A 55,920-nucleotide genomic window follows, 5' to 3' on the forward strand; every position below is an offset into this window, starting at 1 on the left:
GGGCGCAGGCATTTCACCCCATCGTGTATTGGGTACCGCCTACTTCATGATGAAACGCCCGCTGCTCCTCCTCGATGTGGACGGCCCGCTCAACCCCTTCCGGTCCCGCCTGGCCGGGTTGCGCGGCTACGACAGCCACCGGATGCGGCCCGAGGTCTGGATGGCCCGCCGCGCCCCTGATTCCCGTAGCGCGCGGCGCGGCCTGCGGGTGCGCCTCCACCCGGCCCACGGGGCCCGGTTGCTGGCGCTGCCCTACGAACTCGCCTGGGCGACGACCTGGATGCACCAGGCCAACACTATGATCGCTCCGCACATCGGGCTTCCCGCCGATCTTCCCGTGATCGAATGGCCGGAACTCTTCGCCCATGACCCTGACGGCCTCTCCTGGAAGACCCGGCCGCTCCTCGACTGGGCCGCCGGCCGGCCCTTCGCCTGGGTCGACGACATGATCAACCCGCTCGATCGCGCCTGGGTCACCGCCCACCACCCGGCCCCGGCCCTGCTCCTGCGCATCCACCCCCGCCACGGCCTGCGCGACCGCGACTTCGCCGCCCTGACGCACTGGGCGGCGAACCTGCCCGCGCATTGAGCCCGAGCCGCAAGCGCCCGTACTGAGCCGACCCCGAAGCGCGCGTACGGGGCCGACCCGTAGGCGCACGTACTGAGCCGGCTCAGCGGCGCAGCAGGGCGGTGACCGGGTCCGGGGAGGGAGCGCCGACGGGCCACCAGTCGCCGTCGCCCAGGCGGGACTCGTAGACGTACCAGAGGCCCTCGCGGCTCAGGCGGAGCTGGCGGTTGTGGGCGGTGAGGCGGTTGCGGTCGGGGCGGAAGGAGCCCCGACCGGCGGCGAAGAGGGCCGGGCGGGCCCGGTCGAAGGGCCCGGCCGGCGGGTCCCAGGGCTCGTCGAGGACGGTCAGGGCGGCCAGGCCACCCTGCCGCCAGGCCGCCGCGCCCCGCGCGAGGTCGGTGGTGCTGCGGCCGGTGGCACGGGCCAGGTCGCGGTAGAGGGTGCGGGCGGCCCCGGTGAGACCGGCCGTCGGGTGCGCGGAGGCCAGCCGGACGGCGTCCTGCCACAGGGTCAGCCCGGCGATCGGATCCTCGGCCGTGCCGAGCAGGGCGAGGGCCCGGGCGGCGGCGTCCGTCGCCAGCTGGTCCAGCGCGAGCGGGTCCGGCGCGGCGGGGTCGGACGGGTAGGCGGGCGGCAGCCCCACGGCGGCGGGCACGGGCACCGGAGCCGGCAAAGGCGGCAGAACGGTACGGGCCACCGCCGCGCGAGCCGGCACCCCCGGGAAGTCCGTAGCGGCGTCGGGCTGTTCGCGGGCGGCATGGGCGGCGTTGCGCCGGGCGAGCTCCTCCAGCAGCTCCCGCTCGCCACGGCCGCGCAGGAGCAGCAGCACGAAGGGGTCCGAGTCCAGCAGCCGGGCCGCCCGGTAGCAGAGGGCCGCCGCGTGCTTGCACGGCGGCCGCGCGACGTCCGGGCAGGAGCAGCGCGGCACGAGCTCGCCCGCGCCGGGCAGGATCGTCTCGGCGAGGGCCTGCGGGACCTCCCGCTCCAGCAGGGCCGCGAGGGCGGTGGGATCAGCCGCCACCGCCTCCAGCACCTCGCCCCACTCCGCGTCCGCGAAGGCGGGCAGAGCCAGCTCGGTGCGGTACGGGCGGGCCCGGCTCCCCCGCACGTACGCCACGATCCGACCCGGGGTGATCGTGACGGCCTCGACGTGGCCTTCGGAGGCGTACGCACGACCCCGTTCGAGCCGCGCAGCGTCCCGGGCGCGCTCCTCCAGCGCGGCCACCCAGGCGCGGCCCCACCAGGTGGTGGCCTCCAGCCCGGCGGGCACCGTCTCGAAGGTGCGGCGGCGGTCGTCCCGCGCGGTGATCATCCGGGCCTCCGCAGGGACACGAGGTCGGCCAGCTCACGGTCGGTGAGCTCGGTCAGCGCCGACTCGCCGGAACCCAGGACGGCGTCGGCCAGGGCCCGCTTGGCCTCCAGCATCTCGGCGATCCGGTCCTCGACCGTGCCCTCGGCGATGATCCGGTGGACCTGCACGGGCTGGGTCTGGCCGATCCGGTAGGCGCGGTCGGTGGCCTGCTCCTCCACCGCCGGGTTCCACCAGCGGTCGAAATGGATGACGTGCCCGGCGCGGGTCAGATTGAGGCCGGTTCCGGCGGCCTTCAGCGACAGCAGGAACACCGGCACCTCGCCCGCCTGGAACCGGTCCACGAGCTCCTCACGGCGCGCCACCGGGGTACCGCCGTGCAGCAGCTGGTGGGCGATCCCCCGGGCCGCCAGGTGCCGCTCGATGATCCGGGCCATCGTCACGTACTGGGTGAAGACCAGCACCGAGCCGCCCTCGGCCAGGATCGTGTCCAGCAGCTCGTCCAGCAGCGCCAGTTTGCCCGAGCGGTGCGGGATACGGGGCTGCTCCTCCTTCAGGTACTGCGCGGGGTGGTTGCAGATCTGCTTGAGGGAGGCGAGCAGCTTCATGACCATCCCCCGCCGCTCCATGCCCTCGCTCGTCTCGATCACCGCCATCGCCTCGTCCACCGCGGCCTGGTACAGCGACGCCTGCTCCCGGGTGAGGGACACCGGATGGTCGGTCTCCGTCTTGGGCGGCAGCTCGGGCGCGATACCGGGGTCGGACTTCTTGCGCCGCAGCAGGAACGGCCGCACGAGCGCGGCCAGCCGGGCGACGGCCGCCTCGTTGCCGCCGTCCTCCTCCTGCTGGTGCTCCACCGGACGGGCGTGGCGGGCCCGGAACGCGGTGAGCGGACCCAGCAGCCCCGGCGTGGTCCAGTCCAGGAGCGCCCACAGCTCGGAGAGGTTGTTCTCGACGGGGGTGCCCGTCAGCGCCACCCGGGCCGGGGCCGGGATGGTGCGCAGGGCCTTCGCCGTCGCCGAATGCGGGTTCTTGACGTGCTGCGCCTCGTCCGCGACGACCAGGCCCCAGCCCTGCTCGGCCAGCCGGGGGGCGCTGGCGCGCATCGTCCCGTACGTGGTGAGGACGAACCCGCCGGCCAGTCCGTCGAGGCTGCGGTCACCGCCGTGGAAGCGGCGCACCGGCGTACCGGGAGCGAACCGCTCGATCTCCCGCTGCCAGTTGCCCAGCAGCGACGCCGGGCAGACGACCAGGGTCGGCTCCGCCCGGTCCCGGTGCAGGTGCAGCGCGATCAGCGTCACCGTCTTGCCCAGGCCCATGTCGTCGGCCAGGCAGCCGCCGAGGCCGAGCGAGGTCATCAGGTCCAGCCAGGCCAGACCCCGGGCCTGGTAGTCGCGCAGGGTGGCCTTCAGCGCGGCGGGCTGCGGCAGCGGGGCCAGCTCCCCGGTCAGCCGCTCCCGCAGCGCGGCCAGCGCCCCGACGGGGACCGCCTCCACCGGCTGGCCGTCGACCTCGGCCGTGCCCGTCAGTACGGCGGCCAGCGCGTCCACCGGGTCCAGCAGGCCGAGCTCCCGCTTGCGCGCCTTGCGCACCAGCTCCGGATCGACCCGCACCCACTGGTCGCGCAGCCGCACCACGGGCCGGTGCGCCTGGGCGAGCGCGTCCATCTCCCCCGGGGTGAGCCGGTCGCCGCCCAGCGCCAGCTCCCAGGAGAAGGCGAACAGCTGCCGGGCGTCGAAGAAGGCGGTGCCGTCGGTGGCCGAGCCGGGCGCGGTGGACCGTACGACGGCGGTCGCGGAGAGCGTACGAGCGAGCTCGCGCGGCCAGTGGACCAGGACACCGGCGCTCGCCAGCCGGGTCGCGGCGACGCCCAGCAGGTCTTCGAGGTCCGGGTCGGACAGGGCCAGCACATCGGGGACCGGCTGGTCCAGCAGTCGCAGCAGCGGCGGCCAGACCCGCGCGGCCCTGCGCAGCGCGAGCACGGCGTCGATCCGGGCCCGAGGGCCGAAACCGGCGGCGGCCGTACCGGCCCAGAGCGCCGACGCGTCGGTCACCAGGGTGGGGTCGGCGAGGCTGTGCACCTGCACCACGGCGGCGCCCGCGCGGCGGGTGTCCTCGTCCTCGGCTTCGTCGAACAGGCTGAACGAGGACAGGTCGAGCCGCAGCGAGATCCCGACGCCGGTGTCGGCTCCGGCCGCGACCTGCGCGGCCCACTCCTGTATCCCGGTCACCCGCTGCGGCTCCTGGGCGGCGAACGGCCGGCCCGCCGCCACCGGCGCGGCCGGGGTCCGGGGCAGGCTGTCGGCGACGGCGTCGAGGAACGCCCGCAACAGGGCCTCGGGCTCGGGGAGGGTCAGGGGGCGACGGCCGGCGAGGGGGGTGGCGTACCCCTCGTACGGCAGCGCGGCCGCGACCGCGCGGAGGTAGGCGATGTCCTCGGCGTCGAGCGGCCCCGCACGCCAGGCGTCGATCCCGCCGGGGGTGAGCCCGGGCAGCAGCCTGCCCCGCGCGACCAGGCCGAGGGCCTGCGCGGCGGCGGTGCCCCAGGCACGGGTCGCCGGGTGCGCGGCGGGGCTGCGGGGTGCCCGGGCCAGCAGCGGCAGTGCCTCGCTGACGGACAGGGCCACGGCGGGGACGGTCCGCGTCCGGACGGCGCCGTCCGCGCCGTGCGGGCGGACGACGCTCAGCGGCTGCGGCGTCCCGACGTCGGGGAGGGGGCCGCCGTCGGGGCACCAGAAGGCGAACTGCCCCTGGCGGGGCACGGCGGCGGGCAGGAACACGGCGGCATGGCGCAGCAGCGCCGCGCACGGATGCGGAGGGGCCGATACGGCTGCCGAATCCGCTGCCGATCCGCGTGCCGGTACCGGTCCGCGTGCCGGCACCGGTCCGCCTTCCGCCGCGCGTGCTGGTCCGCCTTCCGGCGCGGGTGTCCATGCCGGTGGCGGCGCCGGTGTCCAAGCCGGTGCCATGCTGTCCCCCCTTCCCGGTGGCCGGACGGTCTCGTCTGCTGCCGAGTCTAGGCGGGGCCACTGACAACCCCGCTGACCAGCCCGGACGGCTCCCGGAGGCCGGCAGCGGCGGGTCCAGGTCAGCGGGACCAGCGGGACAGTTCCGTCGCGAACCCGTACACCGGGCGGTTGGGGTGGGCGCTGGTGCGCCAGGGGCGGCCGTTGTCGTCCAGGCGCAGTGTCCCGGAGCCCGCGGGGCCGGTCCACCGCAGGTCGAGGTACCAGTCGCAGTCGCAGCCGGTGGTGGCCGCCTCCACCCGCAGCACGACCGGGTCCGTCGCCGCGACCCGCATCGGGAACGCCGGGGCCGGGATCGCGTCCCCGGCGTCGTTGCCCCCGACCGGCCGCGCCTGCGGCCTCGGCGCGTCCAGGTTGACCGCGAACACGGCCGGGGTCAGCGCCCCTCCGCAGCCCTGGGACATCTGGTAGACGTTCCAGGCGGGCGGGGTGCGCCGGGCAGCCACCCGGACCTCCAGGTCCTGGAGGACCACGGTCCCCTCGCCCACCCCGTGCAGGGTGACCTCCACGATCTGGCTCCCGGCGTGCACGGCCCGCTGGGCCTGCGCCCACGCGGGCGCGTCCGCCTCCACCGGTGGCGCGGGCACGGCAGCGGGCCCCTTCTCGGAGAGGTACGCATGGTCGCAGCCGGCGTTCCACACGTGCGACCGCACGGCAGCCCGCAGCGGAGCCGCCGAGGCATTGGGCGGCGCCTGGGGCGCGGCCGGCTCCGGGGCCGTCGGCAGGGTCCGGGCCGGCGCCGGCCCGGCCACCGGGGCCGAGGCCGTGGCGGGATCCGGGCCCGGAGCCGGATCCGAAGCCGAAGGACTCGGCATCGGGTCCGGCGACGGAGCCGCGGGTAGGGCCTCCGCCGTGCCGCCCGCCCGGGCCGGCGCGCTCGGCCCCGGCCCGCCCCGCTCCGGACCGGCGGCCGCCAGGACCGCCACCACCACCGCGCTCACCGCCACCCCGGCGGCGGCAGCCGCCACCGCCCTCCGCCGGTACCAGGGCACCGCCTGCGCAGCCGCCCCCACGACCGCCTGCCCCGGAACGGGCACCTCCACCGAACCCGGAACGGCAACCGGAACAGGACCAGGACCAGGACCAGGACCAGCAACGGGAACGGCACCCGCGACCGCCACCGGCGTCGGCGTCGGCTCCGCCCCCGGCGCCCGCCGCCTCGCGTCCGCCAGCAGCCAGGCCCGGTGCAGCTCCACCGCCTCGGCCTGCGTCGCGCCGCAGACCCGCGCGAAGCGGTCCACCACCGCGAACTCCGTCGGTACCGCCTCCCCGCGGCAGTACCGGTGCAGGGTCGAGGTACTCGTGTGCAGCCGTCGGCCGAGCACCCCGTAACTCAGGCCCGCGCGCTCCTTCAGCTCCCGCATCAGCCGTGCGAAGAGCTCCGCCTCAGTCGGCCGTTCCGCCTCGCCCACCGCGTTCCCCCGTCCCGTGACTCCGTTCCATCCCCAGCATGTTCCCCCAGGTGACAGCGCGTACGGGCGTTCCAGTGTCCCGAATCCGCCCCAATCCGTCGCCCGGGGACCCGGCCCGGGTAGAAGCTCTGACGAACAGCCACTGACCTGAAACGGGGACCAGCCGACCATGTTCCGACGCTTCACCACCGCCTTCGCGGCCACCGCCACCGCAGCCGCCGCACTCCTCCTGGCCACCTCGGCCACCGCCACCGCCACCGCGGCCGCGGCCGCGCCCGGCTTCATCAACGGCACCGACCTGCCGCCGCACCCCTCCTCCCCCTGGTACGCGGGCAAGGTCACCAAGGGCCTGCCCGAGACGGCCCCCTTCTGCCTGGACGGCGCGCTGCCGGCGGCCGGCAGCTGGCACCGCGTGTTCGGCACCGACTACGACACCGGCGCGGTACAGGTCTCCGTACGCGCGTCTTCGGACGCGGCGGCCACCAAGCTCGCCACCGCGCTGGAGCGCAAGGTCGCGGCCTGCGCCGCCGACTGGCTGCGCACCACTCCGGGCGGGACGGCCTCGTGGCAGGACTACGGGAAGCTGCCCGTGGAGGAGGGCGCGCACGTCTACGGGGTGCACACCTCGATCCCGGACTCCGAGCCGGGCGTGCACCTGTACGGGATCGGCCGGGACGGCGCCACGGTGACCGTCGTGAACTGGGGCCAGATGGGCCACCTGACCGACGCCCCGGTCTCCGCCTTCAAGAAGACGACCACCACGGCGGTGAACAAGCTCAACCCGTAACGGGCCGCCCGGTGGGACCATGGACGTGAAGCCCGAGTGTGGGGTCCGAGCCGATACGAGGCGATGGCCATGCGTTCCGGAAACGAGCCGGTGACCGCCCGCAGTCCGCTGCGGCTGCGGTTCTGGCTGAGTCTGTGGGGCCTGATCTGGGCCGCCGCCGGGGCGGCCGCGTTCTCGCTGGCCGGCCGTCCGGGGTGGGCGGCGGCCTGCGGGGCGCTCTTCCTGGTCGCGGCGGTGGACCTGGCCGTGGTCGTCCACCACATGCACCAGGGCCCGCACTACCAGCCGGGCCGGGACATCCCGCCGTACGAGCCGCCCGGGCGGTAGGCCCTCAGGCCCCTCAGTCCTCGAAGCGGGCCGCCGCCAGGTACTCGGGCTGGGGGTCGAGGGCCGCGGCCAGCCGGAAGTGCTTGCGCGCCTGCTCGCGCCGCCCGGACCGCTCATGGGTACGGGCGAGCGCGAAGTGGGCGTACGCGTTGTCCGGCTCCCGTTCCAGCACCAGCTCGAACTCCAGCGCCGCAGGCCGCAGTTGTGCCGACGCGAAGAAGGCCCGGGCGCGCAGCAGACGGGCCGCCGTGTTCTCGGGGTGCGCGGCTATGACCGAGTCGAGCAGCTGGACGGCGCCGCGGGGGTCGCGGGCGGCCAGCAGCTGCTCGGCTGCCCGGTAGTCGATGACGTGCGTCTCCGGGCTCGCGGAGCCGGAGGACGACGGCTGCTGTGGCGGCTGCGGGGGCGTGGTGTCGGACACGGTGTGTTTCCTTCCCTCTACGGGCGCCTTCAACGCCCGTCCCCGCGCCCGCTATTCCGAACGCCCCGTCAGGCCTCGGCATCCGCGGCGGCGGCGGCCCGTACGGTGAGTTCCTCCCACACCTTGCGCACCTGCGGCTCCAGCGCCTCCAGCGGCCCGTCGTTGTCGATCACCAGCGTGGCGACCGCCAGCCGCTGTTCCCGCGTGGCCTGGGCGGCCATCCGGGCCCGCGCTTCCTCCTCGGCCATCCCGCGCAGCGCGGTCAGCCGGGCCAGCTGCGTTCCGGGCGCCGCGTCGACCACCACGACGAGGTCGTACAGCGGCGCCAGGCCGTTCTCCGCGAGCAGGGGTACGTCGTGCACCACGATGGCGTCGGGGCCCGCCGAGCGTTCCAGCTCGGCGGACCGGGCCCCGACCAGCGGGTGCACGATCGAGTTGAGGGTCTGCAGCTTCGCCGCGTCGGAGAAGACGATCGACCCGAGCTTCGGCCGGTCGAGCGCCCCTTCGGGGGTCAGCACGGACTCCCCGAACGCCGCCACCACGGCCGCGAGCCCGGGAGTGCCGGGTTCGACGACCTCGCGCGCGATGCGGTCGGCGTCCACGACGACCGCCCCGTACCCCGCCAGCAGCCGCGAGACCTCGCTCTTGCCGGCTCCGATTCCGCCTGTCAGGCCTACTTTCAGCATGTCCCGCAGCCTAGGCCCAGCGTGATCGGCGGGACACCCCCGGGCCGGACTCAGCCCTCGCCCTCGCGCTCCGCCAGGAACCGCTCGAACTCGCGCCCGATCTCGTCCGCCGACGGGATCTCGGCAGGCTCGGCCATCATGTTGCCCCGGGTCTCGGCTCCCGCCGCGGCGTCGTACTGGTGCTCCAGCCCCTGCACGAGGGTGACCAGCTCCTCGTCGCCCTCGCGGATCTGCCGGTCGATCTCGGTCTGGGTGCGGTGCGCCTCGGTCCGCAGGGCGTGCGCCACGGCGGGCAGTACCAGGCCGGTGGCCGCGGTGATCGCCTCCAACACCGTCAGCGCCGCGTCCGGGTACGGGGAACGGGCCACGTAGTGCGGCACGTGCGCGGCGACGCCGAGTACGTCGTGTCCGGACTGGCCGAGCCGGAATTCGACCAGCGACTCCGCGCTGCCCGGCACCTGGGCCTCGTCGAACGGGCTGCGGTGTCCCGGCATCAGGTCGGTCCGGTTGCCGTGCGGGGTGATGCCGACGGGGCGGGTGTGCGGGACTCCCATCGGGATGCCGTGGAAGTTGACCGAGAGCCGGACGCCGAGGCGTTCGACGATCTGCCGGACGGCGAGCGCGAAGCGCTCCCACTCCACGTCCGGCTCGGGGCCGGACAGCAGCAGGAACGGCGCACCGGTGGCGTCCTGGACCAGGCGCACCTCCAGCCGAGGCTCCTCGAACTCCGTCCAGTGGTCGCGCTGGAAGGTCAGCAGCGGGCGCCGGGCCCGGTAGTCCACCAGCCGGTCCGCGTCGAACCTGGCCACCACCTGGTGGGGCAGGGTGTCCAGGAGCCGCTCGACGATCTGCTCGCCGGCCTCACCGGCGTCGATGTACCCCTCGAGGTGGTAGAGCATGACCAGCCCGGCCGAGTCCTGGGCAAGCGCCAGGTCGGCCACCGCCAGGCCCTTGGCGTCCCATTCGTACAAACCCTGTGGATCAAGCACCGTCACCACTCCTCCTCGCCGCGTTCTCTGCCAAGAACGTCCAAGGAGGCGCCACCATTCCCCAGTTGGCCGCTTTCACAGGAACGCAATGGAACGCGATGGAACGCACGCGGGGGATGGATACCCGGACGGAAGCGGACGGAAGCACCCCGCCCCACTGACCCCACCCCGCCGAAAACGCGAGGACGCGCGAACGCGAGGACGCGAGGACGCGAGGACGCGAGGACGCGAACGAGGACGCGACAAGGCCCGCCCCCCGAAGGGGACGGGCCTTGTCGTTCAGCTCAGCTCAGCTCGCTCTCGCACCGGGGCGCGGAGCGTGACGCGCTGTTGCGATCAGCTCTGGCCGCCGGCCAGCTTCTCGCGCAGGGCAGCCAGGGCCTCGTCCGACGCCAGGGCGCCAGAGGTCTCGTCCGCACCCTCGGAGGAGTACGAACCACCGGAGATACCGGCACCGCCACCGGCGTTGCCACCGGCGGCCGGGGCGGCAGCGCCCTCGGCAGCAGCGGCCTCGTCGGCCTCGCGGCTCTTGATGACCTGAGCCTGGTGCTGCTCGAAGCGGACCTGCGCCTCGGCGTACTGGCGCTCCCACGTCTCGCGCTGGGTGTCGAAGCCCTCGAGCCAGTCGTTGGTCTCGGGGTCGAAGCCCTCGGGGTAGATGTAGTTGCCCTGGTCGTCGTAGGACGCGGCCATGCCGTACAGGGTCGGGTCGAACTCGACCGACGCCGGGTCGGCACCGAAGGACTCGTTGGCCTGCTTCAGCGACAGCGAGATCCGGCGACGCTCGAGGTCGATGTCGATGACCTTGACGAAGATCTCGTCGTTGACCTGGACGACCTGCTCCGGGATCTCCACGTGGCGCTCGGCCAGCTCGGAGATGTGGACCAGACCCTCGATGCCCTCGTCCACGCGGACGAACGCACCGAACGGAACCAGCTTGGTGACCTTACCCGGGACGACCTGGCCGATCTGGTGGGTCCGGGCGAACTGCTGCCACGGGTCCTCCTGCGTCGCCTTCAGCGACAGGGAGACGCGCTCGCGGTCCATGTCCACGTCGAGAACCTCGACGGTGACTTCCTGGCCGACCTCGACAACCTCGGACGGGTGGTCGATGTGCTTCCAGGACAGCTCGGAGACGTGCACGAGACCGTCGACGCCACCCAGGTCCACGAAGGCACCGAAGTTGACGATCGAGGAAACGACGCCGGAGCGGACCTGACCCTTCTGCAGGGTGGTGAGGAACGTCTGGCGAACCTCGGACTGGGTCTGCTCGAGCCAGGCACGGCGGGACAGGACCACGTTGTTGCGGTTCTTGTCCAGCTCGATGATCTTCGCCTCGAGCTCCTTGCCCACGTAGGGCTGGAGGTCGCGGACGCGACGCATCTCGACGAGAGAGGCCGGCAGGAAGCCGCGGAGGCCGATGTCGAGGATGAGACCACCCTTGACGACCTCGATGACGGTACCGGTGACGATGCCGTCTTCTTCCTTGATCTTCTCGATCGTGCCCCAGGCACGCTCGTACTGAGCGCGCTTCTTGGACAGGATCAGACGGCCTTCCTTGTCCTCCTTCTGGAGAACCAGGGCCTCGATCTCGTCGCCGACCTTGACGACCTCGTTCGGGTCGACGTCGTGCTTGATCGAGAGCTCGCGGCTCGGGATCACGCCTTCCGTCTTGTAACCGATGTCGAGGAGAACCTCGTCCCGGTCCACCTTGACGATGACGCCGTCGACGATGTCGCCGTCGTTGAAGTACTTGATCGTCTCGTCGATCGCCGCGAGGAACGCGTCCGCGTCGCCGATGTCGTTGACCGCTACCTGCGGAGGGGTGGTGGCGGTGGTCTCGGTGCTGCTCGTCATGTGGGAAAGGGCTCCGGTTACGGACAGAAAGTCGTAGGTACTGCTACGCCGGGAGCCCTTATCGGCATCTGCCGAAGCCGGACAGCCAAGGAAGCCCGAATCCGCAGAAGCGGTAGGGCCTCGAAAACCGAGGGGACATCAACAGAAGCAAGCGCAGCCTGCTAGGTCTGAGGAGCACAGGCTCGCAGCGCAACTTGTAGCATACGGGGGCAGCCCAGCAGGGTCAATGCGCGAAGGCGCACACCCCGGGCGGATCGCCGCATAACCGGCACAATTCGTGTGTGGGCTGGCCCTGATGGGGTTTCCCGACGAATGTGCGGACCTCCGCGGAGGTGCGCGGGCGTCGGCAGACGCCCCTGCGGCGACCACGGCAGTCACCCAGACATTCGCAGACTACGACGACGGGCCCCATGAACCAAGAGGACTACGCCCCCGAAGAAGCGCACGGAGCCGGCTCCGCCGCCGAGGACGACGCCGAGGCCACGCGCCGTGACGCGGACGAAGCGGAGAGCAGCCGGGCGAGCCGGGGCTGGTGGGACCGCAACGCCGACGAGTACCAGAGCGAGCACGGCGCGTTCCTGGGCGACGACCGCTTCGTCTGGGGGCCAGAAGGCCTGGACGAGGCCGACGCGGCCCTCCTCGGCCCCGTCGCCTCCCTCAAGGGCAAGGACGTCCTGGAGATCGGCGCCGGCGCCGCCCAGTGCTCGCGCTGGCTGGCCGCCCAGGGCGCCCGCCCCGTGGCCCTGGACCTCTCCCACCGCCAGCTCCAGCACGCCCTGCGCATCGGCGAGGACGTCCCGCTGGTCGAGGCCGACGCCGGCCGGCTCCCCTTCCGCGACGGGTCCTTCGACCTGGCCTGCTCCGCCTACGGGGCCGTCCCCTTCGTCGCGGACCCGGTGAACGTGCTGCGCGAGGTGCGCCGCGTCCTGCGCCCCGGCGGCCGCTTCGTCTTCTCCGTCACCCACCCCATCCGCTGGGCGTTCCCGGACGAGCCCGGCCCGGAGGGGCTGACCGTGGCCGCCTCCTACTTCGACCGGACCCCGTACGTCGAGCAGGACGAGCAGGGCCGCGCCGTCTACGTGGAGCACCACCGCACCGTCGGCGACCGGGTCCGGGACGTGGTCGCGGGCGGGTTCCGCCTGGTGGACCTGGTCGAGCCGGAATGGCCGGAATGGAACGGCCAGGAGTGGGGCGGCTGGTCCCCGCTGCGCGGCAACCTGATCCCCGGCACCGCGATCTTCGTCTGCGAACGGGACTAACGCGTTGATCCGCCAGGCCGACCTCGACTCCCTCCCCGTCCGGGAGGCGGTGCCCGCGCTGGTCGCCGCCCTCGACAGCCATGGCACGGCGGTGCTGTGCGCCCCGCCCGGGACCGGGAAGACCACGCTGGTGCCGCTGGTCCTGGCCGGGCTGACCGGCGGCGGGCCGCGGCGCCGGGTCGTGGTGGCCGAGCCGCGCCGGATCGCGGCCCGGGCGGCGGCGCGGCGGATGGCCTGGCTGCTCGGCGAGGCCGTGGGCGGCTCGGTGGGCTTCACGGTGCGCGGGGAGCGGGTGGTCGGGCCGGGCACGGTGGTGGAGGTCGTGACCACCGGTGTGCTGCTCCAGCGCCTCCAGCGGGACCAGGAGCTGGCCGGGGTGGACGTGGTGATCCTGGACGAGTGCCACGAGCGCCACCTGGACGCGGACACGGTCGCCGCGTTCCTGCTGGACGTACGCGAGACCCTGCGCCCCGAGCTGCGGCTGGTGGCGGCTTCGGCGACGACCGACGCGGCCGGCTGGGCCCGGGTGCTCGGTCAGGGCGGCCAGGGCGGTGCGGCCGGTCAGGGCGGTCAGGCCGGTCAGGGCGGTGCGGCCGGGGCGCCGGTGGTCGAGGCCCCCGGTGTCTCGTACCCGGTGGACGTGGTCTGGGCGCCGCCGGCCCGGCCGGTGCGGCCGCCGCACGGGATGCGGGTGGATCCGGCGCAGCTGGCGCACGTGGCCTCGGTGGTGCGGCGGGCGCTGGCGGAGCGCGAGGGCGACGTCCTGTGCTTCCTGCCCGGCGTCGGTGAGCTCGCCCGGGTCGCCGGGCAGCTGGGCGGGGTGGACGCGGAGGTGCTGCAGATCCACGGCCGGGCCCCGGCGGCGGTCCAGGACGCGGCGCTGACGCCCGCGGAGCACCGCCGGGTGATCCTGGCGACGGCGGTCGCGGAGTCGAGCCTGACCGTGCCGGGGGTACGGGTGGTCGTGGACTCGGGACTGGCCCGCGAGCCCCGCGTGGACCACGCCCGGGGCCTGGGCGCGCTGGCGACGGTACGGGCGTCCCGCGCGGCCGGACGCCAGCGCGCGGGCCGGGCCGGGCGCGAGGCCCCGGGGGCGGTGTACCGCTGCTGGTCGCAGGCCGAGGACGCGCGGCTGACCCCGTTCCCGGCACCGGAGATCCGGATCGCGGACCTGGCGCAGTTCGCGCTCCAGGCGGCCTGCTGGGGCGATCCGGAGGCCGCCGGGCTGGCGCTGCTGGACCCGCCGCCGGCCGGGGCCATGGGCGCGGCCCGGGAGGTGCTGCTGGCGGTGGGCGCGGTGGACTCCGCCGGGCGGCCGACGGCCCGGGGGCTGCGGATGGCCCGGCTGGGGCTGCACCCGCGGCTGGCCCGCGCGCTGCTCGACGGGGCTGCGGTCCTGGGTGCGCGGCGCGCCTCGGAACTGGTGGGCCTGCTGAGCGAGGAGCCCCCGCGCGAGTACGGGGACGACCTGGCCGCGGCCTGGCGGCGGGCGCGGCAGGGCGGCGACGCCTACGCGGCCCGCTGGCGGTCGGAGGTGGGCCGCCTGGAGCGCGCGGCCACCGACCGGGATCGCGGCGGGGCGGGCCGGGGCCGGCTCTCCGACGACGCGGCCGCCGGGCTCGTGGCGGCCCTCGCGTTCCCCGAGCGGGTGGCGCGGGCCAGGGGCGAGGGCGCCTTCCTCATGGCCTCCGGGACCGCGGCCGAGCTCGGTGACGGGTCGCGGCTGCGCAGTGCGCCCTGGCTGGCGGTGGCCGTCGCCGACCGGGCCCCGCACTCCGCGTCCGCCCGGGTCCGCCTCGCCGCGGTGCTGGACGAGGACACCGCCCGCGGCGCCGCCGCGCACCTGCGCTCGGACTCCGAGGAGGTCCGCTGGGAGGCCGGGGACCTGGTGGCCCGCGCGGCCGAGCGGCTCGGGGCGATCGAGCTCGCGGTGCGCCCCCTGAAGAACCCCGACCCGGCGCTGGTGCGGGCCGCGCTGCTCGACGGCCTGCGCGCCGAGGGCCTCGGGCTGCTGCGCTGGTCGCCGGACGCGCGGACGCTACGGGCCCGGGTCGGCTTCCTGCACCGCACGCTGGGCGGCGCGTGGCCCGACGTGGAGGACGACCGGGCGCTCGTGGCGCGGGCCGACGACTGGCTGGAGCCGGAGCTGTCGCGGGCCCGGCGCCGCTCCGACCTCGGCCGGATCGACGCCGGACAGGCCCTGAACCGGCTGCTGCCCTGGGCCACCGGCGAGGCCGCGCGGCTCGACGAGCTGGCTCCCGAGCGGATCGAGGTGCCCAGCGGCTCCCGGATCCGCGTCGACTACACGGGCGGTCAGCCGGTGCTGGCCGTGAAGCTCCAGGAGCTGTTCGGGCTGGCCGAGACGCCCCGGGTGGCGGGGGTGCCCGTACTGGTCCACCTGCTGTCGCCCGCCGGGCGTCCCGCGGCCGTCACCGCCGACCTGGCCTCCTTCTGGCAGGGCGGCTACCGCGCCGTCCGGGCGGAGCTGCGCGGCCGCTACCCCAAGCACCCGTGGCCGCAGGACCCGGCGACCGCCGAGCCCACCCGGCACACCAACGCCCGGCTCAGGCGCTGAGCTCCTCCCCGGGCCGCCGGCCGCGCGCCTCCAGCCACAGCGCGAGCCCGAGGAGCGCGAGCGCGCCGGCCGCCAGGCCCGCGGGTGCGTACGTGTGGAGGGCGAGGACCTTCGTACGGTTCGCCGCGACCAGGTCGAGCGTGTACTTCGCGTAGTCCTCGCGCATCTTCACGTGCCCGGCGAAGACGGTGAGCCTGCCGCCCTCGGCGCCCGCGGCGATGCCGCCGCGCATCTCCTGCTCGATGTCCTGTTCGGCGTTGACGGGCGCCCCGGTCACCGGGTCGACCCAGAACATCACCTTGGCCTGGTACCAGAGGCTGGTGCCCGTCGACTGCTCGAACGTCTTCGGGTCGATGCCCTCGATCGGCATCTTCTTCGGCAGCGAGACCTTGGTCCAGGGGATGGTCTGCTCGAAGTAGTAGACGTCCATGCCCTTGAAGATGCGCGGTCCGACGTAGTGGATGGGCGAGGAGCTGCGGGTCTGCGCGTCGAAGTAGAGGTAGTCGCGGGGCTCGGTGAAGAACGGCCATTTGAACTCGATGCCCTCGCGCCGGACCGGGTCCCCGTCGACCATCTCGCCGGTGGCGTGCACCGGATCCTGGGTGTGGGCGTCGAAGAGGTAGCGCTCGGGGATCTGGGACACCATCTTCCCGTCCGGGCCCATGATGTGGGTGAGGGTGTCCCAGACGACGACGTCCTTGCCGGCGCTCGCCTCGATCTCCTTCGACGCCTCGACGTTGCCCTTGAGGGTCTGGACGATCGTGACCTTGTCGACCTTCTTGGGCTTCATGCCGTCGAAGTAGTCGAGCAGGGTCGCGTCCTTCACCTCCAGGACCATCTCCTGGTACTGCTCCGGCGGGATCTTGGCGAGGCGGGGGTACGCGTACCAGCGCAGCAGGGGTGCGAGGGCCGCGCAGAACACGGCTGCGGCAAGCAGGACGAGGCTCGCTCTGCGTCGCATGGCCGGGCCTCCTCTACTTTCCGGGCGCGGGGGGCGCGGTGGTGAGCAGGGGCTTGGGCGAGGTCTTGCCTTCCGGCACCCCGAACGCCGTGATGGCGAGGACGAGGGCCAGCGCGGCGACCAGCCCGATGGCGGCGGCGACGAGAGCGCGCATGCCGGGCCTCCGGAATCTGATGGGGTGTCAGGGAGGAGGCACCGTAGCAATGCGGGGGTGAGATGAGAACCGCTGTGACTACGGGGTTTCGGTACGGCCCGGAGCGGGTGCGGAGCTCGCCCCGGGGGCGGGCTCCGGGGCCGGGGTGGGCGTGCCGCTGCCCGTCGGCCCGGGCTTCGGGGTGGCGGTGGGGGCCGGCGTGGTCGTCGGGGTCGGGGTCGGGGTGGGGGTGGGCTTCGGGGTCGGCGTAGGCGTGGGAGTGGGCGTGGGAGTGGGCGTGGGAGTGGGCGTGGGAGTGGGCGTGGGAGTGGGCGTGGGCTTAGGAGTCGGGGTAGGGGTCGGGGTAGGCGTGGGAGTCGGCGTGGGGGTGGGCTTCGGGGTCGGCGTGGGGTCGGGCTTCGGGGTGGGCGCGGGGGTGGTCGTCGGAGTCGGCGTCGGCGTGGGGTTCTGCGTCGGCTGGGGCTTCGGCTGCGCGGGCGTCGGCTGCGCGGGCGCCGGCCGGGGAGCCGTCACCGCCGGGGCGGCCGTACCGCCGCCGTCCGGGACCTCGTGTGTCCCCTTGAGGTAGTACGTGAACCAGGACCGCACCGTCCGCAGGTACTCGGCGGACTGGTTGTACGAGAGCACGGCCCGGTCCAGATCCGCGGCCACCCCCAGGTCCCGGCTCCCCGCGCACAGGTAGCGCCCGGCCGCCAGCGCGGCGTCGTACACGTTGTTCGGGTTGCGCCGGCCGTCGCCGTCGCCGTCCTGCCCCCAGGCCGCCCACGTGGACGGGATGAACTGCATCGGACCGACCGCCCGGTCGTACCTGGCGTCCCCGTCGTAGGCCCCGCCGTCGGTGTCGGAGATGTTCGCGAAGCCGTTCCCGTCGAGCACGGGCCCCAGGATCGGCCGCAGCGTGGTGCCCGAGGCGTCCACCCGGCCGCCGCGCGCCTGACCCGACTCGACCTTGCCGATCGCGGCGAGGAGCTGCCAGCGCAGCCCGCATCCGGGGTCGGTATCCGCCACCGTCCGCTCGGCCCGCCGGTACGCCGCGAGCACGCTCGCCGGTATCCCCTGCGCACCCTCGGCGGCGCCCAGGGCCACGGGCTCGGTGCGCGGCGCCCCGGCGGCGGGCGCGGGCGGGTCGGCGGCGGGTGGCGCGTCCTGCGCCGGCAGGAGGACCGCGGGCGGCTCCGGGCTGATCAGCGGCGGGAGTTCGGTGTAGTAGCTGGAGTCCCCGCCCGGGGTGCCGGGCGGGGCGGCCCGCACGCCTTCCTCGCCGGCGGCGGAGATCCGGTCCCCGCTCCCGGCCGCCGGGCCCTGGGAGCCGGTCACGGCGGCGATCACCAGTGCGGACACCACGGCGGCGGCCCCGCCCCTGCGCAGTCCGCCCCACAGCCCTCCGGGCAGCCCTTCGGGCGAACCGCCGGGCAGTCCTGCGCGCGGTCCTGCGTGCCGTCCTCGTCCGAACCGGGCCGATATTCGAGCCGACATGAGCCGAACTCCTCCCCCTCGACGTCCGCGTGACCCTACGTCAGGTGCCTTTCCAAGGCACGGACCTGCGCCCGGATTTCACCAGTTCCCCACGACCCTGCGCAGGTCACGCATACTGTCCGGACCATTCGGGGCGCATTGACCGAAGTAAAGAGCAACCGAAGTGCAGAGCAGCGGCCGGGCGCCGGACGAGCGCGGAAGAGCCGGCGGGACCAGGAGACGTGCATGCCGTTCACCCTCAGCCATGCGGCTGCCGTACTTCCGGCCGTGCGCCGGACCGGCCTGGCCCGCGGGCCGCTCGTCGCCTCGGCCCTGGTCCTCGGCTCCTTCGCGCCGGACACCTTCTACTTCCTCGACGCGATCGTCGGGGGCGTGATGCGGTACGGCGAATTCACGCACTCGGTCCTGGGCGTGCTGACGGCCGACGCCGCGCTCACCGCCGCCCTCACGGCCTGCTGGCTGCTGCTGCGCGAGCCGCTGATCGCGCTGCTGCCGCCCACCTGGCGGGGCAGGACGTACACCTTCGTGCGGGGCGAGCGGTGGCGGCGCGGCCGCCGGCTGCCCTCGCTCGCGCTGTGGTTCTACCTGTCGGCGGTCGCCGGCTCCCTGACCCACGTGGTGTGGGACAGCTTCACGCACCTGGACCGGTGGGGGACCAACGCCCTGCCGGAGCTCGGGGAGCCGCTCGCCTTCGGCCTGCCGCTCTACTCGTACCTCCAGTACGGCACTTCGGCGTTCGCCGCCTGCGCGCTGCTGTGGTTCACGGGGACGGCGCTGCGCGCCCTGCCCGCCTCCGCCGTGCCCGCGTCCGTGCCGGTGCTGGGCCGGGCGGAGGTCTGGGGTGCGGCCGCCCTGGTCGTGGCGTGCGTGGCGGGCGGGGTCACGCTGCGGGTGATCCGCTACTTCACGTTCTTCGACCGGGTCCGTACGCCGCTCGACATCATCCCGACCGTCTGCTTCGGAGCGGGCGGCGGCCTCATCGTGGCGCTGCTGCTGTACGGGGCGCTCGTGCGGCTGCGTCACCGGGGCGAGCGGCACCGCGGCGACGAGGACGCGTCAGCGCCCGTCCCCGTGCTGAGCGGGGACGGGCGCTGACGGGGCCGTACGCGGATCAGTGCGCGGCGGACTCCCAGTCGGGGCCGACGCCCACGGACACGTCCAGCGGGGCGCGGAGCTCCACGGCGGCGGCCATCTCGCGGCGCAGCAGCTCCTCGACCTTCTTCCGCTCGCCGGGGGCGATCTCCAGCACGATTTCGTCGTGGACCTGGAGCAGCATCCGCGACTTCAGCCCGGCCTCGGTGATCGCCTTGTCGACGCGCAGCATCGCCACCTTGACGATGTCGGCGGCGGTGCCCTGGATGGGGGCGTTCAGCGCCATCCGCTCGGCGGCCTCGCGGCGCATCCGGTTGTCGCTGTTGAGGTCGGGCAGGTAGCGGCGGCGGCCCAGCACGGTCTCGGTGTAGCCGGTGGCGCGGGCCTCCTCGACGACGCGCTGGAGGTAGTCCCGCACGCCGCCGAACCGCTCGAAGAAGGTGTCCATCAGGCCGCGGGCCTCGGCCGGCTCGATGCCCAGCTGCTGGGAGAGGCCGAAGGCGGACAGCCCGTACGCCAGGCCGTACGACATCGCCTTGATCTTGCGGCGCATCTCGGCGTCGACCTGGGACCGCTCCACGCCGAACACCTGGGAGGCGACGGTGGTGTGCAGGTCCTCGCCGGTGGCGAACGCCTCGATGAGGCCCTCGTCCTCGGAGAGGTGCGCCATGACGCGCAGCTCGATCTGGCTGTAGTCGGCGGTCATCAGCGACTCGTAGCCCTCGCCGACGACGAAGCCGCGGCGGATCGCCCGGCCCTCGTCGGTGCGCACCGGCACGTTCTGCAGGTTGGGGTCGGTGGAGGACAGCCGGCCGGTGGCGGCGACGGTCTGGCTGAAGCTGGTGTGCACGCGGCCGTCGGCGGCGATGGACTTGACCAGGCCCTCGACGGTGACGCGCAGCTTGGCCTGCTCCCGGTGCCGCAGCATGATCACGGGCAGTTCGTGGTCGGTCTGCGTGGCCAGCCAGGCCAGCGCGTCCGCGTCGGTGGTGTACCCGGTCTTGGTCTTCTTCGTCTTGGGCAGGTCCAGCTCCCCGAAGAACACCTCCTGGAGCTGCTTGGGCGAGCCCAGGTTGAACTCGTGCCCGACGGCGGCGTGCGCCTCCTTCACCGCCTGCTGCACGGCGCCCGCGAACTGCTGCTCCATGCCCTCCAGGTGCTCGCGGTCGGCGGCGATGCCGGCCCGCTCCAGGCGTGCCAGCAGCTCGGAGGTGGGCAGCTCCATGCCGTGCAGCAGCTCTACGGCGCCGACCTCGGCCAGCTTGGCCTCGAACGCGTCGCCCAGGTCCAGGACGGCGCGGGCCTGCGCCATCAGCGCCTCCGCCTCGGCGGTGTCGTCGGCGCCGAACGCCAGCTGGCCGTCGGCCGCGGCGGGCGCCAGCTCCCGGTGCAGGTACTCGTTGGACAGCACGTCCAGCGCGAAGGACCGGCGGCCCGGCTTGACCAGGTACGCGGCGAGGGCGGTGTCCATGGTGACGCCCGCCAGGGTCCAGCCGTGCTCCGGGAAGACCCGCATCAGGCCCTTGGCGTTGTGCACGACCTTCGGCTTCGACGCGTCGGCGGCCCAGGCCGCGAAGGCCCGCTCGTCCGTCTCGTCCAGCTCGGACGGATCGAACCAGGCGGCCGCGCCGCCGGCCGAGGCCAGGGCGATCTCGCTGACGTTGCCCTGGCCGAGCGCCCAGCTGTCTACGGTGGAGACGCCCAGCGGGGCGCCCGCGTGCGCCTCCAGCCACGGCGCGAGCTCGCCCGCGCCCAGCACGGACCCGTCCAGCTCCACACCGGCCGCCGGCGCCGCGGGCTCCTCCTCGGCCGCGCCCGGGTCCACGGCCAGCAGCCGCTCGCGCAGCGAGGCGTTGCGGATCTCCAGCACGTCCAGCACGCCGGTGACGGCGGACCGGTCGTAGGGGGCGCGGACCAGGTCGGCCGGGGTCTTGGGCAGCTCGACGTCCTTGACCATCTCGGTCAGCACCCGGTTGAGCTTGACCGCGTCGAGGTGGTCGCGGAAGTTCTGCCCGGCCTTGCCCTTGACCTCCTCGGCCCGCTCCACCAGCTCCTTGAACGAGCCGAACTGGGTGATCCACTTGGCGGCGGTCTTCTCGCCGACGCCGGGGATGCCCGGGAGGTTGTCGGACGGGTCTCCGCGCAGCGCCGCGAAGTCCGGGTACTGCTGCGGGGTGAGCCCGTACTTCTCCTCCACCTTCTCGGGGGTGAAGCGGGTCAGCTCCGAGACGCCCTTCGTCGGGTAGAGCACGGTGGTGTGCGCGGAGACGAGCTGGAAGGAGTCGCGGTCGCCGGTGACGATCAGCACGTCGAAGCCGAGGGCCTCCGCCTGCGTCGCCAGCGTCGCGATCACGTCGTCGGCCTCGAAGCCGTCGACCGCGAACCGCGGCACCTTCATCGCGTCGAGGAGCTCGCCGATCAGCTCGACCTGCCCCTTGAACTCGTCGGGGGTCTTGGAGCGGTTCGCCTTGTACTCCGGGAACTCCGTCGAGCGCCACGTCTTGCGGGACACGTCGAACGCCACCGCGAAGTGCGTGGGCGCCTCGTCGCGCAGCGTGTTCGCCAGCATCGACGCGAAACCGTAGATGGCGTTGGTCGGCTGGCCCGTCGCGGTGGTGAAGTTCTCCGCGGGCAGCGCGAAGAACGCCCGGTACGCCAGGGAGTGCCCGTCCATGAGCATCAGGCGGGGGCGGTCCGCTGCGGTCGGCTGGTCGGTCTTCTTCGATGCTGAATCTGCCACGCCTCCGATCCTAGGCGTCCCCTCCGACAATTCCGGACGCCCGAGTGCGGCGGCCGGCCCGACAGGTCCCCGCCATCGCGCCGTCGGCGCCGCGCCCCGGCCGTGACAGGATCCAAGGAGTACGCGAAACGACGCAGCAGCGCCGCTGCGAAGCTCGAAGGGGAGCGACATGGCCACCAAGCCGCCCGCAGGTGATCCCGCACAGGACGCGCCGCAGGTCGCGCCCCCCAAGCGCGCCGCCGCCGGGCTGCCCGCCATCGGGCACACCCTGAAGATCGCCCAGCAGCAGATGGGGCTGGCCCGCACCGCGCGCACCCTCCTCAAGGTCAACCAGAAGGACGGCTTCGACTGCCCCGGCTGCGCCTGGCCCGAGGGAGACAAGCGGCACACGGCGGAGTTCTGCGAGAACGGCGCGAAGGCCGTCGCGGAGGAGGCCACGCTGCGCCGGGTCACCCCGGAGTTCTTCGCCGCGCACCCGATCGCCGACCTGGCGGAGCGCTCCGGCTACTGGCTGGGCCAGCAGGGCCGGATCACCGAGCCGATGCTGCTGCGCGAAGGCGGCGACCGCTACGAGCCGGTCAGCTGGGAGCAGGCCTTCGCGGTCATCGCGCAGGAGCTGACCGCCCTCGGCTCCCCCGACGAGGCCCTCTTCTACACCTCCGGCCGCACCAGCAACGAGGCCGCGTTCCTCTTCCAGCTCTTCGCCCGCGAGTTCGGCACCAACAACCTGCCCGACTGCTCCAACATGTGCCACGAGTCCTCGGGCTCCGCACTGAACGAGACCATCGGCATCGGCAAGGGGAGCGTCTCCCTCGAAGACCTCCACCAGGCCGACCTGATCATCGTCGCCGGGCAGAACCCGGGCACCAACCATCCGCGCATGCTCTCCGCACTGGAGCAGGCCAAGTCCGCCGGCGCGAAGATCATCTCGGTCAATCCGCTGCCCGAGGCCGGGATGGAGCGGTTCAAGAACCCGCAGACCCCGCTCGGCATGCTCAAGGGCACCGCCCTCAACGACCTCTTCCTCCAGATCCGCATCGGCGGCGACCAGGCCCTCTTCCGCCTCCTGAACCGACTCGTCCTGGAAGCGGACGGCGCCACGGACGAGGCGTTCATCCGCGAGCACACCCACGGGTACGAGGAGTTCGCGGCCACCGCCAGGAAGGCCGACTGGGACGAGACCCTCACCGCCACCGGACTCACCCGCCCCGAGATCGAACGCGCCCTGGCCATGATCCTCGCCTCGAAGCGCACCATCGTCTGCTGGGCCATGGGCCTCACCCAGCACAAGCACTCCGTCGCCACCATCCGCGAAGTCGTCAACCTGCTCCTGCTGCGCGGCAACATCGGCCGCCCCGGCGCCGGCGTCTGCCCCGTCCGCGGCCACTCCAACGTCCAGGGCGACCGCACCATGGGCATCTTCGAGCGGCCCGCGCCGGCCTTCCTCGACGCCCTCGACCGCGAGTTCGGCATCACCTCGCCGAGGCACCACGGCTTCGACGTGGTCCGCTCCATCCAGGCCCTGCGCGACGGCGAGGCCAAGGTCCTCTTCGCCATGGGCGGCAACTTCGTCGGCGCCACCCCCGACACCCACGTCACCGAGGCGGCGATCCGCCGCGCCTCCCTGACCGTCCACGTCTCCACCAAGCTCAACCGCTCCCACGCGGTCACCGGCCGGCGCGCCCTGATCCTGCCCACCCTGGGACGTACCGACAAGGACGTACAGGCCTCCGGCAGGCAGTTCGTCACCGTGGAGGACTCCATGGGCATGGTGCACGCCTCCCGCGGCAACCTCGCCCCCGCCTCCCCCCACCTGCTGTCCGAGCCCGCCATCGTGGCCCGCATGGCCCGCGCCGTCCTCGGCACGGCCTCCGCCACCCCCTGGGAGGAGTTCGAGAAGGACTACGCCGCCATCCGCGACCGCATCGCCCGCGTCGTCCCCGGCTTCGAGGACTTCAACGCCCGCGCCGCCCGCCCCGGCGGGTTCCGGCTGCCGCACGCCCCGCGCGACGAGCGCCGCTTCCCCACCAAGACCGGCAAGGCCAACTTCACCGCCGCACCCGTGGAGTACCCCCGCGTCCCCGCGGGGCGGCTGCTGCTGCAGACCCTGCGCAGCCACGACCAGTACAACACCACGATCTACGGCCTCGACGACCGCTACCGCGGCATCACCGGCGGCCGCCGCGTGGTCATGGTCAACCCGCTCGACGCCGCCGAGCTCGGCCTGGCCGACGGCGCCCGCACCGACCTCGTCAGCGAGTGGACGGACGGCGTGGAGCGCCGCGCCCCCGGCTTCCGCGTCGTCCACTACCCGACCGCCCGCGGCTGCGCGGCCGCCTACTACCCCGAGACGAACGTCCTGGTGCCCCTGGACTCCACCGCGGACACCAGCAACACCCCCGCGAGCAAGTCCGTCGTCGTGCGCTTCGAACCGGCCTGATAGAACGACCTCAGGACAAGATGGTTAACGAACGTTGATACACGAACGGAGCCGGCCCATGGGCGAGCAGCACGCTGTGAAGTTCCCGCAGGAGGTCCTCGACGAGTACGCGGCCATGGGCATCGACCTGCCCTCGCTCTTCTCGGCGGGCCACCTCGGCGAACGCATGGACATCCGCATCCTGGAAGCCTCGGCCGACAAGGTCGTCGCCACCATGCCCGTCGAGGGCAACACCCAGCCCTACGGACTCCTGCACGGCGGCGCCTCCGCCGTCCTCGCCGAGACCCTCGGCTCCATCGGCGCGATGATGCACGGCGGCATCAACAAGATCGCCGTCGGCGTCGACCTGAACTGCACCCACCACCGCGGCGTCCGCTCCGGCCTGGTCACCGGCGTCGCCACCCCCGTCCACAAGGGCCGCAGCACCACCACCTTCGAGATCGTCATCACCGACGAGCAGGACAAGCGCGTCTGCACCGCCCGCCTCACCTGCCTGCTGCGCGACACGAACTCGTAACAGCCGTTCCGATACCAGCCGTTGTGCACTCCCCGGCGCCGGTCTAGCGTTCCCCGCATGGGATCCGGACCGGCGCCGCGGCACGCCGCGGCCGCATGGGCGACGGCGGCGCTCCTGACCACCGCCCTCCTCGCCCGCACGGGCGCAGCGGGCACCGCGAAAGGCCCCCCGCCCGCCGACGGCACGGCCGGCCGGCGCCGCGCGGAGCGCCACCGCCGCCACACCCCGACCGACGGCCCCCGGCGATGAGCGGCGGAATCGGCCCGCTCGAGCCCGGCGAGGGCACCGCCGGCCACGACACCCCGCGCGCGGAGCGCCGTACGCCCGCCGCCGTCCGCTGGGCCCGCGCCCGCTACCGGCGCCGCCGCCGGGCCGTGCTCCTGCTGACGGGCCTGACCTGCGCGGCCGCCGCGACCGCGACCGCCGTCCAGCTGTACGCGGACCGGCCGCGGCCGGCGCCCCACGTACCCCCCGCGCCCTCACAGGGCGTCGCCCTCACCTACCTCGAACCGGCCGAGCCGCCGCCCCCCGGAGTTGCCTTCGCGTTCACTGTCCGTGTGCGCAACGCCCCCGGCCTGCCCGTGGCGGTGGAGCGGATCGGGCAGCCGTCGCGGGCCCTGACCCTCACCGTTCAGCCAAATCTGCCCGTCACCGTCGACGGCGGTGGAGTCGTTGAGGTTCTCTTGAGGGTTCAGGTCACCGACTGCGTGCATGTGGCACGGAATTCCGGGCTCCCTTTTCTGGAAGTAACCCTCAGTAATGGATTTCAGAAAGAGGATCACAGTTACATCCCGGGTGACCGATATGCCAGGGATCTTTCCACCGCTCTGACCAGGGCCTGTCCCGAACAACGAGACACGGCCACCCCCGCCCCGTCATGAGCAAAACCCCCCAGACGCCTGGAGCGACAGGACTTAAACCCCCTGACGGTCCTGCGCCATCTCACCATGCGGACAAGACGAAACGGCTGGAATTCCCCCGTTCCACCCGCAGAGATCCGCTATGCATTACGCCGTGGCATAACAAGAGCGTCACATCATTGGCCCAAGCCCTCCATAACCTCCGAAGACCCGCTTAGAGTCACGGCCAGTCACCGCGACCACCGGATTCCTTTCAGTTCGGTTCCCCGCGTTCGACACGGTGCGTCCCACGGGGGACGCAGTGCCAGGAAAGGACTGATCGTGCGTCAGCGTTCTCTCATTGCCGTGACCGCCGCGCTCGCCGCGGGCGCCCTCACCCTCACCGCCTGCGGCTCCCGCGACGACAAGGGCGGTGACACCGCCGGCAGCGGCGACACCACGGTCGTCATCGGCGTCGACGCGCCGCTCACCGGCGACCTGTCCGCCCTCGGCCTCGGCATCAAGAACTCGGCCGACCTCGCGGCCAAGCAGGCCAACGAGAAGAAGTACGTCAAGGGCATCACCTTCAAGGTCGAAGCCCTCGACGACCAGGCCCAGGCCTCCTCCGGCCAGCAGAACGCCACCAAGCTCACCGCCAACAAGGACGTCCTCGGCGTCGTCGGCCCGCTGAACTCCTCGGTCTCCGAGTCCATGCAGAAGGTCTTCGACGACGCCAAGCTGGCCCAGATCTCCCCGGCCAACACCAGCCCGTCCCTGACCCAGGGCCCCAAGTGGGCCGAGGGCCAGAAGACCCGCACCTACAAGAGCTACTTCCGCACCGCCACCACGGACGCCATCCAGGGCCCGTTCGCGGCGCAGTACCTCTTCAACAAGGCGGGCAAGAAGAAGGTCTTCATCATCGATGACAAGAAGACCTACGGCTCCGGCCTCGCCGGCACCTTCAAGGGCGAGTTCACCAAGCTCGGCGGCGCCGTCGCCGGCGAAGGCCACATCGACCCCGAGTCCAAGGACTTCTCGGCGATCGTGACCCAGGTCAAGAGCTCCGGCGCCGACGTCGTCTACTACGGCGGCGAGTACCCCGCAGCCGGCCCGCTCAGCAAGCAGATCAAGGCCTCCGGCGCCAACATCCCGCTCGTCGGCGGCGACGGCATCTACGACAAGAAGTACGTCGAGCTCGCCGGCGACGGCGCCACCGGCGACTTCGCCACCTCCGTCGGCGCACCCGTCGAGAGCCTGCCCTCCGCCAAGGAATTCGTCGCCAACTACACCAAGGCCGGATACAAGGACCCGTTCGCGGCATACGGCGGCTACTCCTACGACTCCGCCTGGGCCGTCATCGAGGCCGTCAAGAAGGTCGTCGACGCCAACAACGGCAAGCTCCCCTCCGACGCCCGCGCCAAGGTCCTCGAAGCCGTCCAGGGCGTCTCCTTCGACGGCGTGACCGGCAAGGTCTCCTTCGACGAGTTCGGCGACGCCACCAACAAGCAGCTCACCGTCTACAAGGTCGACGGCGGCGAGTGGAAGTCCGTCGAGTCCGGCACCTACGGCGGCTGACCCACCCGCTAGCCCCCTAGATCGCTAGCCCTCACCCCTCACCTGCCGCGCGGGGCGCGCAACACAAGCGCCCCGCGCGGTGTCACATCCGTCGAAAGACTCGGAGGACCTGCGGTGCACGAACTGCCGCAACAGCTGGTCAACGGCCTGCTACTGGGATCCATGTACGGGCTCGTCGCCATCGGCTACACGATGGTCTATGGCATTGTCCAGCTCATCAACTTCGCCCACGGCGAGATCTTCATGACCGGCGGATTCGGAGCCCTCACGGTCTGGCTCATGCTCCCCGGCGGCACCACCATGTGGGTCGCCCTGCCGCTCATGATCATCGGTGCGATCATCATCGCCACCCTCATAGCCGTCGGAGCCGAACGCTTCGCCTACCGGCCACTGCGAAGCGCCCCCCGCCTCGCACCGCTCATCACCGCCATCGGCCTCTCCATCGTCCTCCAGCAGGCGGTATGGGCCTGGTACCCCGACGCGAAGTCCTCCCGGGTCTTCCCTGAAATCCCCGGCGGCCCCTTCCACCTCGGCAGCATCACCATCCAGACCGGTGACGTCTTCCTGCTGATCGCCGCCCCCGTCTCCATGGCCTTCCTCGGCTTCTTCGTCAAGAAGACCCGCACCGGCCGCGGCATGCAGGCCACCGCCCAGGACCCCGACACCGCCAAGCTCATGGGCATCAACACCGACCGCATCATCACGGTCGCCTTCGCCCTCGGCGCGGCCTTCGCCGCCGTCGGAGCCGTCGCCTACGGCCTCAAGTACGGCGAGATCAACTACCGCATGGGCTTCATCCTGGGCCTCAAGGCCTTCACCGCAGCCGTCCTCGGCGGCATCGGGAACATCTACGGCGCCATGATCGGCGGCCTGGTCCTCGGCCTCGCCGAGACCCTCACCACCGCCTACATCGCCGACGTCCCCGGCATGAGCCAGCTCGGCGGCCAGTCCTGGGGCAACACCTGGGCGTTCGTACTCCTCATCCTCGTGCTCCTCTTCCGGCCCCAGGGCCTGCTGGGTGAGCGCGTGGCGGACAGGGCGTGAGAACCATGACGACTACCACCACAGACACCGCCGCACCCAAGACGGCAACCAGCCGAACGGGAATCACCTTCCCCGAGAAGACGGCCCGCGCCCTCGCCACCGCAGGCGGCGCCCTCACCGTCATCTCCTGCTTCCTCGCCTGGACCTGGACCGCCGCCTTCCCCGGCAACCTCACCGTCTACGGATACCCCGGCGGACTCCAGTGGCTCGTCCTCGTCGGCGGCGCCCTCACCACCCTCTTCGGCCTCTCCTCCTACGGCATCAAGGGCCTGCGCTGGCTCACCCCCGCCGGAGCCGACGCCGCCATCAAACTCTCCGCCCTCGGCACCCTCCTCACGGTGGCCTACACCGCCTGGGCGATCAGCAACACCCTCGGCGGCCTCATCAACCTGGAGCCCGGCGGCTTCATCGCCCTCGTCACCTCCGCCGCCGCCTACATCGGCGCCCGCTCCCTCCCCTTCGAACGCCCCGCAGTCGAACTCGCGGACCCCGAAGACACCTGGTGGGAGCAGACCAAGCACAACATCTCCAACAGCTGGACCGTCACCAAGGCCGCCCACGCCAGCGGCACCCCCAAGCCGGCCCGCGAACTCCCGGCCTACGCCGAGATCCTCCTCATCACCGCACTCCTCGCCGTCGCCCTGGGCGTCTTCACCTACGGCGTCACCACCCCGTACCAGGAACTCTTCATCGGCTTCCTGATCCTGGCCGGCTTCGGCTTCACCGCCCTCAACAAAGCCGGCCTCGTCTCCCGCTTCACCGCCCTCACCAACAAGCACCGCAACGTCGCCCTCATCGGCGCCTTCGTCGCGGCCGCCGCCTTCCCCCTCACCCAGACCGACGACCAGTACGCGACCCTCGGCGTCAACATCCTCATCTTCGCCACCGTCGCCCTCGGCCTCAACATCGTCGTCGGCCTCACCGGCCTCCTCGACCTCGGCTACGTCGCCTTCCTCGGCGTCGGCGCCTACACCGCAGCCCTGGTCTCCGGCTCCCCCAACTCCCCCTTCGGAGTGCACTTCCCCTTCTGGGCCGCCATCCTCCTCGGCGCCGCAGCATCCATGGTCTTCGGCGTCCTCATCGGCGCCCCCACCCTGCGCCTGCGCGGCGACTACCTCGCCATCGTCACCCTGGGCTTCGGAGAAATCTTCCGAATCTCCATGAACAACCTCGACGGCGTCTCCGGCCCCGACCTCACCAACGGCCCCAACGGCATCGCCGGCGTCCCCAACGTCGACCTCTTCGGATTCGACTTCGGCGCCACCCACACCATCGCAGGAATCGCCGTCGGCCGATTCGCCAACTACTTCCTGCTGATGCTCCTGGTCACCCTCATCGTGATCATGGTCTTCCGCCGCAGCGCCGAATCCCGCATCGGCCGCGCCTGGGTCGCCATCCGCGAAGACGAAACCGCCGCCGAAGCCATGGGCATCAACGGCTTCCGCGTCAAACTCATCGCCTTCGCCCTCGGCGCCACCCTCGCCGGCCTCGCCGGAGCCGTACAAGCCCACGTGAACTACACCGTCACCCCGGACCAGTACGTCTTCGCCAACGCCGTCCCCCCGAACTCCGCCTTCCTCCTCGCCGCAGTCGTCCTCGGCGGCATGGGCACCATCTCCGGCCCCCTCGTCGGCGGCGCCCTCCTCTTCATGATCCCCAACAAGCTCCAGTTCCTCGGCGAATACCAGCTCCTCGTCTTCGGCATCGCGCTCGTCATCCTCATGCGCCTGCGCCCCGAAGGCCTCATCCCCAACCGGCGCAACCAGCTCGAACTCCACAAGGACCTCGAAGCGCCCACAGTCCTCGGCAAGACAGGGGCCTGATCCATGACCACCACCACGACCGAGACGGTCACCGAGACGGTCCTCGACGCCCGCGGCGTCACGATGCGCTTCGGCGGCCTCACCGCCGTCAAGAACGTCGACCTGACCGTACGCAGCGGCGAGATCGTCGGACTCATCGGCCCCAACGGCGCCGGCAAGACCACCTTCTTCAACTGCCTCACCGGCCTCTACATCCCCACCGAGGGCGAAGTCCGCTACAAGGGCACGGTCCTGCCCCCCAAGTCCTACAAGGTCACCGCGGCCGGCATCGCCCGCACCTTCCAGAACATCCGTCTCTTCAACAACATGACGGTCCTGGAAAACGTCCTCGTAGGCCGCCACACCCGCACCAAAGAAGGCCTCTGGTCCGCCCTCCTGCGCCTCCCCTCCTTCGGCCGCGCCGAAGAAGCCAGCCGCGCACGAGCCATGGAACTCCTCGAGTTCATCGGCCTCGACCACAAAGCCGAACACCTCGCCCGCAACCTCCCCTACGGCGAACAGCGCAAGCTCGAAATCGCCCGCGCCCTCGCCAGCGACCCCGGCCTCATCCTCCTCGACGAGCCCACCGCCGGCATGAACCCGCAAGAAACCCGCGCCGCCGAAGAACTCATCTTCGCCATCCGGGACAAGGGCATCGCCGTCCTCGTCATCGAGCACGACATGCGCTTCATCTTCAACCTCTGCGACCGCGTCGCCTGCCTCGTCCAGGGCGAAAAGCTCATCGAAGGCACCGCCGCCGAAGTCCAGGGCGACGAACGCGTCATCGCCGCCTACCTCGGCGAACCCTTCGAAGGCGCCCCCGGCGCCGAAGAAATCGCGGAGGTCGAAGCCGCCGAGGCGCACAGCACCACCAGCACGGACGGAGAAGCCAAGTGACCGCCCTCCTCGAGGTCGAGGACCTCCGCGTCGCCTACGGCAAGATCGAAGCCGTCAAGGGCATCTCCTTCTCCGTCGAAGCCGGCCAGATCGTCACCCTGATCGGCACCAACGGCGCCGGAAAAACCACCACCCTGCGCACCCTCTCCGGCCTGATCAAACCGCGCGGCGGCCAGATCAAGTTCGAGGGAAAGTCCCTCAAGAAGGTCCAGGCACACGACATCGTCGCGCTCGGGCTCGCCCACTCCCCCGAGGGGCGGCACATCTTCCCGCGCATGACCATCGAGGACAACCTCCTCCTCGGCGCCTACCTCAAGAACGACAAGGTCGGCATCCAGCAGGACATCGACCGCGCCTACGACCTCTTCCCCATCCTGGGAGAGCGCCGCAAGCAGGCCGCCGGCACCCTCTCCGGCGGCGAACAGCAGATGCTCGCCATGGGCCGCGCGCTCATGTGCCGCCCGAAACTGCTCATGCTCGACGAGCCCTCCATGGGCCTCTCCCCGATCATGATGCAGAAGATCATGGCCACGATCGCCGAACTCAAGGCGGCCGGCACCACGATCCTGCTCGTCGAGCAGAACGCCCAGGCCGCACTGTCCCTGGCCGACCAGGGCCACGTCATGGAGATCGGCAAGATCGTCCTGTCCGGCCCCGGCCGCGAACTCCTCGTCAACGAGGACGTCCGCAAGGCCTACCTCGGCGAGGACTGACCCCCGCCGTACGAACGCACTGAGGCCCGCCACCGGAATCCGGTGGCGGGCCTCAGCACATCGCAGGAACCTACTTGCCCGCGCCCTGCTTCTTCTCCTCGGCGTCCTCGATGACCGCCTCCGCAACCTGCTGCATCGACATCCGCCGGTCCATCGACGTCTTCTGGATCCACCGGAACGCCGCCGGCTCCGTCAGCCCGTACTGCGTCTGCAGAATGCTCTTGGCCCGGTCCACCAGCTTCCGCGTCTCCAGCCGCAGCGACAGGTCCGCGACCTCCTTCTCCAACGCGCGCAGCTCCGCGAAACGCGACACCGCCATCTCGATGGCCGGAACCACATCGCTCTTGCTGAACGGCTTCACCAGGTACGCCATCGCACCCGCGTCACGAGCCCGCTCGACCAGGTCGCGCTGCGAGAACGCCGTCAGCATCAGGACCGGGGCGATGGACTCCTCGGCGATCTTCTCCGCCGCGGAGATCCCGTCGAGGACCGGCATCTTCACATCGAGGATCACCAGATCGGGGCGGTGCTCACGGGCCAGCTCCACGGCCGTCTGACCGTCGCCGGCCTCCCCGACCACGGAGTACCCCTCCTCTTCGAGCATCTCTTTCAGGTCCAGGCGGATGAGCGCCTCGTCCTCGGCGATGACGACGCGGGTCGTCAGCGGCGGAACGTGCGACTGGTCGGCGTCGGGCGTGGGCGTCGACTCGTGCTCGGCGGTCACGGGGGCTCCTTGTTGCAAGGTGATTCAGCTCCCCCGAGCCTACCTAGCTCCTGTATGTTTGTGACACGGAGGGTCTTCTGTATCCTTCGTTTCGAAGGGGCCCCGGTAGCCCAGCGGCAGAGGCCATGGATTCAAAACCCATTCAGCGTCGGTTCGAATCCGACCCGGGGCACTTCTCCTTCGATTTAAAGGCCGTCGGGCGAGTTAAGCGATCTTCACTCGTCCCGGTGAACGAATCTTCGAATTACGGCCAAGCGGACGAATAGCGATGAAGCTCCTGAGCGTGGAGCACAATCCTGCGATTCGCGAAGAAGCCGTCCTGCTGTTGCGCCGGGGCATGACCAACCGGGCCGTAGCCGAGCGTCTCGATGTCCCGCGCGGGACCGTCGGCTGGTGGCGGTACGAAGACCGCAGACACCGGGGCGAGACCTACGTGCCGCCGACCGACTGCCCGATATGCACCGGCCGGGAATTCGACCGCATCGCGTACGCCTACCTGCTCGGCCTCTATCTCGGTGACGGGCACATCATCTCGAAGACCAAACAGCACCACCTGTCCATCTTCTGCGACGCTTCATGGAGCGGCCTCGTCGATGCGGCCGAGGAGGCCATGCGGCGCGTGATGCCACTCCCCCGAGCCAGTCGGCGGCTCAGGGGAGGGTGCGTGGAGGTCAAGTCCTACACATGGCACTGGACGTGCATGTTCCCGCAGCACGGGCCCGGGAAGAAGCATGAGCGGCGCATCGCCCTCGAAGGCTGGCAGCAGGAGATCGTCGACGCGCACCCCTGGGACTTCATCCGGGGGCTGATCCACTCCGACGGGTGTCGGATCACCAACTGGACCGTCCGGAACGGCAAGCGGTACGAGTACCCGCGCTACTTCTTCACCAACAAGTCCGATGACATCCGTCGGCTCTGTACGGACACGCTCGCCAAGGTCGGCGTCGAGTGGACCGTTCTCGCCCGGGGCAGTGATCCATTCAACGTGTCCGTCGCCCGCAAGGCCTCCGTCGCGCTGATGGACGCGCACATCGGGCCGAAGTACTAGGCCGTTTCGTCAAAGTCGCGTCTGAACCGCCGCCCACGCCGTGGTGAAGAACGTGGTGAGTACGGGTGCGAGGGCGTGCGGGTCGACGTTGTGGTTCTGGCCGGGGAAGGTGTGGAGGGTGTAGTTGTCTCCGTGGGAGGCGAGTTCCTTCGCCGCGTTGGCCATGTAGGTCTCGCCCGTGTCGCCGTGACCGACGAGTACCGGGATGGTCACACCGGCCCAGCGATCGGTGGGCAGCGGGCGGCCTGACATGAAGTCGGCCATGAGCAGGCCGTCATAGGGGAGGGTGCGGGCAGCGGCTTCCCACGCCGCCCAGACAGGAGTGTGCCGCATTCCGTCTATGGCTGCCGGAGGCATGGCCAGGCCATCTGTCAGGAAGTAGGTGAGGGCTGCCGTGGTGTCTCCTCGCGCGATCAGGGCCTTGAGGCGGTCGACGTAGTCGGCCGGCAGGGGTGCGCGGGTCCCGTCAACGATGAACGGCGGTTCGTACAGGGCGAGGGCGCAGACCGCGCTGCCCCTGGCCACGGCTTCCAGGGCCAGAACGGCTCCGGAGGACATCCCGAAGAGCAGCACCGGCCTGCCCGCACGCTCGATCAGAGCGTCGAGGTCGTCGATTTCTCGCTGCACGCTGTAGGGCGAATGGTCGCCGCTGTCGCCGCGTCCTCTGCGGTCGTAGTGGTAGACGGTGAAGTTCCGGGACAGCAGGGAGGCGAGGGGTGTGTGCCGTGCCCGGGTCATCAACGTACCGCCGACGAGGATCACCGCGGGGCCCGTCTCCCCGTGCCTCTCGTAGGCCATGGGCGTGCCGTCGGACGAGACCACCGTGAGCATGCTGTTTCCCCCGTGTTGCTGCTGTCATGCCCGACTGGCGTTCTCTCGACGTTGAACTGTCGTCGGTTTAAGGGTAGTTGGGGGCTTGAGCCTCCCTCCGAAGGTTACGGCCGGCGCACTCCGAGGTGATCTTGTGCGGATGAACGAGATCACGAGGTGTCCATCTGGCCGAAGCGCCACACGGCTCCCAGCTTCAGGCCGGGCAGGCGCGACGGCTCTTAGGACGGCAGGTCTCCGTCGCCTCCGAGGTTGGCGACCATGCGGCGCAGGACGTCGATGGTGGCGGCGTAGGCGGCGGTGTCGATGCCCTCGCGCATGCGTGCGTGGACGGCGGCGTTGCGGGTGTGGGCGCGTAGGCGGGCGGCTTCGCCTTCGACGGTGAGGGTCAGGGCGCCGGCGGCTTCGGTGAGCCAGCCTCGTGCGGTGAGGTCGTCGTAGACGGCTTCGAAGTCGGTGTTCTGGTCGTCGTAGGGGGCGAGTTTGGCGGTGAGGGCGGGGCGTTGCCAGGTGGCGGGGGCGGCTGCGATGTGGTTGAGGGTCCACCAGTGGGGTTGGGTGAGGTTTTCTTGGGCGAGGGCTGTGCGGATGCTGCCGATGGCGAGGTTGGCGGTTTCGCGGGTCCAGTAGCCGATGGGCTGGGCGGCGAGCTGGTTCTGGGGGTAGTTCTTGATCGTCATGTGGTGGAGCGTAGGACCTCGAGTTTGGTTGAGGTCAAGGGGTGGCGGTGACCGCGTCGGGTCGGGCCCGACGCGGTGTTTCGTAGGCGTGCGTGTGGGGTGGTGGTGGGGGTCAGCGGACGGGGTCGCCGATGTGGTGGACGCGGACGAGGTTGGTGGATCCGGTGACGCCGGGGGGTGAGCCGGCGGTGATGACGACGATGTCGCCGGGGACGCAGCGGCCGATGCGCAGGAGTTCTTCTTCGACTTGGGCGACCATGGCGTCGGTGGATTCGACGTGGGGTCCGAGGAAGGTTTCGACGCCCCAGGTGAGGTTGAGTTGGGAGCGGGTGGCGGGGTCGGGGGTGAAGGCGAGGAGGGGGATGGGTGAGCGGTAGCGGGAGAGTCGGCGGACGGTGTCGCCGCTCTGGGTGAAGGCGACGAGGAATTTGGCGCCGAGGAAGTCGCCCATTTCGGCGGCTGCGCGGGCGACGGCGCCGCCTTGGGTGCGGGGTTTGTTGCGGTCGGTGAGGGGTGGGAGGCCCTTGGTGAGGATGTCTTCTTCGGCGGCTTCGACGATGCGGGCCATGGTGGCGACGGTTTCGATGGGGTATTTGCCGACGCTGGTTTCGCCGGAGAGCATGACGGCGTCGGTGCCGTCGATGATGGCGTTGGCGACGTCGGAGGCTTCGGCGCGGGTGGGTCGGGAGTTTTCGATCATCGAGTCGAGCATTTGGGTGGCGACGATGACGGGTTTGGCGTTGCGCTTGGCGAGTTTGACGGCGCGCTTTTGGACGATGGGGACTTGTTCGAGGGGCATTTCGACGCCGAGGTCGCCTCGGGCGACCATGATTCCGTCGAAGGCGGCGACGATGTCGTCGATGTTCTCGACTGCCTGGGGCTTTTCGATCTTGGCGATGACGGGGAGGCGTCGGCCTTCTTCGTCCATGATGCGGTGGACGTCTTCGATGTCGCGGCCGCTGCGGACGAAGGAGAGGGCGATGACGTCGGCGCCGGTGCGCAGGGCCCAGCGGAGGTCTTCGATGTCCTTGTCGGAGAGGGCGGGGACGGAGACGGCTACTCCGGGGAGGTTGAGTCCTTTGTGGTCGGAGACCATGCCGCCTTCGATGACGAGGGTGTGGACGCGGGGGCCGTCGACTTGGGTGACTTCGAGGGTGACGCGGCCGTCGTCGACGAGGATGCGTTCGCCGATGGTGACGTCGGTGGCGAGGCCTTTGTAGGTGGTGCCGCAGGTGTGGCGGTCGCCTGGGTGGTCTTCGACGGTGATGGTGAATTCGTCGCCGCGTTCAAGGAGTACGGGTCCTTCGAGGAAGCGGCCGAGGCGGATCTTCGGGCCTTGAAGGTCTGCGAGGATGCCGACGCTGTGGCCGGTTTCGTCGGAGGCTTTGCGTACTCGCTGGTAGCGGTCCTCGTGTTCGGCGTAGGTGCCGTGGCTGAGGTTGAGGCGGGCGATGTCCATTCCGGCTTCGACCAGGGCTTTGATCTGGTCGTATGAGTCGGTGGCGGGGCCCAGGGTACATACGATTTTCGCTCGGCGCATGGGGTGAGCGTATGCCCCTACCAGGCAGTAGGAAATTGGTTCCGGGTGTCCGCTCAACGACCTTTGGGCGAAAGCTTGTTGACAATTGTTGAATGTGCATGGGGGTGCTCTGATGAGCACCCCCGGGGCGCTGTTCGTGTTCGCTTTTCGATCAGTTCGGGGGGCTGATCGTGCGGTGGTGGCGGATGCCGGGGCGGCCGTCGAGGGTGAGGCTCCGTACGGGCCTGAAGCCGTTGTGTACGAGGACGGCGGTGGACGCCGGGTTGTCGAGGGTGGTGTCGGCGGTGAGGGCGGTCAGCCCGTAGGGGTCGGCGGCGAGCCGGCAGATCTCCGCGACGGCGGCGGTCGCCAGTCCCCGGCCGGCGGCACGTTCACCGATTCGGTAGCCGAGTTCGGCGGCGGTGTCCTTGACGTCGACGAGGTTGACGCGGCCGAGCACCTCGCCGCGGCTGCTGACCAGGAGGTGGAAGTGGCACAGACCGGTGTCCTGCTCGGTGAGCAGGGCCCGGTGGCGGGCGGCGAATTCGGTGAAGTAGGTGTCGCCGCGGTCGGGGATGCTGCGGGCGAAGTAGGCCCGGTTCTCCCGTTCGAATTCCAGGAGGGGGGCCGCGTGGTCGGCGCGGAGGCGTTCCAGGCTCCAGTCGTCCGCGGGGTGCGTGTTCAGAGCTGGGGAGGGGTCATGGTGAAGCGGGCGTTCACCTGGGCGTAGACGGTCTGGCGCTGGGGTTCGAGGTCGAGGGGCGGGGCGGCGGCGTCTTCGGTGGAGGCGAAGGCCATGGTGCGCATGCCGCTGCCGGCGGGCTGGAAGGGGGCGGCGTTCTCGGCGCCGAGGTCGGCGAGTTCGACGAGGGCGGCGAGGGAGGCGCCGAGGGCTTCGGCGTATTCGCGGGCGCGCTGGACGGCTTCGAGTACGGCTTGGCGGCGGGCTTCGCCGTGGGCGGGTGAGGTGGGGCGCAGGGCCCACCAGGGGCCGTCGACGTGGGTGAGTTCGAGGTCGGCGAGGCGGGTGGTGAGTTCGCCGAGGGCGGTGAAGTCGTTGAGTTCGGCGGTGATGTTGACGCGGCCGTGGTAGGCGCGGATGCGTTCGCCGCGGCCGTGGCGGGTGAGTTCGGGGGTGATGGAGAAGGCGCCGGTTTCGAGTTTTTCGACGGGGTCGCCGTAGCTCTTGATGAGGTCGAGTACGGCGTTGTTGCGGCGGGTGAGGTCTTCGAGTGCGGTGCGGCGGTCGGTGCCGCGGGCGCTGACGGTGATGCCGATGCGGGCGATTTCGGGGTCGACTTCGATGCGGGATTCGCCGCGGACGGCGACGCGGGGTACTTCGGGGGTTCCGTAGGGCTGGTGTGCGGTGTCTTGGGTCATGGTTTCACTGTCGCACTGTCGTGCGGGGTGTGGTGGTGAGGGCGGGGTGGTTCGCGGCGGGTGTCCGTGTGTGCGGGCTGTGTGGTGGTGGCCCCCGCCGCGTCGGGTTCGGCGGGGCGGGGGCGGCTGTTCGGGCTGGGGGGCGGGTCAGCCGGTGGGGGTGGTCAGGGGGTGGGGTGGTCAGGGGGCGGGGCGGTCAGGGGGTGGGGGTGGTCCATTTCTGGTTGGGGGTTCCGCCGCAGGTCCAGATCTGGAGGCGGGTGGTGTTGGCGGGGTTGTTGCCGGTCACGTCGAGGCATTTGTTCGCCTGTGGGTTGACGATGTCGTGTGCCGGGGTGAGGGTCCAGCGTTGCGCGGCGGAGCCGTTGCAGTCGTAGAGCTGGACGGGTGTGCCGTCGGTGGTGGCGCCGTTGGTGACGTCGAGGCATTTGCCGAGGGCGCGCAGTGTGCCGTCGGGGCCCGCGGTCCATTGCTGGGCGGGGGTGCCGTTGCAGTCGTAGAGCTGGACGGGTGTGCCGTTGGCGGGGTTGGCGCCTGCGACGTCCGCGCATTTGCCGGCGAGGCCGGTGATGGGGCCGGTGGGGCCGGGGGCGGTGGTGGAGGTGGTGACGCGTACGTGGTCGATGACGAGTTGCTGGGGGAAGGTGGTGGTGGCGTCGGGGTCGCCGGGCCAGTAGCCGCCGACGGCGAGGTTGAGGATGAGGAAGAAGGGTTTGTTGAAGGCCCAGGTGCGGCCGCCGAGGTCGGCGGGGGTGCGGCGTTGGTAGACGGTGCCGTCGACGGACCAGGTGATGGAGTCGGGGGCCCAGTCGACGGCGAAGGTGTGGAAGGCGTCGGCGAAGGCCTGGCCGCCGGGGAGGGTGTAGGGGGCTCCGATGCCGCCTGAGCCGGAGTATCCGGGTCCGTGGAGGGTGCCGTGGATGGTGGAGGGTTCGAAGCCGACGTTTTCCATGATGTCGATTTCGCCGGAGGCGGGCCAGCCGACTTGGCCGATGTCGTTGCCGAGCATCCAGAAGGCGGGCCACATGCCTTGTCCGCGGGGGACTTTGAGTCTGGTTTCGATGTGTCCGTAGGTCTGGGTGAAGCGGCCGGCGGTGTTGAGGCGGGCGGAGGTGTATTCGCAGCGTCCGTACCAGCAGGTGTAGTTGGCGGGGTTTTCGCGGCGGGCGGTGATGACGAGGTGGCCTTGGCCGTCGAGGGCGGCGTTGCGGTTGCCCGGCGTGTAGTACTGCCGTTCGTGGTTGTTGACGTTGTCGCCGGTCTCGGTCTGCCATCTGGTGGGGTCGGCGGCTGCTCCGGCGGGTCCGTCGAACTCGTCGGTGAAGCCGGCGGCGGCTGCGGCGGGTCGGGTGGTGGCGTCGGGTTGGGCGGCGTTGGTGTGCGGGGCGGTGAGGCCGCTCCAGCAGAGGAGGGCGAGTGCGCATAAGGCGGTGCGGTGGCGCCAGGTGGTGCGCAGGGTCATCGGATCACATCACTTCATGTGGGGGGGCATGCCCATGACAAGTCGGGGGATGGGGGCAGCCGGGGGCGAGCGCGTGGGGGCACTTGCCCGGCGCCTTAGTTCAACACTTGATTGAAGGCTCATGAGGTCGGGCGCGTCAAGACGCGCGCGCCGGCCGTGCGGCTCGGTGGTCACCGGATCGAAACCTGGCAGGGGTGTTGCGGCTTGTTACCCGTGGGTCAGAATCTACGCGCGTTGTTCACGCCTCAAAAGGGGAGATGGCATGGCGTTCGACCGCAGGACATTTCTGGGGACTTCGGCTGCGACGGGTGCGGCAGTGGCGCTGACGGGGGCCACGAGCACCCCGGCCGCCGCCCAGCAGCCCGCGAAGGGGCCGGGTCCGCGGACGTACTCGTTCACGGTGATGGGTACGACCGATCTGCACGGGAATGTCTTCAACTGGGACTATTTCACGGACAAGGAGTTCGACGACAAGCAGCACAACGACGTCGGCCTGGCCAAGATCTCGACGCTGGTGAACCAGGTGCGGGCCGAGAAGGGCCGGCGCAACACGCTGCTGATCGATGCCGGTGACACGATCCAGGGCACACAGCTGTCGTACTACTACGCCAAGGTGGACCCGATCACGGCGCGCCGGGGTCCGGTGCATCCGATGGCGCAGGCGATGAACGCGATCGGGTACGACGCGGCGGCGCTGGGCAACCACGAGTTCAACTACGGCATTCCCGTGCTGCGCAAGTTCGAGGAGCAGTGCGACTTCCCGCTGCTGGGGGCGAACGCGCTGGACGCGAAGACGCTGCGGCCGGCGTTCGCGCCGTACAGCATGCACCGGCTGCGGACCCCGCACGGGCGGGACGTGAAGGTGGCGGTGCTGGGGCTGACGAACCCGGGCATCGCGATCTGGGACAAGGCGAACGTGCAGGGGAAGATGACGTTCCCGGGGCTGGAGGAGCAGGCGGCGAAGTACGTGCCGAAGCTGCGCTCGATGGGCGCCGATGTGGTGATCGTGTCGGCGCATTCGGGTTCCAGCGGTACGTCGAGCTACGGGGACCAGCTGCCGCACATCGAGAACGCGGCGGGTCTGGTGGCGGAGCAGGTGCCGGGGATCGACGCGATCCTGGTGGGGCACGCGCACACGGAGATCCCGGAGTACCGGGTGAAGAACAAGGCGACCGGCAAGGACGTGGTGCTGTCGGAGCCGCTGAAGTGGGGGCAGCGGCTGACGCTGTTCGACTTCGAGCTGACCTGGGACAAGGGCTGCTGGTCGGTGGCGAGGGTTTCGGCGAAGGTGCTGAACTCGAACGCGGTGGCCGAGGACCCGAAGATCACCCGGTTGCTGTCGGACGAGCACCGCAAGGTCGTCGCGTACGTGAACCAGGTGATCGGGACGTCGAGGCAGGCGATGTCCTCGGCGGACGGTCCGTTCAAGGACGTGCCGATCATCGACCTGATCAACCATGTGCAGGCGGAGACGGTCAAGGCCGCTCTGGCGGGTACGGAGTGGGCGGCGCTGCCGGTGCTGTCGCAGGCCTCGTGCTTCTCGCGGACGGCGGCGATCCCGGCCGGGCAGGTGACGATCAAGGATGCGGCGGGTCTGTACCCGTTCGAGAACACGCTGGAGGCGCGGCTGCTGACGGGCGCCCAGCTGAAGGACTACCTGGAGTACTCGGCGCGGTATTACGTGCAGACGGCGCCGGGGGCGCCGGTGGATCCGGCGAAGCTGACGAACGCCGAGAGCATTCCGGACTACAACTACGACGCGGTGTACGGGCTGACGTACGACGTCGACATCGCGCAGCCGGTGGGGTCGCGGATCACGGGGCTGTCCTTCCAGGGGAAGGCGGTGGATCCTGCGGCGCGGTTCGTGTTCGCGGTGAACAACTACCGTGCGTCGGGGGGCGGGAACTTCCCGCACGTTCCGCAGGCCAGGCAGCTGTGGGCGAACTCGGACGAGATCCGCAACGTGATCATCCAGTGGGTGAAGGCGAAGGGGACGGTGGATCCGGCGCAGTTCGCCTCGGTGGACTGGCGTCTGACGCGGGCCGGGGTGCCGGTGTTCTAGGCACCTGTGGGCCCGCGCGGGGCCGGGGTCCGCGGCGGCGGGTCCCGGCCCCGTCCGGGTTTCAGGGGGCGGTGCGGACGAGGTGGGCCGGGACGGCGGCGTCGAGGGCGGCGACGAGTCGCTGTCGCCGCGCTGGTCGCGGGGGGGGGCGGGCGCGTCAGGGGTGTTCGACCAGGGGGAGGAGTTCGCCTGCGGGGTGGGGGCGGGTGTGTTCGCGCTGGTCGAGGCCGAAGGTGGTGAAGGCGGTGCGGGCGGGCTGGGGGTAGGGCTCTTTGCCGGTGAGGGTGTTGAGGATGGCGGCGCTGCGCCAGGCGGCGAGGCCGAGGTCGGGGGTTCCGACGCCGTGGGTGTGGCGTTCGCCGTTCTGGACGTAGATGCTGCCGGTGATGCTGGGGTCGAGGATCATCCGGTAGTGGTCGTCGATGCGGGGGCGGCCGGAGGAGTCCTTGCGCAGGTAGGGGTCGAGGCCTGCGAGGAGGCTGGTGAGGGGGCGTTCGCGGTAGCCGGTGGCGAGGATCACGGCGTCGGTGGTGAGGCGGGAGCGGGTGCTCTGCTGGGTGTGTTCGAGGTGGAGTTCGACCTTGGTGGTGGCGACGCGGCCGGCGGTGCGGACGGTGACTCCGGGGGTGAGGACGGTGTCGGGCCAGCCTCCGCCGAGGGTGCGGCGGTAGAGCTCTTCGTGGATGGCGGCGATGGTGGCGGCGTCGATGCCCTTGTGGAGTTGCCATTGGGCGGGGACGAGCTGGTCGCGGACGGGTTCGGGGAGGGCGTGGAAGTAGCGGGTGTAGTCGGGGGTGAAGTGTTCGAGGCCGAGCTTGGAGTACTCCATGGGGGCGAAGGAGGGGGTGCGGGCGAGCCAGGTGAGGCGTTCGCGGCCGGCGGGGCGGGCGCGTAGGAGGTCGAGGAAGACTTCGGCGCCCGACTGGCCGGAGCCGATGACGGTGACGTGTTCGGCGCCGAGGATGCGCCGGCGGTTGTCGAGGTACTCGGAGGAGTGGATGACGGGGACGGTGGGGGCTTCGGCGAGGGGGCGCAGGGGTTCGGGGACGAAGGGGGCGGTGCCGATGCCGAGGGCGAGGTTGCGGGTGTGGGTGCGACCGAGGGCTTCGGCTTCGCCGTCGGCGTCGAGTTGGGTGAAGTCGACTTCGAAGAGGTCGCGTTCGTGGTTCCAGCGGACGGCGTCGACGTGGTGGCCGAAGTGGAGTCCGGGGAGGCGGCCGGCGACCCAGCGGCAGTAGGCGTCGTATTCGGCGCGTTGGATGTGGAACTGCTCGGCGAAGTAGAAGGGGAAGAGCCGTTCCTTGTGCTTGAGGTAGTTGAGGAAGCTCCAGGGGCTCGCGGGGTCGGCGAGGGTGACGAGGTCGGCGAGGAAGGGGACCTGGAGGGTGGCGCCGTCGATGAGGAGTCCGGGGTGCCAGCGGAAGTCTCTGCGCTGGTCGTAGAACGCGGTGGCGAGTTCGCCGGTTCCCTGGTGCGGGAGGCCGTGGGCGAGGGCCGCGAGGGAGAGGTTGAAGGGGCCGATGCCGATGCCGACGAGGTCATGGGGTGCATCGAGCTGGGAGGTCATCGGTGGGTGCTGCCTTCCAGGAGGGTGACAAGGGCTTGCAGGTCCCCCGCCGTGGTGTGGGGGTTGAGCAGGGTGGCTTTGAGCCAGAGGCGGCCGTCGGCGGTGGCGCGGCCGAGTACGGCGGTGCCGCCGTGCAGGTGGGTGCGGCGCAGGGCTGCGAGCCGGTCGTCGTCCGTGGGGGTGGGCCGGAAGAGGACGGTGCTGATGGTGGGGTGCGCGTGGAGTTCGAAGCGGGGGTGCGCGTCGAGGAGTTCGGCGAGGTGATGGGCTGCGGCGCAGGTCTGGTCGATGAGCCGGGCGAGGCCGTCGCGGCCGAGTGAGCGCAGGGTGGCGGCGATCTTGAGGGCGTCGGGGCGGCGGGTGGTGCGCAGGGAGCGGCCGAGGAGGTCGGGGAGGCCCGCTTCGGTGTCGTCGGTGGCGTTGAGGTAGTCGGCCTGGTGGGTGAGGGGGGCCAGCAGGCGGGTGTCGGGGACGGCGAGGAGGCCTGCGGCTACTGGTTGCCAGCCGAGTTTGTGCAGGTCGAGGGTGAGGGAGTGGGCGCGGGAGAGGCCGGCGAGTTTGTGGCGGTGGTGGGGGCTGAGGGCGAGGAGACCGCCGTAGGCGGCGTCGATGTGGAGTTCGGCTCCGTGCTGGTCGCAGAGGTCCGCGATGGGTTCGAGGGGGTCGATGAGGCCGGCGTCGGTGGTGCCTGCTGTGGCGGTGACGAGGACGGGGCCGGTGGTGTGGGTGAGGGCTTCGGCGAGGCGGGCGGGGTCGAGGGTGCCCGCGGGGGTGGGGAGGGTGCGGGTGGGGGGCAGGCCGAGGAGCCAGGCGGAGCGGGGGACGGAGTGGTGGGCGTTGGCTCCGTGGAGGACGGTGAGGCCGGGGCCGTGGCGTTCGCGGGCGAGGAGCAGGGCGAGCTGGTTGGCTTCGGTGCCGCCGGTGGTGACGAGGGCGTCGGCGCGGGGGGTGTCGTAGAGCTCGGCGGCGAGGGTGCGGGTGAGGAGGGCTTCGATCGCGGAGGCGGCGGGGGCCTGGTCCCAGGAGTCCAGCGAGGGGTTGAGGGCGCTGGCGGCGAGGTCGGCGGCGGCCGCGACGGCGAGCGGCGGGCAGTGCAGGTGGGCGGCGCACAGGGGGTGGGCCGGGTCGGCCGAGCCGGCGGCGAGGGTGTGGACGAGGGTGTGGAGCGCTTCGTGGTCGCCGGTGCCGTGGGCGGGGAGTACGTCGCCCAGTGCGGCTCGGACGCGGGCGGTGACGGTGTCGGGGCCGCCGGCGGGGAGGGGGCCGCCGCGTTCGGCGGTTCCGCTGCGCAGGGCGTCGAGGACGGTGTCGAGGAGGGGCCGCAGGGCGTCGGCGCCGCCGGGGCCGCCGGCGAGCGGGGGCGTCGGGGGCGGGGTGCCGGGCGGCGTGGGCATGCGGTGTCCTTAGCGGAGGCTGGGCGGGGACAGCCTGGTCCCCGCCCAGCACAACGATCAGACCCGAATGGGGTAACCGCCGGGGTTTGTCCGATTGCCCGGTCTCGGCCGGGTGTTCGGGGCCGTCGGCCGGTCAGGCCTGTCGGCCGTTTTCGCGGACCCGCAGGGCGCGCGCGAGGTCGTCGAGCTGGTCGACGAGGGTGCGCCGCAGCAGCGGGATGATCTCGGGGTCCTCCAGGCAGGCGTGGCCGGCCCGCAGGTTGTCCTCGTCGACGGCGTGGCCGGGGAAGGCCCACCGGCCGGCGGTCTGGCCGATGGCGGGGCCGCGGCGGGCGCCGAGGGCTACGGCTTCGGGGTAGTAGCGCGGCACGTAGTCCCGTACGAGTTCTTCCTGCTCGGGCTGCCAGAAGCCGGAGGCGGTGGCCTTGAACAGGTAGTTGGACAGGGTGTCGTCGTGGAACATGCGCTGCCAGGCCGTGGCCTTGGCCTCGGGGGTGGGGAGGGCCGCGCGGCAGCGGGCGGCGCCTTCCTCGCCGGTGGCGCTGGGGTCGGCGGCGAGGGCGGCGTCGATCTCGGTCTCCCCGACGGCGCCGAGTACGGCGAGCCGGGCGAGGATCCGCCAGCGCAGTGCGGGGTCGAGTTCGGGGCCGCCGGGGACGGTGCCCTCGTCGAGCCAGGCGGCGAGGGTTGCGGGCCCCTCGGCGCTGTCGATGCGGACGCGGACGGCGGCCAGGCGCAGCCCGGGGTTGGAGCCGTCGTCGGTGCGGCGCAGCAGGGCCTCGGCGATGGAGGTGATGGTGGCGAGGGCGGCGGGGCGGTGTTCGGGGGTGGTGTAGGAGGCGGCGATGTGGCTGGCGGCGAAGGCGAGGACGCCCTGGACGATGGCGAGGTCGGGCTCGGCGGGCAGGTGGGCCTCGGCGGTCGCGAGGTAGGCCTGGGGTTCGAGTTCGCCGTCGCGGACCATGTCGCGCAGGGAGTTCCAGACGACGGCGCGGGTGAGGGGGTCGGGGATGGCCGAGAGGGAGCGCCGGGCGGTTTCGACGGAGTCGGCGTCGAGGCGGATCTTGGCGTAGCCGAGGTCCTGGTCGTTGAGGACGAGCAGGGCGGGGCGGGGGCCTGCGGCGGAGAGGACTTCGCTGGTGGGGAGGTCCAGTGCGAGGTGTTCGCGCAGTTCCAAGGCGCCGGCGCCGGCCTGGTCGTGGTCGTAGAGGCCGACGGTGATGTGGTGGGGGCGGCTGCCGTCGCGGTCGACGGTGAGGGTCCAGCCGTCGGTGTTCTCCTCGATGCGGGGGGTGAGGGTGTCGGTGCCGGTGGTGCGCAGCCAGATGTCGGCCCAGGCGTGGACGTCGCGTTCGGTGTGGGCGGCGAGGGAGTCCACGAAGTCGGCGAGGGAGGCGTTGGCGAACTTGTGGCGGGCGAAGTGGGTGTTGATGCCGGCCAGGAAGTCCTTCTCGCCGAGCCAGGCGACGAGCTGGCGCAGGGCGGAGGCGCCCTTGGCGTAGGAGATGCCGTCGAAGTTGAGGAGGGCCGAGGCGGTGTCGGGGACGGCTTCGGGGGCGGGTGCGACGGGGTGGGTGGAGGGGCGCTGGTCGGCGTCGTAGCCCCAGGGCTTGCGTTCCATGCCGAATTCGGTCCAGGTGCCGGTGAAGCGGGTGGCTTCGGTGAGGGTCTGGTAGCCCATGTATTCGGCGAAGGATTCGTTGAGCCAGATGTCGTCGAACCAGGCGAGGGTGACGAGGTCCCCGAACCACATGTGGGCCATCTCGTGGGCGATGACCATGGCGCGGCGCTGGCGTTCGGTGTCGGTGACGGCGGAGCGGAAGATGAATTCGTCGCGGAAGGTGACCAGGCCCGGGTTCTCCATGGCGCCGGCGTTGAACTCGGGTACGAAGGCCTGGTCGTAGGAGTCGAAGGGGTAGGGCTCGGAGAACTTCTCGTGGTAGCGGTCGAAGCAGTCGGTGGTGATGGAGAGGATCTCGTCGGCGTCGCGGTCGAGGTGGGGGGCGAGGGACTGCCGGCAGTGCAGGGCGAAGGGCAGTCCGGCGTGCTCGGTGCGGACGCTGTGCCAGGGGCCTGCGGCGATGGCGGCGAGGTAGGTGGAGATCACCGGGGTGGGGGCGGAGGTCCAGGTGCCGGCGCCGTCGGAGGGGCGGTCGGGGCCGCGGGTGGTGATGCCGTTGGCGAGGACGGTCCAGTGCGCGGGGGCGGTGACGGTGAACTCGAAGACGGCCTTCAGGTCGGGCTGGTCGAAGGCGGGGAAGACCCGCTGGACGTCGTCCAGGAACATCTGGGAGTAGACGTACGTCTGCGCGTCCGCGGGGTCGGTGAAGCGGTGCAGTCCCTCGCCGGTGCGGGAGTAGCGCATGCGGGTGTCGATGCGCAGCTCGTGGGGGCCTTGGGTGAGTGCGGTGAGCGGGAGGCGGTCGTCCGCGAGGGTGGCGGGGTCCAGGGGGTGTCCGTCGAGCTCGACGGAGCGCAGTTCGTCCGGTTTGAGCTCCAGGAAGGTGTCACCGGCGGTGCGGGCGCTGAACCGGATGACGGTGGCGGAGTCGAAGGTCTCGTCGCCGGTGGTGAGGTCGAGGGTGACGGCGTAGTGGTGGACGTCGAGGAGCTGGGCTCGGAGCTGCGCTTCGTTGCGCGTCAGTGCGGACATGGGGCCCATGCTGCCTGATCGGCGGGACGGGCCCCAGGGGGTGTCCTGCCGGTCGGCCGGGCACCCCGTGGGCTCTATTCCTCGCCCGCGGCGATCGTCTCGTGGTGGCGGATGACCTCGGCGATGATGAAGTTGAGGAGCTTCTCCGCGAAGGCCGGGTCGAGTTTGGCGTTCTCCGCGAGCTGGCGCAGCCGGGCGATCTGGCTGGCCTCGCGGGTGGGGTCGGCCGGGGGCAGCTGGTGGCGGGCCTTGAGGTGGCCGACCTGCTGGGTGCATTTGAAGCGCTCGGCGAGCATGTGGACCACGGCCGCGTCGATGTTGTCGATGCTGTCCCTGAGGCGGGCCAGTTCGGCGGTGACGTTCTCGTCGACCTCGTCGATGTCGCTGTTGTTCATGGTTCCCGAGAATACGTGGCGGACGCGGCGGGTTCCTCGGCCAGTCGGTCTGTGAGACGCAGGTCCCACGGGAGCCGGTGGGGGCCGTGTCAGAGCGGCAGGATCGCGGTGACGAGCCAGCCGCCGTCGGGGGCGGGTCCGGCGGTGAGGGAGCCGCCGAGGGCCTCGGCGCGTTCGGCCATTCCGGCGAGGCCGTATCCGCCGCCCCGGGCGTTCTCGGAGAGCCGGGCGGGGTGGCCGCCGTCGTCCGCGATCCGTACTTCGAGGCCTGCGGGGACGGTGCGCAGGCCGATGCGGACGGCGGTGGCGGTCGCGGCGTGCTTGCCGATGTTGGTGAGGGCTTCGAGGACGATGCGGTGTGCGGTGGCGGCGACGTCGCCGGGGAGGCGGGTTTCGAGGCCTTCCTCGATGGAGAGGGCCACGGGCGGGCCGGTGACGGCGAAGCGTTCGGTGAGTCCGCGGATGTCGGCGAGGCCGGCGACGGGGGCGGTTTCGGCGGCGGTGCCGGCGCCGCCGTCGGCCTGGTCCTCGCGGAGGATCTTGACGAGGCGGCGCATGGAGCCGAGGGCTTCGTCCCCGGCGGTCTCGATGCGGCCGAAGATCTCGGCGGCGCGTTCGGCGGAGACCTTGGTGAAGCGGGCGGCGCGGGCCTCGACGACGATGCCGGTCACGTGGTGGGCGACGAGGTCGTGGAGTTCGCGGGCCAGCTCCAGGCGTTCCGCGGTGCGGACGGCGCGCAGCTCGCGCACGCGCTGGACGGACTGCAGGCGCAGGAGGAGGGAGTACGCGCCGACGACGACGGCGAGGACGGAGAAGAGGAGGGTGAACCGGCCGGGGTCGGTGTCGCGGACGGGGACGGCCATGCAGCCGAGGCCGAGGAGGGGGCCGAGGACGGCGGCGGTGCGGGCGGGGGCGCGGAGCAGGACCTGGGAGAGGAGGACGAGGAGGGCGATGGCTTCGCCGCCGCCCCAGACGACGAGGGGGTGGTTGCCGAAGATCAGGAGGAGGGTGACGGTCCAGGTGGTGGCGGCGGCGAACCAGGCGCGGGTGAGGAGGGGGATGGCCGGCCAGGGCGCCGCGCTGAGGCAGACGAGGATGCCGGAGATCCATACGGCGGCGTGCGGGAGGCTGGGCTGGCGGGCCAGGACGACGCCTTCGAAGGTGACGAGGGCGAGGAGGAGCAGGGAGAGCAGGAGCCGGATCCAGTCGGCCGCGTGCGGGTGGCGGCGGGCCCACGAGGCGAGCGGGCTCATGATCCGGCGCCGCCGGTACGCGGGCTCGTGCGCGGTGCCGCGAGCCGGGGCCGGACCGCGAGCCGGGGGCGAGCCAGGGGGCCGGGCGTCACGCCGCGCCGGCGGCCAGGCCGCTTTCCCAGGCCCAGGCGGCGATCTCCACGCGGTTGCGGGCGTCGAGCTTGGTCTGGACGTTGGCCAGGTGCGTCTTGACGGTGGACAGCGATACGAAGAGCTCGCCGGCGATCTCGGCGTTGGTCAGGCCGCGTGCGAGGCAGCGTACGACGTCCACCTCGCGTTCCGTGAGCGGTTCGGCGGGGCGGCGGGCGGCCTGGTTGGCGGGGGTGCGGGGGGCCATCTCGCGCAGCAGCCGCACGGTGATGGCGGGCGAGACGAGGGCGTCGCCGGCCGCTGCCGCCCGGACGGCTTCAACCAGCATGGCCGGGCTGGCGTCCTTCAGGAGGAAGCCGGACGCTCCGCCGTGGAGCGCCGCGTGGACGTACTCGTCGAGGTCGAAGGTGGTGACGATGACGATGCGCGGCTTGTCCTGGCCGCAGAGGCGGCGGGTGACTTCGAGGCCGTCGAGTCTGGGCATGCGGATGTCCAGGAGCAGGACGTCGGGGCGGTGCGCGGCGACGGCGGCGAGTGCGGCTTCGCCGTCGACGACGTCCGCGACGACCTCGATGTCCTGCTGGCTTTCGAGGATCATCCGGAAGCCGGTCCTGACCATCTCCTGGTCGTCCGCGATGACCACTCTGATCGCCATGCCGTGCCTGCCCCACTGTCGTCCGCTGCCGATGGTGTCTTCCCAGGCGGATTCTTTCCATGGGACCGGTGCGTGCGTCGGCCCGCAACCGCTCGGCGGGCCGTCGGGAGGAGGCCGCGGGGCCGGGACAGCGGTGTTCCGGCCTCGCGGTGCTCCAGCCGACGTTACGTACATTCGGGGCATTGCGCTTCGTCCTTCCGGCCGGTTCCGCCGGGGTCGCGGCGGCCGGAAGGACGAGGGCGGGTCAGAGCGTCGCCGCCGCGTTCCTGATGGCGTCGGCGAAGGTGGAGACCTCGGTGTAGACGCCGGGGTAGTTCGGGCGGGCGCAGCCCTCGCCCCAGCTGACTATGCCGACCTGGATCCAGGCGCCGGCGTTGTCGCGGCGGAACATCGGGCCGCCGGAGTCGCCCTGGCAGGTGTCGACGCCGCCCTGGGGCAGGCCGGCGCAGATCTCCTCGCCGGGGACGAGGTCGCTGCCGTAGGAGCTCTGGCAGCTGGCATCGGAGACGAAGGGGACGGTGGCCTTCATGAGGTAGCGCTGCTGGCCGCCGCCCTCGCGGGTGGCGCCCCAGCCGGCGACGGTGAAGGTGCCGTTGTCGTAGGCCTTGGTGTCGGCGATCTTGAGGGTGGGCTGGTTGATGGGCTTGGCGAGTTTGATCAGTGCCCAGTCCTTGCCCTTGCCGTTGTAGCCGGGGGCCTGGAGGACCTTGGTGGACTTGACCTTGACGGCGCTGGAGCTGTTGAGGTCGACGACGCCGCCGGTGGCGGTGATGGAGGTGTTGTTGCCGGAGCCGTTCACGCAGTGGGCGGCGGTGAGGACGATCTGCTGGGTGTACAGGGCGCCGCCACAGCCCATGGAGAGCCGGACCATGAAGGGGAACTCGCCCTGGGCGGCGCGGGTTCCGCCGACGACGGGCGCCTGGGAGGCGGTGGCGGAGCCGGGCTGGAGGCTGACGGCGGCGAGGGCTACGGCGCCGACGGCGAGGCTGCGCTTGAGGATCGCGGCAAGGTTGGTCACGGTCAACACACTGCCTTTCGTGGGGGGTTGGGCTGTGCGTGCGGGGATACCCCCGGCGGTGGCCGGAGGCGAGTGACTGACGGGTCCATGACACATCGCACGTACGGTCGACTTCAAGAACGCGTTTTCGGACAACTTTCGGCGATGGGGGCCCCATGACGCAGAACAGCGGGCGCGGCAGCCCCGTGGAGCATGGATTTCCGCACCTGGAGACGGTCCGCGAGGCCGTCACGGCCCTCTTCCGGCGCCTGACGGCCGAGGGGATCCGCGCCTACGACACGAGCCTGTCCCCCGCCGACGCGGCCTTCGGCCCCGACGAGGACCTGCACCTCGGAGCCCATCGGGTGGCCTCCGCGACGGTGCGGGCGCTGCGGCTGCCCGACGCGCGCATGGTGGTCGCCTTCAAGCCGATGCGCGACGCGGCCCGTGTCGAACTGACCGCCGGACCGGAGTACTTCGTCGAGGTGAACGACCGCTTCCGCGTCCACCGGCGCGATCTGGCCGCAGCCCTGGCCCACGAGACCACCCATGTCCTGCTGCACCGCCTGGGCCTGGGCTTCCCCACCACCTTCGAGAACGAGCTCCTCACCGACACCGCCGCCACCCTCCTCGGGGCCGGCTGGCTGCTGCTCGACGCCTACCGCGAGGACGCGCTGACCCACCAGAAGCTCGGCTACCTCACCCCGGAGGAGTTCGGCTTCGTCCTGGCCAAGCGCGCCCGCCTCTTCGGGGAGGACCCCTCCCCCTGGTTCACCAGCCCCCGGGCCTACGAGGCCTACGTACGCGGCCGCGCGCGGGCCGACCGGGACCTGCGCCGGGCCCCGCTGGCGGCCGCGGGCACCCGGGAACGGCTCCGCCACGCCGCGCTGCGGCGGGCCGGGACGCCCCCGTTCGAGCGGGGCCCCGACGGGACGGTGCGGGTGGCCTTCCCCTGCCCGGTGTGCGGGCAGCGGCTGCGGGTTGCGGTGGGCGGCCGGCTGCGGGCCCGCTGCGGGCTGTGCCGCACGGTGCTGGAGTGCGAGCCCTAGAACGGGGCGTGGCCCTGGGCCTGTGCCTGGTCCTGGGCCTGTGCCTGGTCCTGATCCTGGCCCCGCGACGCGCGCTCGCGCAGCGCGGCGGCGGTCTGCTCGTCGGCGGGCAGGAACGCTTCGAGGTGCAGTTCGGCGAGGGTGACGTCGGTGGCCGTCGCGAAGGAGGTCAGCGTGGTCAGCAGGCGCAGTTCGCCGCGGCCGTCCAGGGTGCGCAGCCGCAGCGGAACCGCGAAGCCCAGGTGGTCGGGACCCGGGTCGGCGGCGGGCACGTAGCCGCGCAGTTCCTCGATGAACGCGTCGAGCAGCGGATCGGGGCTGCGCAGGGCCACGGCGCGCATGTTCTCCAGGACGTGGCGGCCCCAGGCCGCCAGGTTCAGCACGCGCGGCCCCATGCCCCGGGGGTGCAGCATCAGCCGCAGCACGTTCACCGGCGGGCGCAGCAGCTCCGGTGACGCGCCCTCGGTCAGGGCGTCCATCGCACGGTTGGCGGCGACGACCTGACCGTAGGGGCGCACGACCACCGCGGGGTAGGGCAGGTGGCCGTCGAGCACCGCGCGCAGCGCCTCCCGGACGGGGCGCAGCATCGGCGCGTCCAGGTCGGACTCGGGGAAGACCGGGGCGTATCCGGCCGTGTGCAGGAGGGCGTTCCGCTCGCGCAGCGACAGGCCGAGCGACTCCGCGAGCCTGATGATCATCGTGCGTCCGGGGCGGGACCGGCCGCTCTCGATGAAGCTGATGTGCCGCTGGGTGGTCTCGGCGCGGGCCGCGAGCTCCAGCTGGCTCAGCCGCCGGGAGGCCCGCCAGCGCCGCAGTTCGGCGGGGAAGTCCGTGCTCTGCGTCGTCGCGGTCATGGGGCAGTTCTAGGCAACGGGGCGTGCTGCCCGCAATTCCCTGGCGGGAATTGTGGGCGGTCCCCGCCCGGCGCACGATCGTTCACGTCAACCCCGCCGGACCTTCGATCGGAGACATCCCGTGACGACCTCCCAGGTCATCGCCCAGTTCAATGACGCGTTCACCCGGCACGACCCGGAGCTCCTCGCCGGCCTGGTCGCCGACGACTGCGTGATGGTGAGCGTCCAGCCCGCCCCCGACGGCACGCGCTACGAGGGCGGCGACGCCTGCCTCGGTTTCTGGCAGGCCCTCGCCGCCGACGAGAACACCGTCTTCACCCCCGAGGAGGTGTTCACCTCCGGGGACCGCGCGGTCATCAGATGGCGCGTCACCTTCCGCCACGGCGAGGTGAACGAGGTGTTCGGCGAGGCCCACGCCGCGGCCGCCCCGGTGGCCGGAGTGAACCTCATGCGCCTGCGCGACGGCCGGATCGTCGAGGCCCTCGGCTACAGCAAGACGCCGTGATGCGCAGCTACCACCTGCGCCCGGGCGCGGGCATCGACGGAGTGACGCTGCGCGAGCACGACGAGCCGGAGCCGGCGCGGGGGCAGGTGCTGCTGCGGGTGCGGGCGGCGACGCTCAGCCTGCGCGAACTCCTGGTGCTCGACGGCACGTACCCGCTGCCGGTGCGGCCCGGCGTCGTCCCCGGCTGTGCCGGGGTCGGCGAGGTCGTCGCGGTCGGTCCGGGCGTCACCCGGGTCGAGCCGGGCGACCGGGTCGCCGCGACCGTGTTCCCCGACTGGCTCGACGGGCCGTTCTCGCCGGAGAACTCCGCCCAGCTGGGCAGTTCGCTCGACGGTGTGCTCACCGAGTTCGCGCTGGCCGGCGAGCAGGGGCTGGTCCCGCTGCCCGGCCACCTGTCGTACGAGGAGGCGGCGGCCCTGCCGCTGACCGCGCTCACGGCGTGGAACGCGCTGACCGGCGGGCGGCCGCCGCTGCCCGGCGAGACGGTACTGACCCTCGGCTCGGGCGGGGTGTCCCTGTTCGCCGTCCGGTTCGCTTCCCTGGCGGGCGCGCGGGTCATCGCCACCACCAGGACGCCCGGCAAGGCCGAGCGGCTGCGCGCGCTCGGCGCGGACGAGGTGGTCGTCACCGGGGACGATCCCGCGTGGGGCGCGCAGGTGCGCCGCCGCACCGGCGGGCGCGGCGTCGACCGGGTCGTGGACGTCGCGGGGGACCTGCCGCAGTCCCTGGCGGCGGTCGCGCTGGGCGGCGAGATCGCCTTCGTCGGACACTCGCTGGCAGCGGCCGCGGCCGCGCCGAGCGCGTCGGCGCTGTTCGGCGCGGGCGCGGTGCTGCGGCCCCTCGCGGTGGGCAGCCGGGCCCAGTTCGAGGCGATGAACCGGGCGGTGCGCAGCGCGCGGCTGCGGCCCCTGGTCCACCGGGTGTTCTCCTTCGACGAGGTGCCCGAGGCGCTGCGGTACTACCGCGCGGGCGGGTTCGTGGGCAACGTCGTCATCGCGAACCCCTGACCGGCAAGCGGCCCCTACGCCCAGGGGCGGTGGCCCGGGCCGGTCGGGTGGGTGCCCGTGACGCCCATGACCACCGAGTAGAGGCTGGTCTCCGCCGTGATGAAGAGGCGGTTGCGCTTGGCGCCGCCCCAGGAGATGTTGGCCACCGCCTCGGGGACGTCGAGCCGCCCGATCAGGGTGCCGTCGGGGTCGTAGCAGTGCACCCCGTCACCCATGGCGGCGGCCCATAGCCGGCCGCCGTCGTCGAAGCGGAGATTGTCGAAGCGGGCCTTGTCGCGGGCCGCCGCTTCGGCGAAGACCTTGCCCTCGGACAGCGTGCCGTCGTCGCGGACGTCGAAGACCCGGATGAAGCCCGCCCGGGTGTCGGAGACGAACAGCTGCTGCTCGTCGGGCGAGAAGACCAGCCCGTTCGGGGCTTCGAAGCAGTCGGCGACCAGCCGCACTTCGCCCGTGTCCGGGTCGATGCGGTAGACGTTGTTGGCGCCGATCTCGCTCTGCGCGCGGTAGCCCTCGTAGTCGCTGGTGATGCCGAAGTCCGGGTCGGAGAACCAGACCGAACCGTCGGACTTCACCGCCGCGTCGTTCGGGCTGTTCAGGCGCTTGCCCTTCCAGCGGTCCGCCAGCACGGTGATGGTGCCGTCGTGTTCGGTGCGCGTGACGCGGCGGTTGCCCTGCTCACAGGTGACCAGCCGGCCCTGGCGGTCGAGGGTGTTGCCGTTGGTGTGCCCGGCGGAGCGGCGGAAGACGCTGACGGCGCCCGTCTCCTCGTCCCAGCGCAGCATCCGGTCGTTGGGGATGTCGCTCCAGACCAGTTGCCGCCAGGCGGGCAGGTAGATCGGCCCCTCGGCCCAGCGGCAGCCGGTGTACAGGACCTCCAGCGCGTCATCGCCGTTCATGCACCGTCCGGTACGGAACCGGTCGTCGAACATCTCGTACAGCGCGGGGCGCTCGCCGGTCATGGCCCTACCTTTCCCACACACACCGAATCTCATCTGGCCTGATATGAAGATTGCAGGATGATCTACGACCAAGACAAGGTGATTCCGAACGAAGAGTTGTGGATCACATCTTCATCGGCCGGCCACGAAAAGTTTCCTACCGACCGGTAGACATGGACCGGGCACTGCCTGATTCTGGCCACGTACATGCCAATGCGTGACCGAGGAGCGTCCCCCACATGCGCGTTACCCGCCGCACCCGCACCACCCGCACAGGCGCCGCCGCCGTGGCGGCCGCGGCCGCCGTCATGACCCTGCTGCCCGCCGGCGCCGCCGCGGCGGCCCCCATCGCCCCGGCCCCGGCCGCCCCTGCCGTCACCGCCTCGGCGCCCGGCGGCAACGCCGTGTTCCTCGGCATCGACTACGCGGCCTGGCAGCGCGACGTGGCCGCCGCCGTCGACGCGGCCCGCCCCGCCCTCGAGCAGCGGATCGCCGCCTCCCCCGTCGGCGAGAGGCCGGCAATCGTCCTCGACATCGACAACACCTCGATCGAGACGGACTTCCACTGGTTCTGGACCTCCCCGACCCCCGCGATCGCCAAGGTCCGCGAGCTGACCCGGTACGCGAACGACCGCGGGGTGGCGATCTTCTTCGTCACCGCCCGCCCCGGGATCGTGTACTCCCTCACCGAGCGCAACCTCAAAGCGGTCGGCTACCCCGTCTCCGGCCTCTACGTCCGGGACCTGCCCGATCTGTTCGGCCAGGTCAGCGCGTACAAGACGGGCAAGCGCGCCGAGATCGAGGCCCGCGGCTACACGATCATCGCCAACATCGGCAACAACGAGAGCGACCTCGTCGGCGGGCACGCCGAGCGCACCGTCAAACTCCCGGACTACGGCGGCAAGCTCGCCTGACCCCGGCGGCCGGGGAGCACGTGCCGGAGCCGGCGGCGGGCGGTGTTTGGCGGGAGCCGGGCCCGCTTCCGCGGCGGCCCCGGGCCCCGCTCCAGCGGCCTCGGAACAGACGATGGACAACATGATGGGCTGACTGCGGTTCAGCGAGTGGATATAGCGGGTAGTCATACTCCATCGCAAGAAGGAAGCTCCGGATCCGACCCCTCGCCAGGGGGCCGGGCCCGGAGCTTCCTCGCTGCGTGGGCAACCCCTGCCCTGGCCGGGCGTTGACGGGGTTCGGGGTGTCCCCGTGGCCCCGGGCCGTTGCCCCTGCCCTGGCCGGGCGGGGGTGGGGTTCGGGGTGTCCCCCTGGCCCCGGGATCAGGTTTGCAGCTCGGCTGCTGCGGGGCGCCTCAAGCGCCGGCGGGGCTGGGTTTGGCTGCGGTCTGGGCGGGGTGCCGGTGGCGCCGCCGGGGTGGGGTGTGGTCCGGGGCGGGCATG

Annotated in this window: 48 protein-coding genes and 1 tRNA gene; 21 read left to right on the top strand and 28 right to left on the bottom strand. The window is 71.7% G+C overall.

The features are described 5' to 3' along the window. Positions 1-46 precede the first annotated feature (46 nt). Positions 47-589, top strand: a complete 543-nt coding sequence (locus ACZ4TG_RS30490) for an HAD domain-containing protein (RefSeq protein ID WP_468168735.1) — start codon at positions 47-49, stop codon at positions 587-589. Positions 590-671: 82 nt separating this feature from the next. Here ACZ4TG_RS30490 and ACZ4TG_RS30495 read toward each other — a convergent pair whose 3' ends face one another. The 3 genes from ACZ4TG_RS30495 to ACZ4TG_RS30505 all read right to left on the bottom strand — a co-directional run bounded on the left by ACZ4TG_RS30495 (position 672) and on the right by ACZ4TG_RS30505 (position 6,315). After that, entirely contained in the window at positions 672-1,880 is a 1,209-nt protein-coding gene (locus ACZ4TG_RS30495; protein WP_468168738.1) for an SWIM zinc finger family protein, read from the bottom strand. Continuing rightward, positions 1,877-4,846 carry a DEAD/DEAH box helicase gene (locus tag ACZ4TG_RS30500; protein WP_468168742.1) on the bottom strand — a complete coding sequence of 990 codons (2,970 nt, stop codon included), beginning with the start codon at positions 4,844-4,846 and terminating at the stop codon, positions 1,877-1,879. The genes ACZ4TG_RS30495 and ACZ4TG_RS30500 overlap by 4 nt, the downstream gene beginning before the upstream one ends. Before the next feature lie 119 nt (positions 4,847-4,965). Then, a complete protein-coding gene (locus ACZ4TG_RS30505; RefSeq protein WP_468168745.1) occupies positions 4,966-6,315 on the bottom strand; it encodes a helix-turn-helix domain-containing protein in 1,350 nt (449 codons plus the stop codon). A gap of 169 nt (positions 6,316-6,484) precedes the next feature. On the opposite strand from ACZ4TG_RS30505, the gene ACZ4TG_RS30510 reads away from it, so the two are divergent. Both ACZ4TG_RS30510 and ACZ4TG_RS30515 read left to right on the top strand, forming a co-directional pair. After that, complete coding sequence (locus tag ACZ4TG_RS30510) at positions 6,485-7,102, top strand: hypothetical protein (RefSeq protein ID WP_468168748.1); 618 nt, start codon at positions 6,485-6,487, stop codon at positions 7,100-7,102. Between the two features lie 69 nt (positions 7,103-7,171). Further along, on the top strand, positions 7,172-7,429 hold the full coding sequence (locus tag ACZ4TG_RS30515) for a DUF6343 family protein (protein WP_468168751.1): 258 nt from the start codon (positions 7,172-7,174) through the stop codon (positions 7,427-7,429). Positions 7,430-7,442: 13 nt separating this feature from the next. Here the strand turns inward: ACZ4TG_RS30515 and ACZ4TG_RS30520 are convergent, their stop codons facing one another. The 4 genes from ACZ4TG_RS30520 to rpsA form a co-directional block, all read right to left on the bottom strand. Then, positions 7,443-7,850, bottom strand: coding sequence for a tetratricopeptide repeat protein (locus tag ACZ4TG_RS30520; protein WP_468168754.1), 408 nt, complete (start codon positions 7,848-7,850; stop codon positions 7,443-7,445). Positions 7,851-7,918: 68 nt separating this feature from the next. Continuing rightward, complete coding sequence (coaE, locus tag ACZ4TG_RS30525) at positions 7,919-8,536, bottom strand: dephospho-CoA kinase (RefSeq protein ID WP_468168757.1); 618 nt, start codon at positions 8,534-8,536, stop codon at positions 7,919-7,921. A 50-nt stretch (positions 8,537-8,586) separates the two neighbouring features. Next, positions 8,587-9,525, bottom strand: a complete 939-nt coding sequence (locus tag ACZ4TG_RS30530; RefSeq protein WP_468168760.1) for a PAC2 family protein — start codon at positions 9,523-9,525, stop codon at positions 8,587-8,589. Positions 9,526-9,861: 336 nt separating this feature from the next. Next, a complete protein-coding gene (gene rpsA / locus ACZ4TG_RS30535; RefSeq protein WP_468168763.1) occupies positions 9,862-11,382 on the bottom strand; it encodes a 30S ribosomal protein S1 in 1,521 nt (506 codons plus the stop codon). 410 nt (positions 11,383-11,792) lie between these two features. Here rpsA and ACZ4TG_RS30540 point away from each other — a divergent pair, with 410 nt between their 5' ends. Further along, positions 11,793-12,641 carry a class I SAM-dependent methyltransferase gene (locus tag ACZ4TG_RS30540; protein WP_468168767.1) on the top strand — a complete coding sequence of 283 codons (849 nt, stop codon included), beginning with the start codon at positions 11,793-11,795 and terminating at the stop codon, positions 12,639-12,641. Positions 12,642-12,645: 4 nt separating this feature from the next. Next, entirely contained in the window at positions 12,646-15,216 is a 2,571-nt protein-coding gene (hrpB, locus tag ACZ4TG_RS30545; RefSeq protein WP_468168770.1) for an ATP-dependent helicase HrpB, read from the top strand. Here hrpB and pgfA read toward each other — a convergent pair. The 3 genes from pgfA to ACZ4TG_RS30560 form a co-directional block, all read right to left on the bottom strand. After that, positions 15,206-16,177 (bottom strand): cell envelope lipid trafficking protein PgfA, encoded by a 972-nt coding sequence (pgfA, locus tag ACZ4TG_RS30550; RefSeq protein ID WP_468168773.1) that lies wholly within the window; start codon positions 16,175-16,177, stop codon positions 15,206-15,208. The genes hrpB and pgfA overlap by 11 nt on opposite strands. Positions 16,178-16,190: 13 nt before the next feature. Continuing rightward, positions 16,191-16,331, bottom strand: a complete 141-nt coding sequence (locus tag ACZ4TG_RS30555; RefSeq protein ID WP_468168776.1) for an SPW_0924 family protein — start codon at positions 16,329-16,331, stop codon at positions 16,191-16,193. A gap of 78 nt (positions 16,332-16,409) precedes the next feature. Beyond that, a complete protein-coding gene (locus tag ACZ4TG_RS30560; RefSeq protein ID WP_468168779.1) occupies positions 16,410-17,807 on the bottom strand; it encodes a lytic transglycosylase domain-containing protein in 1,398 nt (465 codons plus the stop codon). A gap of 225 nt (positions 17,808-18,032) precedes the next feature. Between ACZ4TG_RS30560 and ACZ4TG_RS30565 the strand changes: the two genes are divergently transcribed. Then, positions 18,033-18,902 (top strand): DUF4184 family protein, encoded by an 870-nt coding sequence (locus ACZ4TG_RS30565; RefSeq protein ID WP_468168782.1) that lies wholly within the window; start codon positions 18,033-18,035, stop codon positions 18,900-18,902. A 16-nt stretch (positions 18,903-18,918) separates the two neighbouring features. Here ACZ4TG_RS30565 and polA read toward each other — a convergent pair whose 3' ends face one another. Then, the gene (gene polA, locus ACZ4TG_RS30570; RefSeq protein ID WP_468168784.1) at positions 18,919-21,639 is read right to left on the bottom strand and encodes a DNA polymerase I; all 2,721 of its coding nucleotides are present in this window, start codon (positions 21,637-21,639) and stop codon (positions 18,919-18,921) included. Positions 21,640-21,808: 169 nt separating this feature from the next. Between polA and ACZ4TG_RS30575 the strand changes: the two genes are divergently transcribed. Genes ACZ4TG_RS30575 through ACZ4TG_RS30585 form a run of 3 tightly spaced genes read left to right on the top strand, consistent with a single transcriptional unit; the run spans position 21,809 to position 24,845 of the window. Next, on the top strand, positions 21,809-24,079 hold the full coding sequence (locus ACZ4TG_RS30575; protein ID WP_468168787.1) for an FdhF/YdeP family oxidoreductase: 2,271 nt from the start codon (positions 21,809-21,811) through the stop codon (positions 24,077-24,079). A 58-nt stretch (positions 24,080-24,137) separates the two neighbouring features. Then, entirely contained in the window at positions 24,138-24,596 is a 459-nt protein-coding gene (locus tag ACZ4TG_RS30580) for a PaaI family thioesterase (protein WP_468168790.1), read from the top strand. A 57-nt stretch (positions 24,597-24,653) separates the two neighbouring features. Continuing rightward, positions 24,654-24,845 (top strand): hypothetical protein, encoded by a 192-nt coding sequence (locus tag ACZ4TG_RS30585; RefSeq protein WP_468168793.1) that lies wholly within the window; start codon positions 24,654-24,656, stop codon positions 24,843-24,845. A gap of 230 nt (positions 24,846-25,075) precedes the next feature. On the opposite strand, the gene ACZ4TG_RS30590 is transcribed toward ACZ4TG_RS30585, so the two are convergent. After that, positions 25,076-25,378 (bottom strand): hypothetical protein, encoded by a 303-nt coding sequence (locus tag ACZ4TG_RS30590; RefSeq protein ID WP_468168796.1) that lies wholly within the window; start codon positions 25,376-25,378, stop codon positions 25,076-25,078. 399 nt (positions 25,379-25,777) lie between these two features. On the opposite strand from ACZ4TG_RS30590, the gene ACZ4TG_RS30595 reads away from it, so the two are divergent. The 5 genes from ACZ4TG_RS30595 (at position 25,778) to ACZ4TG_RS30615 (ending at position 31,466) form a co-directional block, all read left to right on the top strand. Next, on the top strand, positions 25,778-27,010 hold the full coding sequence (locus ACZ4TG_RS30595) for a branched-chain amino acid ABC transporter substrate-binding protein (RefSeq protein WP_468168799.1): 1,233 nt from the start codon (positions 25,778-25,780) through the stop codon (positions 27,008-27,010). A gap of 114 nt (positions 27,011-27,124) precedes the next feature. Further along, positions 27,125-28,054, top strand: a complete 930-nt coding sequence (locus ACZ4TG_RS30600) for a branched-chain amino acid ABC transporter permease (protein WP_468168802.1) — start codon at positions 27,125-27,127, stop codon at positions 28,052-28,054. A 5-nt stretch (positions 28,055-28,059) separates the two neighbouring features. Continuing rightward, positions 28,060-29,877, top strand: coding sequence for a branched-chain amino acid ABC transporter permease (locus ACZ4TG_RS30605; protein WP_468168805.1), 1,818 nt, complete (start codon positions 28,060-28,062; stop codon positions 29,875-29,877). A gap of 3 nt (positions 29,878-29,880) precedes the next feature. Beyond that, positions 29,881-30,753, top strand: a complete 873-nt coding sequence (locus ACZ4TG_RS30610; protein WP_468168808.1) for an ABC transporter ATP-binding protein — start codon at positions 29,881-29,883, stop codon at positions 30,751-30,753. Further along, positions 30,750-31,466, top strand: coding sequence for an ABC transporter ATP-binding protein (locus ACZ4TG_RS30615; protein ID WP_468168811.1), 717 nt, complete (start codon positions 30,750-30,752; stop codon positions 31,464-31,466). Before ACZ4TG_RS30610 ends, ACZ4TG_RS30615 begins: the two co-directional genes overlap by 4 nt. 70 nt (positions 31,467-31,536) lie before the next feature. Here the strand turns inward: ACZ4TG_RS30615 and ACZ4TG_RS30620 are convergent, their stop codons facing one another. Next, positions 31,537-32,190: an ANTAR domain-containing response regulator gene (locus ACZ4TG_RS30620; RefSeq protein ID WP_468168814.1), complete on the bottom strand. Its 654-nt coding sequence runs from the start codon at positions 32,188-32,190 to the stop codon at positions 31,537-31,539. A gap of 99 nt (positions 32,191-32,289) precedes the next feature. Between ACZ4TG_RS30620 and ACZ4TG_RS30625 the strand changes: the two genes are divergently transcribed. Together ACZ4TG_RS30625 and ACZ4TG_RS30630 are read left to right on the top strand one after the other, a co-directional pair. After that, positions 32,290-32,362, top strand: a tRNA-Leu gene (locus ACZ4TG_RS30625). Positions 32,363-32,458: 96 nt separating this feature from the next. Next, positions 32,459-33,238, top strand: a complete 780-nt coding sequence (locus tag ACZ4TG_RS30630; RefSeq protein WP_468168817.1) for a helix-turn-helix domain-containing protein — start codon at positions 32,459-32,461, stop codon at positions 33,236-33,238. Between the two features lie 9 nt (positions 33,239-33,247). Here the strand turns inward: ACZ4TG_RS30630 and ACZ4TG_RS30635 are convergent, their stop codons facing one another. The 6 genes from ACZ4TG_RS30635 to ACZ4TG_RS30660 all read right to left on the bottom strand — a co-directional run bounded on the left by ACZ4TG_RS30635 (position 33,248) and on the right by ACZ4TG_RS30660 (position 39,107). After that, positions 33,248-34,069 carry an alpha/beta fold hydrolase gene (locus ACZ4TG_RS30635; protein WP_468168820.1) on the bottom strand — a complete coding sequence of 274 codons (822 nt, stop codon included), beginning with the start codon at positions 34,067-34,069 and terminating at the stop codon, positions 33,248-33,250. Between the two features lie 218 nt (positions 34,070-34,287). After that, positions 34,288-34,746 (bottom strand): MarR family transcriptional regulator, encoded by a 459-nt coding sequence (locus tag ACZ4TG_RS30640; protein WP_468168823.1) that lies wholly within the window; start codon positions 34,744-34,746, stop codon positions 34,288-34,290. Between the two features lie 112 nt (positions 34,747-34,858). Further along, positions 34,859-36,286 (bottom strand): pyruvate kinase, encoded by a 1,428-nt coding sequence (pyk, locus tag ACZ4TG_RS30645; protein WP_468168826.1) that lies wholly within the window; start codon positions 36,284-36,286, stop codon positions 34,859-34,861. Positions 36,287-36,437: 151 nt separating this feature from the next. Beyond that, positions 36,438-36,950, bottom strand: a complete 513-nt coding sequence (locus tag ACZ4TG_RS30650; protein WP_468168906.1) for a GNAT family N-acetyltransferase — start codon at positions 36,948-36,950, stop codon at positions 36,438-36,440. Continuing rightward, positions 36,947-37,645 (bottom strand): SIMPL domain-containing protein, encoded by a 699-nt coding sequence (locus tag ACZ4TG_RS30655; RefSeq protein WP_468168829.1) that lies wholly within the window; start codon positions 37,643-37,645, stop codon positions 36,947-36,949. The genes ACZ4TG_RS30650 and ACZ4TG_RS30655 overlap by 4 nt, the downstream gene beginning before the upstream one ends. A gap of 196 nt (positions 37,646-37,841) precedes the next feature. Continuing rightward, positions 37,842-39,107 (bottom strand): ricin-type beta-trefoil lectin domain protein, encoded by a 1,266-nt coding sequence (locus ACZ4TG_RS30660; RefSeq protein ID WP_468168832.1) that lies wholly within the window; start codon positions 39,105-39,107, stop codon positions 37,842-37,844. 262 nt (positions 39,108-39,369) lie between these two features. Between ACZ4TG_RS30660 and ACZ4TG_RS30665 the strand changes: the two genes are divergently transcribed. Continuing rightward, entirely contained in the window at positions 39,370-41,169 is a 1,800-nt protein-coding gene (locus ACZ4TG_RS30665) for a 5'-nucleotidase C-terminal domain-containing protein (RefSeq protein WP_468168835.1), read from the top strand. Between the two features lie 157 nt (positions 41,170-41,326). Here the strand turns inward: ACZ4TG_RS30665 and ACZ4TG_RS30670 are convergent, their stop codons facing one another. The 7 genes from ACZ4TG_RS30670 to ACZ4TG_RS30700 form a co-directional block, all read right to left on the bottom strand. After that, positions 41,327-42,736, bottom strand: coding sequence for a lysine N(6)-hydroxylase/L-ornithine N(5)-oxygenase family protein (locus ACZ4TG_RS30670; protein WP_468168838.1), 1,410 nt, complete (start codon positions 42,734-42,736; stop codon positions 41,327-41,329). Then, complete coding sequence (locus tag ACZ4TG_RS30675; protein ID WP_468168841.1) at positions 42,733-44,130, bottom strand: pyridoxal phosphate-dependent decarboxylase family protein; 1,398 nt, start codon at positions 44,128-44,130, stop codon at positions 42,733-42,735. The genes ACZ4TG_RS30670 and ACZ4TG_RS30675 overlap by 4 nt, the downstream gene beginning before the upstream one ends. A gap of 133 nt (positions 44,131-44,263) precedes the next feature. Further along, positions 44,264-46,783: an aminopeptidase N gene (pepN, locus tag ACZ4TG_RS30680; RefSeq protein ID WP_468168844.1), complete on the bottom strand. Its 2,520-nt coding sequence runs from the start codon at positions 46,781-46,783 to the stop codon at positions 44,264-44,266. 74 nt (positions 46,784-46,857) lie between these two features. Then, positions 46,858-47,178 carry a chorismate mutase gene (locus tag ACZ4TG_RS30685; protein WP_468168847.1) on the bottom strand — a complete coding sequence of 107 codons (321 nt, stop codon included), beginning with the start codon at positions 47,176-47,178 and terminating at the stop codon, positions 46,858-46,860. 89 nt (positions 47,179-47,267) lie between these two features. After that, positions 47,268-48,431 carry a sensor histidine kinase gene (locus tag ACZ4TG_RS30690; RefSeq protein ID WP_468168850.1) on the bottom strand — a complete coding sequence of 388 codons (1,164 nt, stop codon included), beginning with the start codon at positions 48,429-48,431 and terminating at the stop codon, positions 47,268-47,270. Between the two features lie 88 nt (positions 48,432-48,519). Next, positions 48,520-49,176 carry a response regulator gene (locus ACZ4TG_RS30695; RefSeq protein ID WP_468168853.1) on the bottom strand — a complete coding sequence of 219 codons (657 nt, stop codon included), beginning with the start codon at positions 49,174-49,176 and terminating at the stop codon, positions 48,520-48,522. A 244-nt stretch (positions 49,177-49,420) separates the two neighbouring features. After that, positions 49,421-50,203 (bottom strand): S1 family peptidase, encoded by a 783-nt coding sequence (locus ACZ4TG_RS30700; RefSeq protein ID WP_468168856.1) that lies wholly within the window; start codon positions 50,201-50,203, stop codon positions 49,421-49,423. A gap of 146 nt (positions 50,204-50,349) precedes the next feature. Between ACZ4TG_RS30700 and ACZ4TG_RS30705 the strand changes: the two genes are divergently transcribed. Further along, entirely contained in the window at positions 50,350-51,222 is an 873-nt protein-coding gene (locus tag ACZ4TG_RS30705) for a hypothetical protein (protein WP_468168859.1), read from the top strand. Here the strand turns inward: ACZ4TG_RS30705 and ACZ4TG_RS30710 are convergent. Continuing rightward, on the bottom strand, positions 51,219-52,076 hold the full coding sequence (locus tag ACZ4TG_RS30710; protein WP_468168862.1) for a helix-turn-helix domain-containing protein: 858 nt from the start codon (positions 52,074-52,076) through the stop codon (positions 51,219-51,221). The two genes, ACZ4TG_RS30705 and ACZ4TG_RS30710, sit on opposite strands and share 4 nt — an antisense overlap. A 121-nt stretch (positions 52,077-52,197) precedes the next feature. Between ACZ4TG_RS30710 and ACZ4TG_RS30715 the strand changes: the two genes are divergently transcribed. Further along, on the top strand, positions 52,198-52,581 hold the full coding sequence (locus ACZ4TG_RS30715) for a nuclear transport factor 2 family protein (RefSeq protein WP_468168865.1): 384 nt from the start codon (positions 52,198-52,200) through the stop codon (positions 52,579-52,581). Then, positions 52,581-53,588, top strand: a complete 1,008-nt coding sequence (locus ACZ4TG_RS30720) for a zinc-dependent alcohol dehydrogenase family protein (RefSeq protein WP_468168868.1) — start codon at positions 52,581-52,583, stop codon at positions 53,586-53,588. Before ACZ4TG_RS30715 ends, ACZ4TG_RS30720 begins: the two co-directional genes overlap by 1 nt. A 14-nt stretch (positions 53,589-53,602) precedes the next feature. Here ACZ4TG_RS30720 and ACZ4TG_RS30725 read toward each other — a convergent pair whose 3' ends face one another. Beyond that, complete coding sequence (locus ACZ4TG_RS30725) at positions 53,603-54,547, bottom strand: SMP-30/gluconolactonase/LRE family protein (RefSeq protein WP_468168871.1); 945 nt, start codon at positions 54,545-54,547, stop codon at positions 53,603-53,605. A gap of 218 nt (positions 54,548-54,765) precedes the next feature. Between ACZ4TG_RS30725 and ACZ4TG_RS30730 the strand changes: the two genes are divergently transcribed. Next, on the top strand, positions 54,766-55,440 hold the full coding sequence (locus ACZ4TG_RS30730; protein WP_468168874.1) for an HAD family acid phosphatase: 675 nt from the start codon (positions 54,766-54,768) through the stop codon (positions 55,438-55,440). Positions 55,441-55,920: the final 480 nt, after the last annotated feature.

It is taken from the genome of Streptomyces sp. NPDC028314, from assembly GCF_055565795.1.

Coding starts and splice junctions, on each gene's coding strand:
- ACZ4TG_RS30490 (WP_468168735.1), top strand. CDS start 47: ATGATGAAACGCCCGCTGCTCCTCCTCGATGTGGACGGCCCGCTCAAC.
- ACZ4TG_RS30495 (WP_468168738.1), bottom strand. CDS start 1,880: ATGATCACCGCGCGGGACGACCGCCGCCGCACCTTCGAGACGGTGCCC.
- ACZ4TG_RS30500 (WP_468168742.1), bottom strand. CDS start 4,846: ATGGCACCGGCTTGGACACCGGCGCCGCCACCGGCATGGACACCCGCG.
- ACZ4TG_RS30510 (WP_468168748.1), top strand. CDS start 6,485: ATGTTCCGACGCTTCACCACCGCCTTCGCGGCCACCGCCACCGCAGCC.
- ACZ4TG_RS30515 (WP_468168751.1), top strand. CDS start 7,172: ATGCGTTCCGGAAACGAGCCGGTGACCGCCCGCAGTCCGCTGCGGCTG.
- coaE (WP_468168757.1), bottom strand. CDS start 8,536: ATGCTGAAAGTAGGCCTGACAGGCGGAATCGGAGCCGGCAAGAGCGAG.
- rpsA (WP_468168763.1), bottom strand. CDS start 11,382: ATGACGAGCAGCACCGAGACCACCGCCACCACCCCTCCGCAGGTAGCG.
- ACZ4TG_RS30540 (WP_468168767.1), top strand. CDS start 11,793: ATGAACCAAGAGGACTACGCCCCCGAAGAAGCGCACGGAGCCGGCTCC.
- pgfA (WP_468168773.1), bottom strand. CDS start 16,177: ATGCGACGCAGAGCGAGCCTCGTCCTGCTTGCCGCAGCCGTGTTCTGC.
- ACZ4TG_RS30555 (WP_468168776.1), bottom strand. CDS start 16,331: ATGCGCGCTCTCGTCGCCGCCGCCATCGGGCTGGTCGCCGCGCTGGCC.
- ACZ4TG_RS30560 (WP_468168779.1), bottom strand. CDS start 17,807: ATGTCGGCTCGAATATCGGCCCGGTTCGGACGAGGACGGCACGCAGGA.
- ACZ4TG_RS30565 (WP_468168782.1), top strand. CDS start 18,033: ATGCCGTTCACCCTCAGCCATGCGGCTGCCGTACTTCCGGCCGTGCGC.
- ACZ4TG_RS30575 (WP_468168787.1), top strand. CDS start 21,809: ATGGCCACCAAGCCGCCCGCAGGTGATCCCGCACAGGACGCGCCGCAG.
- ACZ4TG_RS30580 (WP_468168790.1), top strand. CDS start 24,138: ATGGGCGAGCAGCACGCTGTGAAGTTCCCGCAGGAGGTCCTCGACGAG.
- ACZ4TG_RS30585 (WP_468168793.1), top strand. CDS start 24,654: ATGGGATCCGGACCGGCGCCGCGGCACGCCGCGGCCGCATGGGCGACG.
- ACZ4TG_RS30605 (WP_468168805.1), top strand. CDS start 28,060: ATGACGACTACCACCACAGACACCGCCGCACCCAAGACGGCAACCAGC.
- ACZ4TG_RS30610 (WP_468168808.1), top strand. CDS start 29,881: ATGACCACCACCACGACCGAGACGGTCACCGAGACGGTCCTCGACGCC.
- ACZ4TG_RS30630 (WP_468168817.1), top strand. CDS start 32,459: ATGAAGCTCCTGAGCGTGGAGCACAATCCTGCGATTCGCGAAGAAGCC.
- ACZ4TG_RS30635 (WP_468168820.1), bottom strand. CDS start 34,069: ATGCTCACGGTGGTCTCGTCCGACGGCACGCCCATGGCCTACGAGAGG.
- ACZ4TG_RS30640 (WP_468168823.1), bottom strand. CDS start 34,746: ATGACGATCAAGAACTACCCCCAGAACCAGCTCGCCGCCCAGCCCATC.
- pyk (WP_468168826.1), bottom strand. CDS start 36,286: ATGCGCCGAGCGAAAATCGTATGTACCCTGGGCCCCGCCACCGACTCA.
- ACZ4TG_RS30655 (WP_468168829.1), bottom strand. CDS start 37,645: ATGACCCAAGACACCGCACACCAGCCCTACGGAACCCCCGAAGTACCC.
- ACZ4TG_RS30660 (WP_468168832.1), bottom strand. CDS start 39,107: ATGACCCTGCGCACCACCTGGCGCCACCGCACCGCCTTATGCGCACTC.
- ACZ4TG_RS30665 (WP_468168835.1), top strand. CDS start 39,370: ATGGCGTTCGACCGCAGGACATTTCTGGGGACTTCGGCTGCGACGGGT.
- ACZ4TG_RS30670 (WP_468168838.1), bottom strand. CDS start 42,736: ATGACCTCCCAGCTCGATGCACCCCATGACCTCGTCGGCATCGGCATC.
- ACZ4TG_RS30675 (WP_468168841.1), bottom strand. CDS start 44,130: ATGCCCACGCCGCCCGGCACCCCGCCCCCGACGCCCCCGCTCGCCGGC.
- pepN (WP_468168844.1), bottom strand. CDS start 46,783: ATGTCCGCACTGACGCGCAACGAAGCGCAGCTCCGAGCCCAGCTCCTC.
- ACZ4TG_RS30685 (WP_468168847.1), bottom strand. CDS start 47,178: ATGAACAACAGCGACATCGACGAGGTCGACGAGAACGTCACCGCCGAA.
- ACZ4TG_RS30690 (WP_468168850.1), bottom strand. CDS start 48,431: ATGAGCCCGCTCGCCTCGTGGGCCCGCCGCCACCCGCACGCGGCCGAC.
- ACZ4TG_RS30695 (WP_468168853.1), bottom strand. CDS start 49,176: ATGGCGATCAGAGTGGTCATCGCGGACGACCAGGAGATGGTCAGGACC.
- ACZ4TG_RS30705 (WP_468168859.1), top strand. CDS start 50,350: ATGACGCAGAACAGCGGGCGCGGCAGCCCCGTGGAGCATGGATTTCCG.
- ACZ4TG_RS30710 (WP_468168862.1), bottom strand. CDS start 52,076: ATGACCGCGACGACGCAGAGCACGGACTTCCCCGCCGAACTGCGGCGC.
- ACZ4TG_RS30720 (WP_468168868.1), top strand. CDS start 52,581: ATGCGCAGCTACCACCTGCGCCCGGGCGCGGGCATCGACGGAGTGACG.
- ACZ4TG_RS30725 (WP_468168871.1), bottom strand. CDS start 54,547: ATGACCGGCGAGCGCCCCGCGCTGTACGAGATGTTCGACGACCGGTTC.
- ACZ4TG_RS30730 (WP_468168874.1), top strand. CDS start 54,766: ATGCGCGTTACCCGCCGCACCCGCACCACCCGCACAGGCGCCGCCGCC.